We start from the raw sequence: 57,671 nt of genomic DNA on the forward strand, positions 1-57,671 counted from the left end.
AGACGTATGAAGCTCGTCCGCCGCAGCGCCGCGCCAACCAAACCGCTTGGCGCTGCGGCGGATGCATAGGGGGAGAACTGTTACCTATGTATCCGGTTCAATCTGTTACCCATCTATCGGCTGGACAATGTCCGCAAGGGCGGCACTCCGATCTGCAACGTTGGCGATTGGCGAAATCGAAGGTGGCAGTGTCCTTCGCCCCGTTTACGGGGAGAAGGTGCCCGAAGGGCGGATGAGGGGCAGCGCTGACGTTCCGAAACCAGGCTGATCGGCAAGCGCCTACCTGAATGATAGTGCCAACGCACCTCACCACCGCCTTGCCAAAAGCGACCACCCTGCTATTCTCTCAGCGAAAATAATTTTACACACAGGCAAACTAGTTTCTCGAACCGCAAGCTGAGATGAGCCAGTCGCCCTACCCCGCTGTCACTGCCGGACCGCCCAGGCCCAGCCTCATCCTGAGGCCTGGACAGATCGCGCTGCCGCCGGGGATGGAACGCTACACGATCCAGGGCAATGGCGCGGTGCTGATCGAGGTCGAGGCCGGCGATACGGTCACGGTGCGCAACGTAGAGGGTGGTCAGGCCTGCGAGTTGCTGGCCTGGGATAAGTCGGGCGTCACCGACCCCGGCATTCTCGGCGAGAAATCCAACAGCAATGCCGCCGGCATCAAGGCGTTGCTCGCCGAGGGCGATGACAGCATCGCATCGCTGCGCCGCGGCCTTGAGCGCCGCAAGGTAGAGCTCGACCAGCCGAAGGCCGTGCGCGTGTTCGGCGGCGCCACGCCGGCCGGCACCGAGCAGAGCTTTTCGGTCCAGCGCGACGGCGCGCTGCTGATCGCGGCGCCTGGCGGACCTATGCTGGTCGACGGCCACAACACGGCGACGCCGCTGACCGTGATCGTGCGCCGCGCCACCATCCGGCTGAAGACGAGAGGGCAGCTTGCCGATCCGCTCGCCGATCCGGTGCTCGATCTCAGGGTGCATTCGGCAACCGCCGAATCCTATTTCGTCAAGGCCGGCGACTATCTGCAGATCATCGATGTCGACGGCCGCCAGTGCACCGACTTCCAATGCTTCTCGGCGCGCAAGCTCGACAAGGGCCTCGACCATCCGCTCGACGTCACGACAACGCGCACGCTGATGGGCGCGAGCTATCCGATGCCCGGCCTGCATTCGAAATATTACGACCAGGACATGGAGCCGCTGGTCGAGGTGGTGCAGGACACGTGCGGCCGGCACGACGCCTTCGCGCTCGCCTGTGCGGCGAAGTATTACGACGACATCGGCTATCCCGGCCACACCAACTGCTCGGAGAATTTCAACCGCGCGCTTACCGGCAAGGGCGTCAATCCCCGCGCCGGCTGGATGGCGATCAACTTCTTCTTCAACACGGCGATTGACGCCCATGGCGTCATGGTGTCGGACGAGCCATGGTCGCGCGCCGGCGACTATGTCCTGCTCAAGGCGCTGACCGACATCGTCTGCGTTTCCTCCGCCTGTCCCGACGACACGACACCGGCCAATGGCTGGGACCTGACCGACATCCACGTGCGGACCTATTCCGGCCAGCACAAATTCTCGCGAGCGATCGCCAGACGCATGACGCCCGATTCGGAACCGAAAATGACCCGCGAGACAGCCTTTCACCAGAGCTTTGCCAAGCACACACGCGACTTCGTCGAGTACAGGGGCTATTGGCTGGCCAATTCCTTCGCCAAGGAAGGGGCCATCGCCGAATACTGGGCCTGCCGGCAGGACGCGGTGATCATGGACCTGTCGCCGCTGCGCAAATTCGAGGTCACCGGCCCGGATGCCGAGGCGCTGCTGCAATACACGCTGACGCGCGACGTCAAGAAACTCGGCGTCGGCCAGGTCGTCTACTCCGCCATGTGCTACGAGCATGGCGGCATGATCGACGACGGCACGCTGCTCAGGCTCGGCAAGGACAATTTCCGCTGGGTCGGCGGCGACGACCTGTCCGGCGAATGGCTGCGCGAGACGGCGACAAAGCTCGGCCTCAACGTGCTGGTGCGCTCGTCCACCGACCAGATGCACAACATCGCCGTGCAAGGGCCAAAGAGCCGCGACATCCTGAAACAGGTGATCTGGACCTCGCCGCTACAGCCCTCGATCGAGGAACTCGAATGGTTCCGCTTCGCCGTCGCCAGGATCGGTGGCGGCAATGGCATCCCCATCGTCGTCTCGCGCACCGGCTATACCGGCGAACTCGGCTACGAGGTCTGGTGCCATCCGCGCGACGCCGAAAAGGTGTTCGACGCCATCTGGGAAGCCGGCCAGCCGCACGGTCTGAAGCCGATGGGCCTGCAGGCACTCGACATGGTGCGCATCGAGGCCGGGCTGATCTTCGCCGGTTACGAATCTTCCGACAAGATCGATCCGTTCGAGGCCGGTATCGGCTTTACCGTGCCGCTGAAGAGCAAGACCGACGATTTCATCGGCCGCGAGGCGCTGATCCGGCGCAAGGACCATCCGCAGACGAAGCTGGTCGGCCTCGAGATCGACGCCAATGTCGCCGTCGGCCATGGCGACTGCGTCCATGTCGGCCGCGCCCAGATCGGCGTCATCACGTCGGGCATGCGCTCGCCGGTGCTGAACAAGAACATCGCGCTGGCGCGTCTCGACGTCACTCATGCCGCCATCGGCACCGAGGTCGAGATCGGCAAACTCGACGGCCATGCCAAGCGGCTGCCGGCCCGGGTCGTCGCCTTTGCCCACTACGATCCGCAAAAGACCAAACCACGCTCCTGACCTGCCCTTTTTGGGTTCGCAAAGCGCCCGCCGGCCACCCCGCCGGACGCTTTGTCATCAGCGCGCGCAAGCGTGATGTGCACGGTTTCACAAATCGCTTGACGTGACGGCGCGCCGGATCAATCTTCACTCTTAAGAAAAAAATACGACTGAGTGGAAACACTGCGGCCGGAACGATCATTAGCCGGGGAGCAAGCTTCGCGTAGCCGAGGCATCGCTGGCGGGGAACATCGAAAAAGGGGAACTCATCGACATGAGCACGATAAGTACGGTCCTGGACCAGCCTGCCGAAAGCAAGCTGCTCAGGCATATCGACTGGCGCGGCGCCTTCTGGGTGGCGAGCGGCGTTCCGGCGCTGGTCCTGTTCTCGATCGGCGGCATTGCCGGCACGACGGGAAAGCTGGCCTTCCTGATCTGGACGGTGTCCATGATCATGGGCTTCCTGCAGTCCTTCACCTATGCCGAGATCGCCGGCCTGTTTCCGAACAAGTCCGGCGGCGCCTCGATCTACGGCGCCACGGCGTGGCTGCGCTATTCCAAGTTCATCGCGCCGCTGTCGGTGTGGTGCAACTGGTTCGCCTGGTCGCCGGTGCTGTCGCTCGGCTGCTCGATCGCGGCTGCCTATATCCTCAACGCGCTGGCGCCGGTGCCGATCTTCACCGACACCTCGCCCGAGGTGGTGGCCTACATCGCCGCGCATGCCGGAACGGTTCCCGCAGACGCCATCACCGCGGTGACCGCCGCCGCGACGCCGGCCATCCGTAACTGGACGCTGTGGAGCCACACGCTGGGCCCGGTCTCGTTCACGCTCAACGCCACTTTTTTCATCGGCGCGGTGCTGATGCTGATCATTTTCTCGATCCAGCATCGCGGCATCCTGGGCACCGCCAGCGTGCAGAAATATATCGGCCTGCTGGTCATCATCCCGATGCTGATTGTCGGCGTCGTGCCGATCTTCACCGGTCAGATCGACTGGGCGAACTTCTCGCCGCTGGTGCCGCTGGCGGCTGCCTACGCACCCGAGCCCGGCTCCTGGAACATCGCCGGCTGGACGTTGGCGCTCGGCGGCATGTTCATCGCAGCCTGGTCGACCTATGGGTTCGAAACCGCCGTCTGCTACACGTCGGAATTCAAGAACCCCGGCACCGATACGTTCAAGGCCATCTTCTATTCCGGCCTGCTCTGCATGCTCTTGTTCATCCTGGTGCCCTTCACCTTCCAGGGCGTGCTCGGCCTGAACGGCATGCTGGCAACGCCGATCGTCGACGGCTCAGGCGTGGCCGACGCGCTGGCCGGCATGGTCGGCGGCGGCAAGATTATCCACAGCCTGCTTGTCATGCTGATGATCCTGGCGCTGGTGCTGTGCATCATGACGGCGATGGCCGGCTCCTCGCGCACGCTATACCAGGGCTCGGTCGACGGCTGGCTGCCGCGCTATCTCAGCCACGTCAACGAACACGGCGCGCCGACGCGGGCCATGTGGACTGACCTCTGCTTCAACCTGGCGGTTCTGGCGATCGCCTCGGCCGACGCGACGAGCTTCTTCTTCATCCTCGCCGTGTCGAACTGCGGCTACATCATCTTCAACTTCCTCAACCTCAATGCCGGCTGGATCCACCGCATCGACAACGGCCATATCGTACGGCCGTGGAAGGCGCCTAGCTGGCTCTTGGGGATCGGGGCGATCTTCGCCTATGTCAACGCCATCTTCATGGGCGCAGGCGCCAAGGTGTGGAACCCGATGGCCCTGTGGGCCGGCCTGATCACCGCGGCGCTGATCATCCCGGTGTTCTGCTTCCGCCACTACATCCAGGACAAGGGCAAATTCCCGGACCACATGCTGGCCGACCTCGGCATGGCGGGAGCCGACCTCTCGGTCAAGAAGGCGGGCATGCTGCCCTATCTGACGCTGGTCGCCGGCGTGGCGGTCATGCTCATCGCCAATTGGGTATTCGTCATCTGATGATCTGACCGCGGCCCAAGCCACTGCATCAAGGAAAACCGGCCGGTCGCAAATCGACCGGCCGGTTTTTTTCTTATTCCGCCGCCAAAGCCAATTGCGGCCGTTCGATGCCTTCGATCTCTCCTGGCTCAGGGGCCTGCTCGTCGGTCTTCACCTTCTTCGGCTCGCGGCCGAAGAAGAGCGCATAGCCCGCCGGCAGCACCAGGATGGTGAGCACGGTCGCGACCAGAATGCCGCCCATCATGGCATAGGCGAGCGGCCCCCAGAACACGGCGCGCGAGATCGGGATCAGTGCCAGCACCGCGGTCATCGCCGTCAGTACGATCGGCCTGAAGCGGCGCACCGCCGAGCCGATGATCGCTTCGGAACGGTCCATGCCCCTGGCGATGTCCTGGTCGATCTGGTCGACCAGGATGATCGAGTTGCGCATGATGATGCCGAGCAGCGCGATAACGCCGAGGATGGCGACGAAGCCGAATGGCGCGCCGCTGATCAGCAGAGCGGCGGCAGCACCGATGATGCCGAGCGGGCCCGTCGCCAGCACCAGCATCGCCTTGCCGAAGTTCTGCAGCTGGATCATCAGCAGCACGACGATGACGGCCAGCATGATCGGCGCCTTGGCGGCAATCGAAGCCTGGCTTTCAGCCGAATCCTCGGCCCCGCCCTGAATCTCGATCTTGTAACCGGGCGCCAGGCCGTCGCGCAGACCCTGCATGTCCTTGTACATCTTGGTGACGACGTCGTTGGACTGCACGCCGTCGGGCAATGTGGCGCGCACCGAGATGGTCGGCAGGCGGTCGCGGCGCCACTCTATGCCTTGCTCCAGCACAGGCATGACCTTGGCGACCTGCGACAGCGGAACGAAGCCGCCGAAATCGGTCGGGATATAGACCGAGTCGACCGAGGACAGCAGGCTGCGGCTGGCATCCGGCTCGCGGGCGACGATGGACACCGTCTCCTCGCCGTCACGGAAATCGTCGAGCGGCGCGCCGGACATCGCGGCCTGCAGCATCTGGCGGATGCGCTGCGAGGTGACGCCGAGCGCACGGGCGCGATCCTGATCGATGACCAGCTTCATCGCCGGCACCGGCTCCAGCCAGTCGTCATGGACGGCGCCAAGCAGCGGATCCTCGCGGAACTTCGCCTTCACCTGGTCGGCGATGCGGCGCACCTCCTGACGATCCGGACCCATGACGCGCATCTGCACGGGCCAGCCGGTCGGCGGTCCGAGGAACAGGCGGTCGACCTTGGCACGGATCGACGGGAAATCCTGCGCCAGAACCGTGCGCAGCTTGACGATCAGCCGCTCGCGGGCCGGCTCGTCATTGGCCATGACAAGCATCTGGGCGAAATTCGGGTTGCGCAGTTGCTGGTCGAGCGGCAGGAAGAAGCGCGGGGCGCCCTCGCCGATATAGGTGGCGATGAAACGCTTGTCCTTGTCGTCCATCATCTTGGCTTCCAGGGCCTTGGCCTGCGTCTCGACTTCCTTGATCGAGGTGCCTTCCGGCAGCCAGAGGTCGACGAGGATTTCGGGCCGCGACGATTGCGGGAAGAAGTTCTGCGGAATGAACTGGAAGGCCCACAGGCTGGTGCCGAAAGTCACCAGCGTCATCACCAGCACGATGATGCGGTGACGCACCGCCCAGCCGACGGTCGAGCGAAGCCGGCGATAGAAACGCGTGTCGAAGGCGTCGTGGTGGGTGCCGGCATGCTTGCGCTGCTTGAGGATCATATGCCCCAGCCACGGCGTGAAATAGACCGCCACGAACCACGACACGATCAGCGCGATGCCGACGACATAGAACAGGGTGCGCACATATTCGCCAGCCGTCGAGGCGGCGAAGCCGACCGGGATGAAGCCGGCGGTGGTGATCAGCGTGCCGGTCAGCATCGGGAAGGCGGTCGAGGAATAGGCGAAGCTCGCCGCCTCGATCTTGACCAACCCCTCCTCGAGCTTCCGTTCCATCATCTCGACGACGATCATGGCGTCGTCGACGAGCAAGCCGAGCGCGATGATCAGCGCGCCCAGCGAAATGCGCTGCAGGTCGATGCCGATTTCATACATGATGGCGAATGTGGCGGCGAGCACCAGCGGTATGGCGATGGCGATCACCAGGCCCGAGCGCCAGCCGATCGACAGGAACGAGACGACGAGCACGATCAGCAGCGCCTCGCCGAGCGCATGCATGAATTCGGCGACCGCGTCCGTGACGACGCCCGGCTGGTCGGAAATCTGGTCGACCGAAACGCCATAGGGCAGCGCTTCCTCGAAGTGCTTGTAGGTCGCCTCGACATCCTTGCCGACATCGGTGACTTTAAAACCCTTGGCCATGACGACGCCAAGCTGCACGCTGTCGTGGCCATTGAAGCGGTATTTGCGCTGGAAGGGATCTTCCAGCCCCGAAGTGACGGTGGCGATGTCGCCCAGCCGGGTCACCTGGCCGCCGGCGCGCAGGCGCAATTCCCTGATGTCGGCGGCCTTGGCGACGTCGCCTTCGACGGAGATGCGCACCGAATTGACGCCGGTATCGACGGAGCCGGCTGGATCGACGTTGTTCTGGCCCTTGATCGCGTTCTGCAGGTCGGTCAGCGTCAGGCCGCGTTCGGCCAGCGCCTTGGACGAGACGTCGATATAGAGTTTTTCCGGCTGGTCGCCGATGATGACGGCCTTTTCGACGCCTGATGTCGTCAACAGCATGTCGCGCGCCTGGATGGCGAACTTCTTCAGCTCCGGATAGGAGAAGCCGTCGCCGCTGATCGAATGCAGCGTGATGAAGGTGTCGCCGAACTCGTCGTTGAAATAGGGGCCGAGCAGGCCCTGCGGCAGGTCGCCCTGGATATCGCCGACCTTCTTGCGCACCTGATAGAAGGCATCCGTCACTTCAGCGGCGTTGGTGTCGCCCTTGATCTGGACGGTGATGATGGCGCTGCCGGCGCGGGTGAAGGAGCGCACGAAGTCGAGATGCGGCGTCTCCTGCAATTTGCGCTCGATCTTGTTGACGACCTGGTCTTCCATCTCCTGGATCGAGGAGCCCGGCCAGATCGCCTGCACGACCATGACGCGGAAGGTGAAATCGGGATCCTCCTTCTGGCCCATGCGCATCAGGCCGAGCGCGCCGGCGATGATGATCAGCCCGAACAGGAAACGCGCAATGGAGGGATGGCCAATTGCCCAACGAGAGAGATTGAAGGGCCGCTTTTCTTCAGTGGAGGTCGTCATCGGTGCTGATCCACTTTGCTTGGTTGCCGGCGCCCTTGTGCTTCGAGGAAGGTGCTTCGAAGAAGCGCGGCGCGCGAAACGAAATCATCTGCGTTCGATACTGGTTTCCGGGCGGCGTCGCTCTTCGAGCGGAGAGACACTCATCGCGGTGGGACGCGAGGATCGATGCGGGGGTACATCGGCCTTGACGTCTCGACCTTCGGGCACGCCGCCCGGAAACCTGCGGCCGCGGGAACGCGCGGCCGATCTGTCTGTCGTCAGCGCAGCTTGCTGGCGTCCTCGCCTTCGGCCGAGGCGGACTGCTGTGTGACGCCGCCGGCGAGTTTCACCTTCAGGTCCTCGGTCATGAACTGCGTACCGGCGGCGACCACGATATCGCCCGGTTTCAATCCCTCCGCGACACGCACGCCGTCGGCGGCGAACTCGGCGACCTTGACTGGACGGGCATGAACCGTGTCGGCGCCGCGATCGACCGTCCAGACGATCGACTGGCTGTCTTTCTCGGCGAGCGCGCTCAGCGGGATAGAGACGAGCTGCTTTTCGTTGGCTGCCGACGCCTCGATATTGGCGGTCATGCCGAGCAGCACGCGCGGGTCGTTGGGCAGGCTGACGCGGACGGCAAAGGTGCGCGACTGCGGATCGGCGCTGCCGGCGACCTCGCGGACCTTGCCGTCGAGCGCCAGAGCGGCATCGGACCAGAAGCCCGCCTTGACGTCCTTGCCCGGCTTGAACTGCGCGATCTCCATTTCCGGAACCGCGATCAGCACTTCCTTTTCGCCATCGACCGCGACGGTGATCACCGGCGTGCCCGAGCCAACCACCTGGCCGACATCGGCGTTGACCGCCGTGACGATGCCGTCCCTGTCGGCCTTGAGGTCGGTATAGCCGACCTGGTTTCTGGCCTGGGCAAGCGTCGAGCGGGCGGAGTCGCGCGTGGCGACGGCCTGGTCAAAGGTCAGCGTCGCCTGTTCGAGCTGCGATTTCGGCGCGAAGTTCTTGGCGAAAAGCTGCTCGGCGCGCTTGCGGGCGAGTTCGACGGTCTCGACCTGACGTTCTGAGGCATCCAGCGCGGCCTGCGCGCTCTTGACCGACAGGTCATAGTCTGAGGGATCGATGCGGGCGAGCACATCGCCAGGCGCCACGTGCTGGCCGATGTCGACGAGACGCTCGGTGATCTTGCCGTTGACCCGGAACCCCAGTGTGCTCTCGGTGCGGGCGCGCACCGATCCGGAATAGGACAGCGTGCGGGTGTCATGCGCCTTCGCGATCTCGACGACCTTGACCGGGCGGATGATGTCCTTCACCTCCGCCTTTTCCTGCGAGCAGCCGGCAAGCCCAAGCGATGCGATGATCAGGCCGGCGGCTGGCAGCTTGCGAAGGATGGAACTGGGCAAAAACATCTTGATACTCCCGACTGGAGGCGGACTGTCGACACCGGCACCGGCTGGCGGCGGCTATTTCAAGGCTCTGATGGCGTAATCGATGAGCTCGTCGGGCATCGCCCGATTGGTCTTGGCGAGGCACTGCGCCACCATCTGCGGATGGCACAGGATGACGGTGGCGGCACCGAAACAGCGCGATGCGGTCACCGGGTCCTGTTTCCTGAACTCGCCGGCCTCGATGCCCTCGCGGATTACCTCGGCGAAGAGATCGTGGATGCTGTCGACATGCTTGTCGATGACGCCCCAGTCGCGCTCGAGGGCGACGATGACCATCTCGTGGACCTTCTGGTCGTCGAGCATGACCTCCATCGTCATCTTGTACTGCGCATGCACGTAACGCCGCAGCCGCTCCTCGGCGCTGATCGGCAGGTGCATGATCTCGTAGGCCATCTTGTAGCTGGCGCCGAGCATCCGGCCACAGACGGCCTGGTGGATTTCGACCTTGGAGGCAAAGAAACGATAGATGTTGGCCGGCGACATGCCGAGTTCGCGGGCAATGTCGGCGACATTGGTCTTGCCGTAGCCATAGTGCCGGAACAGGCGCTCGGCGCAATCGAGAATGCGCGTCACATTTTCCTGGCGGGCGACGTCGGCGACGATGTTGGCGACTTCGGACATAGCTCTCTGTCAAATAACGAGTGACGAATTTCGATTTTCATCACTCGTAAATCGAAAGGGGCACTCTGTCAACACGGATTCGACGTACGCGTACGATAGGTGACAAATGGTGACATCCCATAGACGTCACAAGACGCCCCCAGGATGCGGGCCTCTGAAAATAATTCTCTCGAAAAGGCCCACGGAGGGCTTCAGGCGACCTTGGCCATTTCCCGCAGCCGGAATTTCTGGATCTTGCCGGTCGAGGTCTTCGGTATTTCGGCGAAGATCACCGCCTTTGGCACCTTGAAGCGGGCGAGCAACATCCGGCAGTGCTCTATCATCTCGGCCTCGCTCGCCTCCTTGCCCGGCTTCAGCTCGACATAGGCGACAGGCACCTCGCCCCACTTGTCGTCATGGCGTGCGACGACGCCGCAGGAGGCGACGGCGGGATGCTTGTAGAGCGCGTCCTCGACCTCGATCGAGGAAATGTTCTCGCCACCGGAGATGATGATGTCCTTGGAGCGGTCCTTGAGCTGGATGTAGCCGTCGGGATGCATGACGCCGAGATCGCCCGAGTGGAACCAGCCGCCGGCGAAAGCCTCGTCCGTTGCCTTGCGGTTCTTCAGGTAGCCCTTCATGACGATGTTCCCGCGGAACATGACCTCGCCGATGGTTTCGCCGTCGGCGGGCGTTTCAGCCATGGTTTCGGGATCCATCACCGTCAGGCCCTCGAGCGCGGCATAGCGCACGCCCTGCCGTGCCTTCTTGCCCGCCCTCGCCCCTTTGTCGAGTGCGTCCCAGCCATTATGCCATTCGTTGACGACAGCCGGACCGTAGGTCTCGGTCAACCCGTAGAGATGGGTGACGGCGAAGCCGGCATCGGCCATGCCCGACAGCACGGCTTCGGGCGGCGGCGCGGCAGCCGTGTTGAAGGTGACCGTCTGCGCAAACGCGCGCTTGTCCTCATCCCTGGCGTTGATCAGCACCGACATGACGACCGGCGCCCCGCACAGATGCGTGACGCCATGGTCGGCAATGGCGTCGTAGATCGGCTTCGGCCGCACCCAGCGCAGGCAGACATGCGTGCCGGCCTGGACGGCCAGCGTCCAGGGAAAACACCAGCCATTGCAGTGGAACATCGGCAAGGTCCAGAGATAGACGGCGTGCTTCGCCATGCCGGCATGGATGGTGTTGGTGTAGGCCATCAGGGCAGCACCACGGTGGTGATAGACGACGCCCTTGGGATTGCCTGTCGTACCCGACGTGTAGTTGAGCGAGATGGCATCCCATTCGTCGTCGGGCATCGACCAGGCGAACTCCTCGTCGCCATTGGCGACAAAGGCCTCGTAGTCCACCGTGCCGACCCGCTCGCCTTTCGGGTAGGGCGCATCAGCGGCGTAATCGGGATCGTCGTAGTCGATGACCAGCGGCTTGACCTTGGCCAGACCGAGCGCTTCTCGCACGACCCCGGAAAACTCGCGGTCGACGATCAGCACCTTGGTCTCGGCGTGGTCGAGCTGGAAGGCGATGACCGCGGCATCGAGGCGCGTGTTGAGCGAATGCAGCACGGCCTTGGTCATTGGCACGCCGAAATGCGCCTCCAGCATCGGCGGCGTGTTCGACAGCATGACCGTCACCGTATCGCCCTTGCCGATGCCGTGCCTGTGCAGCGCCGAGGCGAGCTTCAGGGAGCGGCGCCAGAAGGCGCGGTAGCTGATGCGCTGCCTGCCGTGAATGATGGCAATATGGTCGGGATAGGTTTTAGCCGCGCGCTCCAGATAGGTGAGCGGCGTCAACGGCTGGTGGTTGGCGGCGTTCCTGTCGAGATCCTGTTCGTAGGGATTGGCCATCCCATCCTCCCCAAAGTCTTTTCGAGCTTTCTAACCCCAGGTTCGTCGTCACGCTATCCCCCTGGATGGCTGAAAATGCTATGCTGCGGCGACTTGCTGGAATGGTGATCTCCATCGAGCCGCGGCGGCAGAAGATCGCTTCCTGTCGATCCAAATTTGACTTTTGTCGAGAGCCGTGACTATTGTCAGCCAAGGAGGTGGCATGGCGATCCGACCGGCAGAACAGCTCATTCACAAGGCGGCCTGGCTTTACTATGCCCATGGGCTTCGGCAGGACGAAGTGGCCAATCAGCTCAACATTTCGCGCGCCTCCGTCGCCATGTATCTGCGCAAGGCGCGCGAGACTGGCATCGTCAACATCTCGACCTCGACGCAGCTCTTCACCGACGACGTCATGGCGCGCAGGCTGGAAGACGCCCTGAAGCTCGACGCCGTCTGGATCGCGCCTGAAAACGCCTATCTCGCCGACCCGTCGACCGATATCGCGGTGCTGGCGGCAAGCGTGTTCCTGGAACTCGTCAGGAAAGGCGACCGCATCGGCGTTGCCTGGGGCCGCACCGTCTACACCATCGCCGACATCATGTCCTATGCCGACCTGCAGGACGTCACCGTGGTGCAGCTCTGCGGCAATCTCGGCGCGCCCTACTCCTACCGGCCCGACCAGTGCACGATGGAAATCGCGCGCCGGCTCAACGCCAAGGGCCTCAACTTCTACGCACCCCTGGTGCTGTCGACCGAGGCACTGGCGCAAGGCCTGCGCGCCGAGCCGGTGATCCGCGACCAGCTTGCTGGGATCAGCGACTGCGATCTTGCGCTCTACTCCATCGGCGCGGTCGATGCCGACAGCCATCTGGTGAAGTGTGGCGCGCTGACGGCAGCCGAGATGGCGGCACTGCGCAAAGAAGGTGCGGCCGGTGTCATCGCCGGGCAGATCATCGATGCCGGTGGCGAGTTGCTCGACTGCAGCTACAACCGGCGGGTCATCTCGGCGGGGCTTGCTTCGCTGCGCGTCATCGGGAAGCGGCTGATGGTCGTGCAGGAGGACAGCAAGTTCGAGCCGCTGCTCGCAGCCATCGCCGGCGGCCTTTGCACGCATCTGGTGGTCGGCGCGCATATGGCGCAACGGCTGCTCGATCATGCCGGAGCGTCAGCAGAAAAGGCATCCTGAAAATAAACCCTTTGCCGACGCATTGTCATCAAGGCGTCGCGGCATTCCTGTTTCACCACCTAAAGACAGCAACTGGACGAAGCGAACATGAAGAACCTGTGGAACGACGACGCGGCCGAAAAACTCGTTGCCGACTATGCGAAGAAGGGCGTCGGCCGCGACCTCGCCTTGCGTGTCTACACGACGCGGCTTCTAGGCGGCGTGCCACAGCTGGTCCTGCATGGCGGCGGCAACACCTCCTGCAAGATCAAGGCGACCGACCTCGTCGGCGACGAGTGGGACGTGCTGTGCGTCAAGGGCAGCGGCTGGGACATGGCCGTCATCGAGCCGCAGGGCCTGCCCGCCGTCAAGATGGGCGCGCTGCTCAAGGCGCGCAAGCTGGACAGGCTTTCCGACGAGGAAATGGTCGCGCTGCAGCGGGCAAACCTGATCGACCCCGCCTCGCCCAACCCCTCGGTCGAGACGCTGCTGCATGCCTTCCTGCCGCACAAGTTCGTCGATCACACCCACTCGACCGCCATCCTGGCCATTGTCGACCAGGAAGACAGCAAGCCGCTGGTGGCAAAGGTGTTCGGAGCAAAAATGGGCTACGTGCCCTACATCATGCCGGGCTTCGATCTCGCCAAGGCGGCGGCCGATGTCTTCGACGCCGACCCAACGGTAGAAGGCCTGATCCTCGACAAGCACGGCATCTTCACCTTCGGCGACGATGCCAGGCAGGCCTACGACCGGATGATCCACTATGTGAACGTCGCCGAAGACTATGTGGCCAAGCATGCCAAGCCCAAGGTGGCAAAGGCAGCATTGCCGGCAAGGCTGGCGACGCCGGCTTCCATCGCGCCCATGCTGCGCGGCGCGGTCGCGGCGCGACGCAGCGAAGGCCGCTTCGACCGCATGATCAGCGATTTCCGCACCTCCGACGCGATCGTCGACTTCATCAATTCGGCTGAGATCGCCGACTATGCCGGGCGTGGCGTGTCGACGCCGGATCTGTCGATCCGCATCAAGACCGGACCGATGGCCGTGCCGGCGCCCGATGCCGACAAGGCCGACGACTACAAGGCCGTCATCAAGAGCCATGTCGACGCCTTCGTCAGCGATTACCGCGCCTATTTCGAGACCAATGACGCGCTCGACGACGTCAAGCGCACCATGCTCGATCCCATGCCGCGACTGACGCTGGTGCCGGGGCTCGGCATGTTCGGTCATGGCCGCACGCTGAAGGATGCCAGGATCGCATCGGACGTCGGCGAAATGTGGATCGAGGCCGTGCGCGGCGCCGAGGCGGTCGGGCGTTTCCACCCGTTGTCCAAGGCGGACCTGTTCCCGCTCGAATACTGGTCGCTGGAACAGGCCAAGCTCGCCTCCAACAAGCCGAAGCCGCTGACCGGACAGGTGGTGCTGATCACCGGCGGCGCCGGCGCGATTGGTGCGGCAACCGCCAAGCTGTTCGCTGACAATGGCGCTCATGCCGTCGTCGTCGATCTCGACGCCGAGAAGGCCGCCAATGCCGCCAAAAAAGCCGGCAACAATTCGATCGGTGTTGGCGCCGACATCACCGACCCGGCCCAGATGCGTGCCGCCTTCGACAAGGCGGTCGCCGTCTTCGGCGGCGTCGACATATTGGTGTCCAATGCGGGCGCCGCCTGGGAAGGCCGCATCGGCGAGCTTGACGATGCGCTGCTGCGCAAGAGCTTCGAGCTCAATTTCTTCGCCCACCAGTCGGCGGCGCAGAACGCCGTGCGCATCATGCTGGAACAGGGCACCGGCGGCGCGCTGTTGTTCAACACCTCCAAGCAGGCGGTCAATCCGGGCCCGAAATTCGGCGCTTATGGCGTGCCGAAAGCGGCGACGCTGTTCCTGTCCAGGCAATACGCGCTCGACTACGGCGCCCATGGCATCCGTTCTAATGCCGTCAATGCCGACCGCATCCGCTCTGGCCTTTTGACCGACGCCATGATCGCCAGCCGCTCGGGCGCGCGCGGCGTGTCCGAGAAGGAATACATGTCCGGCAATCTGCTCGGCCAAGAAGTGACGGCGCAGGATGTGGCGCAGGCCTTCCTGCATCACGCACTGGCCGATCGCACCACCGCCGACGTGACGACAGTCGACGGCGGCAACATCGCCGCGGCGCTGCGCTAGGCATCTCCCGACAGGCAACAAAAAGGGCGGCTCACGGGCCGCCCTTTTCCGTCCTGTACTGGCGAGCCTTACTTCGCGTTCGGGTTCGGCATCCAGGCGGGCATGGCGACGTCGGCATGGGCGAACTGTGGCAGCTTGGCCGACAGGTCTTCCATGTTCTTGATGTCCTTGTCGATCAGCTCCTTCTGCGTGATCAGCGTCGGCGGCACGATGACGTTGTGGCCGGGATCTTCGCCGGCGAGCAGCTGCGCCAGCGCGCGCACCGAGACCTGGCCGACGACGGCCGGGTTGGTTGCCGCGGTCGCGGCCCAGGCACTGTCGGGCTCGCGCATCGCCGCGATGTCGGACGTCGAGATGTCGGCCGAATAGATCTTGATCTTCTTGTTCAGGCCCGCTTCGTCGACGGCGATCTTCACGCCCTTGGCGAATTCGTCATAAGGGGCGAACATCACGTTGATGTCGGGGTGCGCCGACAGCACCGAGCGCGCCTGGTTGGCGACGGAGTTGGCGATCGGGTTGTCGAGCGTGCCGAACACGGCGGCCTCCTTGATGCCGGCATATTTCTTCTTCACGTCGACCCAGGTTTCGTTACGGCGGTCGAGCGGCGCAATGCCGGCGACATAGACATAGCCGGCATTCCAGCTTTCGCCATTGTCCTTGACCGCCTGCTCGAGCGCCAGCCGCGCCAGGTCCTTGTCCGACTGTTCGACTTGCGGGATCTTGGGGTTTTCGACATTGACGTCGAAAGCCACCACCTTGATGCCGGCGTCGACGGCACGCTGGGCGGCGTCCTTCATCGATTCCGTCAGGCCGTGCTGGATGATGATGCCCTGCACGCCGAGCGCGATGGCCTGATCAACCATGTCGGACTGAAGCGCGGCGTCCTGGCGGCTGTCGAGCACGCGAAGGTCGATGCCAAGCGCCTTCGACTGCGCCTCGACACCCGAGAGATAGGCCTGGAAGAAGTCGCCGGTCGAGAGATAACGGACCAGCGCGATCTTGACGCCCGGCTTGTCGAACGGCGCCGGCTTGTCCGCGGCAAATGCCCCCTGCATCAGCATGGTTGCGCCGGCCAGCCCGAGCGCCACTTTCCCCAGAACTCTTCTTGTGATGTTCACCTTGTTTTCCTCCACTTTTGTTGAACCCAAAATCCTGTCCGGCCGAATGCTAGCCCCTGCCCCTGCCCGAAAGGGCAAAGGTGAAGACAAGGGCGACGACCAGAACCACGCCCTTGACGAAATCCTGCGTGTAGTAGGGCGCGTTCATCATCGTCAGGCCTTGCAGCAAGATGCCGACGAACAGCGCGCCGATGGCGGTGCCGAAGGCGTTCGGCTTGGCGGCGCCGAGCACCGCGTAGCCGATCAGCGCCGCGGCAACCGCATCGAGCAGCAGATTATTACCCGAGGCGATGTCGCCGCGTCCAAGCCGGGCGGCGAGCAAAATGCCCCCGATCGAGGCAAAAACTCCTGAAATAACGTAGGCCCAGATCTTGTATGCCTTGACAGGCGCGCCGGCGAGTTCGGCGGCGCGCTCATTGGAGCCGACCGCATACATCATACGACCGAAGCGGGTGTATTCGAGGAAGAACCAGATCAACACCGCCAGCACCAGAAGCACGACGACCGACACCGGAATGAGGTTCGGGATGAAGAAATCGAAGCGGTGGCGGCCGAGCGCCAGGAAGGCATCGGAGAATTTGCCGTTGGCGACCGAGCCGTCGGGCATGGTCATGCCGGTGGCGATCGAGCGGCCTTCTGTCGGGATGCGCTGCAGGCCGACCAGCAGGAACATCATGCCGAGCGTCGCCAAGAGGTCCGGCACGCGCATGTAGACGATCAGCCAGCCGTTGATCAGGCCGACAAGGGCGCCGATCAACAGGCAGACGATGACCGCCACGACGGCGTTCTGTTCCAGGACCACCATGACATAGGCCGCCGCCATCATGGCCGAGGTCGCGACCGAGCCTATCGACAGGTCGAAGCCGCCGACAACCAGCGTGGCGGTAACGCCGAGCGCCAGCACGCCGGTGATGGCGACCGACTGGAAGATGAAGACGGCACTTTGCGGCGAGACGAACCCGTCGGCGGCGATCGCGAAATAGGCGACCAATCCGAACAGCAGCACGATGAACCCGTAGCGGATGGCATAGTCGCGCAGCGTCATTCGGCGCACCCCAGCGCCGCTGCCGTTTTTACCCAACTCCGACTCATGGTCTCTCCATTCCAATTCCATTCACCGCCACCCTCAGGCAGCGCTGTGCAGCGGTCCGCCGGCGACCTCGGCCAAAAGGCGGTCGAGGTCGACATCGGCATTGCGGTGTTCGCCGACGATCGTGTGCTCCGACATCACCAGGATGCGATCGGCCGTCTCCAGCGCTTCGTCGAGTTCGGTGACGAACAAGAGCGTGGCACGGCCATTGGCGCTTGCCCTCAGCTTGGCGGCGATGTCGCGCCTTGCCGAAATGTCGACGCCTTGGAACGGCTCATCGAGGATGAACAGCGCGGCATTCTGCGCCATCCAGCGGGCGACCATCACCTTTTGCTGGTTGCCGCCGGACAGCGCCGACATCTCGTCCTTCTCCGAGCGGCAGACGATGCCGAGTTGCTCGATCTGCCGGCGCGCGGTGGCGCGTTCGAGGCGGCGTTTGAGCACGCTGAAATTCGACATACGCTTCAGGAAAGGCAGGCTGACATTGCGCTCGATGTTGAAGCCACCGATGATGCCGCTGCTGGCGCGATCCTTGGCGACGAGAAACACGCCGGCGGCGATCGCGTCGCCCGCCGAGCGCGGCGCGTAAGGCTTGCCGTTCATCGTCATGGTGCCGGCGAGCGGCCGGCGCACACCGAACAACGTTTCGGCAAGAGCGGTCTTGCCGACGCCAACGAGGCCGGTGATGGCGACGACCTCGCCATCGCCAAGCGTCAGCGAGATCGGCCGGGCACCCTGCGCGATGCGCAGCCCCTCGATGGCCAGGACCGCCCTGGCCGAACTCCTGGCGACGATCTGGTCGAGATGGATCTTGCGGCCGAGCATGGCGTTGACCGCGCCTTCATAGTCGAGCGGCTTGGTGTCGAAGGCGCCCGAGACGACACCATCGCGCATCGAGACGATGCGGTCGGCGAGCCGCCTGATATCCGACATGCGGTGCGAGATATAGAGGATCGCCACGCCTTGCTCGCGCAGCCGGTCGACTAGCGCGAACAGCCTGTCGGCTTCGGCACTGGAGAGCGATGAGGTCGGCTCATCGAGGATCAGCACTTTCGGCTGGTGCGCCAGCGCTCGGGCAATCGCCACCATCTGGCGGTCGGCCAGCGACAGATCGCTGACGCGTGCCTTGAGATCGATGGCCAACCCCATGCGATCGGCGACCGCCTTGGCTTCGCGGCGCACGCGGACGGGGTTGAACAGGGTCGGTACGCCCCGGCCGCTCAGCCTGTCGAGCGTGAGATTGGTGGCGACATCGAGGTCGGCGACAACACCGTCATTGATGTTCTGGTGCACGGTGACGACGCCGGCGCGGATCGCTTCCGCCGGCGTGTTCGGTGCGAAGTCCTGGCCGGCGAGCGTCATGGTGCCGCCGCCACGCTCGTAGACGCCGCTGACGATCTTGACGAGGGTGGATTTGCCGGCGCCGTTGGCGCCCATCAGCACCGTCACTTCGCCGGCATGGAGGTCCAGCGCGATGCCGCCAAGCACCTCGTTGCGGCCAAAGGATTTCCTCAGTCCCTCTACGCGGAACACGGCATTGCCGATCATGCGTTCCTCCCTGACGACGACGCTATGGTCAATATCGTCAATTGTCAACACGATTGACAATTGCCAGACAGCTTCCTAGCTTGGCCCCGCCGCCAAGGCTCCCTTATGATCGGAGCACACAGGCGGGAGGGACGAGGATGACTGGGAAATTGCCGTTCGAAGCATTGTCGGTGGAGACGCTCGCAACACGTCTCGGCACGAACGAAGCGCTGTGCGCGAAGATCGGCGGGGACGCGAGCGCCTGGAAAGTCCGCGAAGTCGGGGACGGCAATCTGAACCTGGTGTTCATCGTCGAAGGCGCCAGTGGCGGCGCCATCGTCAAGCAGGCCCTGCCCTATGTCCGCCTCGTCGGTGACAGCTGGCCGCTGCCCCTGAAGCGCTCCTTCTTCGAGTATCACGCGTTGACCCGGCAGGAGGCGCGTGCGCCGGGCTCGGTGCCGGCGATCTATTACTTCGACGAGACCCAGGCGCTGATCATCATGGAATATCTGTCGCCGCACATCATCCTGCGGCGGGCGCTGATCGAGGGCCGGCAGTTGCCGAACATTGCCCGGGATATCGGCCTGTTCATGGCTCGCACCCTGTTCCGCGGTTCCGACCTGTCGATGGTGACCAGGGAGCGCAAGGCGGACCTCGCGTTGTTCGCGGACAATGTCGAACTCTGCGACATCACCGAGAATCTCGTATTCTCAGACCCCTACTTCGACGCCAAGATGAACCGCCACACCAGCCCGCAGCTCGACGCGTTGGTTGCCGAGTTGCGGGCCGACCGCGACCTCAAGGTCGAGGCACAGCGGCTGAAGCATATCTTCGCCGCCAATGCCGAGACGCTTCTTCATGGCGACCTGCACTCTGGCTCGATCATGGTCACCGACCAGGAAACGCGGATGATCGATCCGGAATTCGCCTTCTACGGTCCGATGGCGTTCGACGTCGGCATGCTACTCGCCAATTTCTGGATGTCCTTCTTCTCGCAACGCGGGCATGAGCAGAACGGCAAGCGCGACGCCATGCGCGCCTATCTGCTCGGTGTCGTCGTCGAGACTTGGGCGGTGTTTCGCGCCGAGTTCTCGCATCTGTGGCGCACCGAGCGCACCGGCATGCTCTACCAGAAGAGCCTGTTCGAGGATCAGGGCGACATACTCGCCGCCGAGCAGGCGCTCGACCATGTGCTGCACCAGACCTGGACCGATCTGCTCGGTTTTGCCGGCATCGAGGTGCACAGACGCATCCTCGGCCTCGCCCACAATGCCGACTTCGAGACCATTGCCGATGACGACCTACGCGCCAGTTGTGAGGCGAAGGCGCTGAAATTCGGCCGCCACATCGCCGTCAACCGGCACCAGATTCACAGCATCGACGAGGTCAACAACCTGGCCGCGCTGATCGAACAGGAGAACAGCATTTGAACGTCGGCGACCGCCACTATCGGACCATCTGGCTCAGCGGCGACGGCCGCTCGGTGGAGATCATCGACCAGCGCTGGCTGCCGCATGAATTCCGCATCGAGAAGCTCGGCACGGTCGCCGGCGTCGCCACCGCGATCCGCGACATGTGGGTGCGCGGCGCACCGCTGATCGGAGTCACCGCGGCCTATGGCGTCGCCATGCAGATGACGGATGACGCATCCGACGAAGCGCTCGATGCCGTCTGGGAAACACTGCACGAGACACGACCGACGGCGATCAACCTGCGCTGGGCGCTGGACGAGATGCGGCGTTTCCTGCGGCCGTTGCCGCCAGAAAAACGCGCCACGGCCGCCTACCGGCGCGCCAGTGAAATCGCCGACGAGGACGTTGGGCTGAACCGCGCCATTGGCAAGAACGGCCTTGAAATCATCAAGGCGATCGCGGCGCGCAAACAGCCGGGCGAGACGGTCAATATCCTCACCCACTGCAATGCCGGCTGGCTGGCGACCGTTGACTACGGCACAGCCACTTCACCCATCTATCTCGCCGTCGAGGCCGGCATTCCAGTCCATGTCTATGTCGATGAAACACGACCACGCAACCAGGGTGCCCAACTGACCGCCTGGGAGATGGCCGGCCACGGCGTGCCGCACACGCTGATCGTCGACAATGCCGGCGGCCATCTGATGCAGCGCGGCGCGATCGACATGGTCATCGTCGGCACCGACCGCACGACTGCTGATGGCGATGTCTGCAACAAGATCGGCACCTATCTGAAGGCGCTCGCCGCCGCCGACAATGACGTGCCGTTCTACGTCGCGCTGCCCTCTCCCACCATCGACTGGACAGTGGGCGACGGCCTCGCTGAAATCCCGATCGAGGAGCGCTCGGGCGACGAGGTGTCGCTGGTCTGGGGCAAAACCGCCAAGGGCGAGATCGCCCAGGTGCGTGTGTCGCCCGAAGCGACGCCGGCAAGGAACCCCGCCTTCGACGTGACGCCGGCACGACTGGTGACCGGACTGATCACCGAGCGCGGCATCGCCAAGGCCTCGCGCGAAGGGCTGAGGGCGATGTTCCCCGAGCGGGGATAATCGGTTGCGCGAAGGCGCGCGTTCAGAACCAAACGTTCACGGTCCGGGCCGTGCCGCCTGGCGATCTCCAGCACGCTGACAAAGTGCGGTGAGCACCGCGGGCCGCCGCGAATAATGGCATCCATGGGCGTGTTTTGGCGGCCGGGGACCATGACGCTTCAGGCACTCCAATCGCGGGCAGGCTAATAAGGCACGTTGATCTTCAGCGGATCGACAAGCGCCGTCGCCACCTGTTCGCCAGCCTGCACGTCCCCATCATCACCACACCTACAGACCGGCGGTCTGCCGTCGGGCGCGCAGGACATCGTCCAGGATATCGTTGCTCTCCTCGATCTGGCGATGCCGGGCTGGAAAGTGCCGTCGCGACGGGCCGCCTTCTACAGCACGGGCGGTGACGGCGACGCGGTGAAATCCGATCCGGACGCCCGAGGCGGTCCGCCCGGAATGACAGACGGATGATGATTTCCTCTTGCCAAAACGTGGTAGAGTGATCATACCAGTATATAAGGCAACGATCGGCTAAGCCATCGTTCAAGACCAGGGAGCAAGGGCTAGATGACGACGATCGCGCTGTTCGGTGCCGGCGGCAAAATGGGATACCGCCTTTCGACCAATTTCCGCGGCTCGCCCTACACAATCCGCCATGTCGAGGTCAGCGAGGCTGGGCGTGAGCGGCTGAAGACCGGACTGGGCTTCGATACGGTCAGCGCCGACGAGGCGCTGAAAGGCGCCGACGTGGTGATCCTGGCCGTGCCGGACACTCATATCGGCAAGGTCGCGGCCGGCATCGAGAGCAAGCTTGCGCCGGGCACGATGGTGATCGTGCTCGATGCCGCAGCACCCTTCGCCGGCCATTTGCCCGATCGTCCCGACCTGACCTACTTCGTCACCCATCCCTGCCATCCGCCGATCTTCAACGACGAGACCGACATGGCGGCCAAGAAGGACTATTTCGGCGGCGTCAAGGCAAAGCAGCACATGGTCAGCGCACTGATGCAGGGACCGGAAGCCGACTATGCCAAGGGCGAGGCCATCGCCAAGATCATCTGGGCGCCGGTGATGCGCTCGCACCGCGTTTCCGTCGAACAGATGGCGCTGCTCGAGCCAGGCCTTTCGGAAACCGTGTGCGCCTCGCTGCTGGTCGTCATGAAGGAAGCGGTCGACGAGGTCGTGGCGCGCGGCGTCGACCAGCAGGCGGCGCTCGATTTCCTGCTTGGCCACATGAACGTGCTCGGCGCCGTCATCTTCGGTGAGACCCAGGGCGTGTTCTCCGATGCATGCAACAAGGCGATCGAGTTCGGCAAGCCGGTGCTGATGCGCGACGACTGGAAGCGCGTCTTCGAGCCGGAAGAGATCGCGGCCAGCATCCAGCGGATTACCTGAACGAGCCATCAGGTACATATCACCTGAATTTGTGATTGACTCATCATACCAGTTGGCTAAATTGTTGCTGGCTCGGATCGGGCACGCTTCGCTGGGAGTTCGAGCCGGGACGAGTGGAGGATGGCGGGGAACGGGAGCGCGGATCGGCTCTGAAGAAGCCGATCGACGGCTTGAGCCGAAGTGGTCCGCATTCTCCGCGGCCTGACGAATTCAGATGCAGTCGCCTCGACGACCGAGGCACAGATTTTTCAAAGGGAGGACTTCATGAAACTGACACGCAGAATGACGCTTGCCGCCTTCGCAGGTGTGCTGGCAATCGGCACGGCGATGCCCGCCTACGCGGCCGACCTCATCGCCATCATCACCCCATCGCACGACAATCCGTTCTTCAAGGCGGAAGCCGTCGGCGCCGAAGCCAAGGCCAAGGAACTCGGCTACGAGGCGCTGGTGCTGGTGCATGACGACGACGCCAACAAGCAGTCCCAACTGATCGACACCGCGATCGGCCGCGGCGCCAAGGCGATCATCCTCGACAATGCCGGTGCCGACGCGACCGTCGCCGCTGTGCAGAAGGCCAAGGACGCCGGCATTCCCTCCTTCCTGATCGACCGCGAGATCAACGCCACCGGCGTCGCCGTGGCGCAGATCGTCTCTAACAATTACCAGGGCGCGCAGCTCGGCGCGCAGGAGTTCGTCAAGCTAATGGGCGAGAAGGGCAATTTCGTCGAGCTGGTCGGCAAGGAATCCGACACCAATGCCGGCATCCGCTCCAAGGGCTATCATGATGTCATCGACGACTATCCGGACCTGAAGATGGTCGCGCAGCAGTCGGCCAACTGGAGCCAGACCGACGCCTATTCCAAGATGGAATCGATCCTCCAGGCCAATCCCGACATCAAGGGCGTCATCTCCGGCAACGACACGATGGCGATGGGCGCCTATGCGGCGCTCGCGGCCGCGAACCGCAAGGATGTCATCGTCGTCGGCTTCGACGGTTCGAACGACGTGCGCGATTCCATCACCTCCGGCGGCATCAAGGCGACCGTGCTGCAGCCGGCCTACGCCCAGGCGCAGATGGCGGTCGAACAGGCCAGCGACTTCATCAAGAACAAGAAGTCGCCCGAGAAGGAAAAGCAGTTGATGGACTGCGTGCTCATCAACGGCGACAATGCCGCCAAGCTCGAAACCTTCGCGCTGAAGAACTGAGCCGGCGCGCTATAATTGCGAGGGGCGGACCCAGGTTCGCCCCTCGCCTCCATTCACGTTCCGGGTGCTTTTGATCGCCATGCCGAAGACATTGACCTGGCTAACTCTCGCCGCGCTCGCTGGCCTTGGCCTGAGCGGCTGCAAGATCCTGCCGACGCCAATGGCGCGGAGCGAAAATAGTGCGCCTGCCTTCAACCCAGACAAGATGGTCGAGGACATCTGGGCCTCGAAGGTCATCCCCTATCTCGTCCAGAAGGCCGGACCGTTGGCCGAAGTCCAGGCGCTGGCGAAAACCGATCCGGCGGCGGCCGGCGCCAAATACGGCAATCCCAGGAAGCAGACGAATTCGCCATGGACCTTCGCGGTCCGAGTCGAGGGCAAGATCATCGCTGCCAACACGCAGTCGCGGGCGGGCACGATGGATATCGACGTGGACGGCGACGGCAAGGCCGATGCGCGCGTCCAGATCGGGCCGGCCATGCGCGGCACGGCGTTGCGGGACAGCCTCGATTTCGTCCAGTTCAACGACTTCACCAACCAGATCGACTTCGCCCAGTTCGGGAAGGCCTTCAACGCCTATGCCGACAAGACCGTGCTGTCCAAACTGCCGCGCGAGGCACTTGAGGGCCGGACCGCCAAGGTGCTCGGCGCCTATACGATCGAAGGCGGCCAGGACCTGCCCCTTGTGACGCCGGCGGAGGCCGAGATCGGGCCGAGGCCATGAGCCCCGCTCACGACGTCATCCTGAAGCTGGAGGACGTCTCGAAGGTCTATGCCGGCACTGTCGCGGTCAAGCAGGCGAACTTCGAGGTGCGCAAGGGTGCCGTCAACGTGCTGGTCGGTGAAAACGGCGCCGGCAAGTCGACGCTGATGAAGATCATCGCCGGCGTCGAGCAGCCGACCGCCGGCCGCATCCTGCTCGAAGGCGAAGAGGTTTCCTTCTCCTCGTCGGGAGATGCGGTGGCGCGCGGCATCGGCATGGTGTTCCAGGAGCTGAACCTGTTCGGCAACATGACCGTCGCAGAGAATATCTTCGCCACCCGCGAGATCAGCAACCGGCTGGGCAAGATCGACAGCAAGGCGCAGGAAAAGCGGGCGGGCGAACTCCTCGACCGGCTCGAGGCCGGCATCCGGCCCGACATGCTGGTCGAGGATTTGCGCATCGGCCAGCAGCAGCTGGTCGAGATCGCCAAGGCGGTTTCGCTCGACGCCAAGATCCTGATCATGGACGAGCCGACCTCGGCGCTGAGCGCGGCTGAAGTCGAAATCCTGTTCAAAGTGATCGCCGACCTCAAGGCGCGCGGCGTCGCCATCGTCTACATCTCGCACCGCCTGGAAGAACTTGTCCGCATCGGCGACACCGTTACCGTGCTGCGCGACGGCCGTATCACCGGCCAGGAGGAGATGAGGAACGTCGACACGCAGTGGATCGTGCGGCAGATGATCGGCTCGGACGCCAAGGATTTCGCCAAAGCCGACGGCCATCAGCCCGGCGCGGAAATCTTCCGCGCCGAGGAGATCTGCCTGCCGCGCGTGACTGGCGGGCTGGCGGTCGACCATGTCTCGCTGGCGCTGCGCGCCGGCGAGATCCTTGGCATATATGGGTTGATGGGCGCCGGGCGCAGCGAGTTGTTCGACTGCATCATGGGCCGTCACGGCCATGCCAGCGGCAAGATCTTCATCGCTGGCAAGCAAGTGAAGGAGCGCGACACGACGCGCCGCATCCAGCGCGGGCTGGCATTGATACCGGAGGACCGTCAGCGCGAGGGGCTGGTGTCGATCCTCTCGGTCGCCAGCAATCTGACGCTGGCGAGCCTGTCGCGCTTCGTACGCCTGTTCCATATCCGGGGCGGCGCCGAGCGGCAGGCCGTTGTGCAGATGGTGCGGGAACTGGCGATCAAGGTCGCCGATCCGGCGCAGGAAGTCTCGTCGCTGTCGGGCGGCAACCAGCAGAAGGTGGTGATTGGCAAGGCGCTGCTCACCGGACCGAAGGTGCTTTTGATGGACGAACCCAGCCGCGGCATCGATGTCGGCGCCAAGGCCGACGTCTTCCGCACCATGCGCAAGCTGTCGCGCGATGGTCTCGGCATCCTGTTCGCCACCTCCGATCTCGACGAGGTGATGGCGCTGTCCGACCGCATCGCGGTGATGAGCAATGGCAGACTGACCGGCATGTTCGACCGCGCCGAGGCGACGGAAGCAGCGATCGTCGCGGCATCGGCGCTGGGCCACGGACCCACCGCACAACTTGCCCCCGCACATGGAGAGCAACGCTGATGACTGACATTCCGGCCAAGGCGGCCGCTCCTTCCGCCTCCAGCGGCTCCGCGTTGCTGACGCTGATGAAGCTTCGGACCTTCATCGCGCTGATCGCGGTGCTGGTGTTCTTCTCGATCGCCGCGCCGAACTTCCTGTCGGCGGCGAACCTGATCCTAATGGCCAAGCATGTCGCGCTCAACGCCTTCCTCGCCATGGGCATGACCTTCGTCATCATCACCGGCGGCATCGACCTTTCGGTCGGCTCGATCGTCGGCCTGTGCGGCATGGTGGCCGGCTATCTCGTGCTGAACGGCATCGACCTGCAGATCGGCTACACCGTCTATTTCAACGTCTTCGAGATCATCCTGATCACGCTTCTGGTCGGCATAACGATCGGCGCCGTCAACGGCCTGCTGATCACCAGGCTCAACGTCGCGCCCTTCATCGCCACGCTGGGCGTGCTCTATGTGGCGCGCGGTTTCGCGCTGCTGTCCTCCGACGGCCGCACCTTTCCCAACCTGGTCGGCAAGCCGGAATTGGGCACCACCGGCTTCGGCTTCCTCGGCGCTGGCCGGCTCCTCGGCCTGCCGGTGTCGATCTGGATCCTGGTCGTGGCGGCGCTGGGGGCCGCCTACCTCGCCCGCTACACCCCGCTCGGTCGCCACATCTTCGCCGTCGGCGGCAATGAGCGCGCAGCCCGGATCTCGGGCGTGCGCGTCAACATGGTCAAGATGTTCGTCTACATGTTTTCCGGCTTCTGCGCCGCGATCGTCGGCCTGATCATCTCGTCGGAGCTGATGGCTTCGCACCCGGCGACGGGCGAGAGCTTCGAACTGAACGCGATCGCGGCAGCGGTGCTCGGCGGCACCTCCATGTCTGGCGGCCGCGGCACGATCGGCGGCACCATCGTCGGCGCCTTCGTCATCGGCATCCTGTCGGACGGGCTGGTGATGATGGGGGTGAGCTCGTTTTGGCAAATGGTGATCAAGGGCCTCGTCATCATCGTCGCCGTCGTCGTCGACCAGGCGCAGCGCCGGCTTCAGCAGCGTGTTACCCTGATGCAGATGGCAAAGGCGGGCTGATCATGGCGGAGTTGCGAGGAGCGCTGATCGGCTGCGGCTTCTTCGCCGTCAACCAGATGCATGCCTGGCGCGACATCGAGGGCGCCTCGATCGTCGCCATCTGCGACCGCGATCCGGAACGGCTGCGCATCGTCGGCGATCAGTTCGGCGTAGCGCGGCGCTATGCGGACGCGGCGGCGATGTTCGCGGCCGAAAAGCTCGACTTCGTAGACATCGCCACCACCGTGGGCAGCCATCGGCCGCTGGTCGAGATGGCGGCCGAGAACCGCGTCCCTGTCATCTGCCAGAAACCCTTCGCGCCGACGCTCGCTGATGCCAAGGCGATGGTGAAGGCCTGCACGGACGCCGGCGTGCCGCTGATGGTGCATGAGAATTTTCGCTGGCAGTCGCCGATCCAGGCGGTGCGCGCCGTGCTCGACAGCGGCGAGATCGGCACGCCGTTCTTCGGACGCATCTCCTTCCGCTCCGGCTATGACGTGTTTTCCGGCCAGCCTTATCTGGCGACGGGCAAACGCTTCATCATTGAGGATCTCGGCATCCACATCCTCGACATCGCCCGTTTCCTGCTCGGCGACGTGACGAGCCTGACCGCGCGGACCACACGCATCAATCCCAAGATCGCCGGCGAGGATGTCGCGACGATGCTCATGGACCACGCCGGCGGCGCGACGTCCGTGGTCGATTGCAGCTATGCCACCAGGCTTGCCACCGAGCCGTTCCCGGAAACACTGGTCGAACTCGACGGCAGCGACGGCACGATCCGGCTGGCGCAGGGCTACCAGCTTACCGTCACCGGCAAGAACGGCACCACGGTCAAGGACGTCTCGCCGCCGCTGCTGCCCTGGGCCTCGCGGCCATGGCACAACATCCAGGAAAGCGTGCTGGCGATCCAGAAGCACTGGGTCGACAGCCTCGTATCCGGCAAGGAGCCGGCAACCTCGGGAGCCGACAATCTGAGGACGTTCGCCCTCGTCGAAGCAGCCTATGCCGGCGCCGAAAGCCGCGCGCCGGTGCAGATCGACGACCTGCTGAAATGACGGCCGACGCTTTCCATCTCTACGGCACCGGGACGGCCGAAGCGGCGCCTATCCTGCTGCAGGCCGGCGCGCTCAGCGCGGAGCTGGTCAACGGCAACCTGCGCACCATCCGCCATGGCGGCACCGAAGTGCTGCGCGCCATCGCCTATGTGGTGCGCGACCGTGACTGGGGCACCTATGAGCCTGTCCTGGAGGACCTGACCATCGACCAGACGGATGACCGTTTCTCCGTCAGCTACGCGGCAAGCTGCCTCGCCCCGGGCGGCGGCCGGCTCGGCTTCCACGCCACGATCGAAGGCACCGCCGACGGCAGGCTGGTCTTCGATGTGACCGCATTGCCGGAGAGCGATTTCGAGACCAACCGATGCGGCTTCTGCATCCTGCATCCGATCGCCGGCCTCGCCGGCAGCGCGGTGACGGTGGAGCACACCGACGGCAGCGTGGAAGAGACGGAACTGCCCGATCTGATCGACCCGTGGCAGCCGTTCAAGGATTTGCGCGCCATCACGCATCAGGTGCGGCCCGGCGTCGTCGCGCAATGCCGGATGGAAGGCGACACATTCGAGATGGAAGACCAGCGCAACTGGTCTGATGCCTCCTACAAGACCTATGTGCGGCCGCTGGCGCTGCCATGGCCCTATGTGCTGCCGGCCAGGCAATCCCTTCGTCAGACCATCAGCCTGAGCATCGCAGGCGACGCCAATCTGCCCGCCTCGGCCGTGCCGGCCGAGCCGGTCCGCGTCGAGCTTGGGCAAGCCGGCGCGAAGCTGCCTGACATCGGCGTCGTCATCTATCCCGAGGATGTGGAGGCGGCACTTGCCGATTTACCGCTGCTGGGAAGGCTCGGTCCCCGGCAGCTGATTTTCCATTTCGATCCGACGCGCGGCCACGGTCTCGACGCGCTGCGCGCCCATGCCCGACTCGCCGCCGCCTATCCCGCTTCGACGACGCTGGAATGCGTGGCCGCCTGCACCGGCGACCTCGACGCCGAACTTTCCGACGTCGCCAATATGCTGCGCCAGGTAGGCCTGCGGGTGGACGCCATCGCGGTATCGCCCGCGGTCGACCGCCAGTCGACGCCGCCGGGCAGCCCCTGGCCGGCATGTCCGCAGCTCGAGGACGTCTACGCGGCCGCCCGCCGCGCCTTTCCCGGCCTCCGTCTCGGCGGCGGCATGTTCAGCTATTTCACCGAGCTCAACCGCAAGCGCGTTCCCGCCGACCAGCTCGATTTCATCACCCACTGCACCTGTCCGATCGTGCATGCCGCCGACGATCTCAGCGTCATGCAGTCGCTGGAGACGCTTCCCTTCATCACCCGGTCCACCCGGGCGATCTTCGGGACAAAGCCGTATCGCATCGGGCCATCGACGATTGCCATGCGCCAGAACCCCTATGGTGGGGCGACCAAGGACAATTCGCGGGGACAGCGCATCGCCATGGCGAACCGCGACCCCCGCCATGCCGCGCAATTCGCCGCCGCATGGACGATCGGCTATGCCGCGCGCGTCGCGCCTGCGGGACTGGAGATGCTGACACTGTCCAGCTTCGCCGGACCGTTCGGCGTGGTTGCCGGATCAGGCGAACCCGTCGCGCAAGGAACGCCGCGGCCGATCCTCCGGGCCATCGAAGGGCTTTGTGAGTTGGCTGGACTGACGCATGTTTCCGCCACGACCAGTGACGAGACGCGAGTTCTGGCGCTGGCCGGCCGCGCTGCCTCCAGGGAAACCATCGTCTGGCTGGCGAACCTGACGGCGAATAATGTCCCGATCGATGTTTCGACGCTTGGCCAGGACCATCTCGTGATGTCGCCCTACGCCATTATGCGTGTCGGCTAGAGCGTCACTTCTCGGAATTCATCACATAGAGAGCACGCGAGCGTTCGAGGTGTTTGATCATCGCCTTCTCGGCACCGTCGGCATCCCTGTGCTCTATGCGGTCGATGATCTCTTCATGCTCCGTCAGCGTGTATTTTTCCTTGCCGGTCCAGATCAGCATTTCGGTGTGGTATTCCTTCAGCCAGCCCAGCGTGGCTTCGCTGACGGCGACATAGATCGGATTGCCTGAAATGGACGCGATCTGGGTGTGGAACTTCATATCGGCGGAGATGAAAGCTTCGGAATCGCCGCGCGCGGCGCGCTGCTCGGCCACGGTTGCCTTCAGCAGTTGCACATCCTGCGATGTGGCTTTTTCCGCGGCTTCCCTGACCATGCCGCGCTCGAAGAAGATGCGCGCGGTCTTCAAGTGCTCCAGCGTGTCCCTGGACGAGGACAGGATGATCTTGGCCGCGCCGTCGACCTGCTTGATGATCGACTTGGCGGTCAGTTGCAGCACCTTGGCGCGCTCGCCATGCGAGATGGCGACCAGCCCCATATTGCTCAGCGCCTGCATGGCTTCACGGATCGCCGGCCGGCCGACCTCGAAGCGCTCCATCAACTCGCGCTCGGACGGCATGTCGTCGCCGGGCTGCAGTTCGCCGCTGGTGATCAGCCGCTTCAGCCTTGCAAAGACTTCGTCGGAAAGTTTGCGCCGGACGATCGGCTCCGAACGGTTCATCGTGACGAATCACTCCCTGGCTCGGTTCTTGTTTAGCATTCCCGGCAGGATTACCGGAATGCCCGCACCTGGAGCGGGGACGCTCCAGCTTTTACGCAATTCCGGACAGAAAACCGTTGCACGGTTTTCCTGGAATTGCCCTAGCCCGCCCGCTCTTGCCGAGACTCGGATATTTCTTGCAATACTTATGTACTCATTATACCAGATTTCCTGCGCGACAAAACTTTTTTCGCACCCTTTTCGAGCGGCCGGTCGACCATGATCACACTTACCTATCGCATCGAAACCCCTGGCAGCATCGAGGCGCTGGCGGCCAAGATCGCCAGCGACCAGTCGACCGGCACCTTCGTCGCGCTGCCGGGCGAGACCGAGGAGTTGAAGGCGCGCGTGGCGGCGCGCGTGCTGGCGATCCGGCATCTGCCCGATGCTGAGCAACCATCGCTGCCCGGGTCCGGCAGCGGGCCATTCCGGCGCGCCGATGTTGACATCGGCTTCCCATTCGACGCGATCGGCACCGACCTGTCGGCGCTGATGACCATCGCCATCGGCGGCACCTATTCGATCAGGGGCCTGTCCGGCATCCGCGTCATCGACATGAAGCTGCCGGAACAATACCGGGGCGCCCATCCGGGCCCGCAGTTCGGCTTGACCGGCAGCCGCAGGCTGACCGGGGTCGAGGGCCGACCGATCATCGGCACCATCGTCAAGCCGGCGCTGGGGCTCAGGCCGCATGAGACGGCCGAAATGGTGGGCGAACTGATCGAGGCCGGCGTCGATTTCATCAAGGACGACGAGAAGTTGATGAGCCCGGCCTATTCGCCGCTGGGCGAGCGGGTGAAGGCGATTATGCCGCTGATCCTCGACCAAGAGCAGAAGACCGGCAAGAAGGTGATGTACGCCTTCGGCATCTCGCATGCCGATCCCGACGAGATGATGCGCAACCACGATCTCGTGCTCGAAGCCGGCGGCAATTGCGCCGTCGTCAACATCAATTCCATCGGCTTCGGCGGCATGGCATATCTGAGAAAGCGTTCCGGGCTGGTGCTGCATGCCCACCGCAATGGCTGGGATATCCTCACACGCCATCCCGGCCTCGGCATGGATTTCAGCGTCTGGCAGCAATTCTGGCGGCTGCTCGGCGTCGACCAGTTCCAGATCAACGGCATCGGCTCGAAATATTGGGAGCCGGACGATTCTTTCATCCGCTCGTTCGAGGCGGTGACGACGCCGCTGTTCTCATCAGACGATTGCGCGCTGCCCGTGGCCTGCTCCGGCCAGTGGGGCGGCCAGGCGCCCGAAACCTATCGGCGCATTGGCCGCACGCTCGATCTCCTCTACCTCTGCGGCGGCGGCATCGTCAGCCATCCGGACGGGCCCGGCGCCGGCGTACGGGCCGTGCTGCAGGCCTGGCAGGCGGCGGTCGAGGGCATCGCGCTGACGGACTATGCCCGCGATCACGTCGAACTGACCCGATCGATCGAGAAATTCGGCGACGGCAGGGCGGCATGAGCATGGCCGTGCAAAACCTGCTCCTCAGTTATTACGGCGACGACCTCACCGGGTCGACCGACGTCATGGAGGCGCTCGAACTCGGCGGCGTGCCGACCGTGCTGTTCATGCGCCAGCCCGACCAGTCCCTGCTGGCGCGATTTTCGCATTGCCGCGCGGTTGGCCTGGCGGGCATCAGCCGAAGCGAAACGCCGCAATGGATGGAGGAAAACCTGACGCCGGCCTTCGAATGGCTGAAAGGCCTCGGGGCGGCGGTCTGCCATTACAAGATCTGTTCGACCTTCGATTCCAGCCCGGCGGTCGGCAGCATCGGCCGCGCCACCGAGATCGGCAGGCGCATTTTCGAGGCGGCAAGCGTGCCGATGGTGGTCGGCGCGCCACAGCTCAAGCGCTACACTGCCTTCGGCAACCTCTTCGCGGCATTCCGCGGCGCATATTTCCGCATCGACCGGCATCCGGTGATGAGCAGGCATCCGGTGACGCCGATGGACGAGGCCGACTTGCTCGTCCACCTTTCGCGCCAGACCAGCCTTAGTTCCGGCCTAGTCGACCTGGCAACGTTGCAGGCGGACGATCTCGCGCAGACGGTCGACCAAGTCCTGCAAGACAAGGATATCGTCCTGTTCGACGTCGACAGCCACCAGACGCAGAAACGCGTCGGCGAACAACTCTGGCGTATCCACGGGAAGGGCCATGGTTTCGTCGTCGGATCCTCGGGCGCCGAATATGCCTTGCTGGCCGAATGGGCGGCCAAGGGCATCGTATCGGGGCATGCCGCATTCGCACCGCCCGGCCCCGTGGATCGGCTCGCCGTGGTGTCGGGCAGCGTCTCGCCTACCACGGAAAAACAGATCCGCCACGCGCTTGCTCACGGGTTCGACGGCGTCGAGATGGATGCGATGCGACTGGTCTGCGAAGGCGCCGGCGAAGCGACCGAGCAGGCGGTCGCGGCCGGGTTGGCGAGCCTGGCCAAGGGCCGCAGCGTCATCCTCTACTCCGCGCTTGGTCCACAGGCCGATCGCGGTGCTGAGATCGACCGGATCGAGGGCGCCCGGAACACACTCGGACGGGCGCTGGGAACCATCCTGCGCAGGCTGATCGCCGAGCAGAAACTCAAGCGCGCCGTGATTGCCGGCGGCGACACCTCCAGCCACGCGCTCGGACAATTGGCCATCGACGCGCTGACCGTGCGCATGCCGTTGCCGCAGTCACCGGGGTCGCCGCTCTGCGTCGCCCATGGCGGCGGCGCGATAGACGGCCTTGAGATCGCGCTGAAGGGCGGCCAGGTCGGCACCGACGCCTATTTCGAGACCATCCGGCTGGGGAGCTAGACTATCTCTCTGCGCAATTCTGCACGGAAAACCGCCGCACACTTTCCTGGAATTGCTCTAATACAGCGGCTTGGCCATGTGCCTTGGCGTCGGCCACCGCGTCGTGATGCCGGGCTGCACCGGCCGTTCGAGGTAAGTCGCCAGAACCACGTAGCTGCGCGTCGAAGTGACTCCGGGTGTCTCGTAGAGACGCAACAGCAGGCCTTCGAGTGCCTTGGTGTCCTCGGTACGCACCTTGAGCAATACGCAGGTATCGCCGGCGACGGTATGGATCTCCTCGACCTCGGGATATTCCGAGATCGCCATCAGTTCCGGGGTCTTGCCCCAGCCACTGGTGTCGATGTGGACGAAGGTGAGCAACGGCTTCCGCACCGCGTTGGGATCGATGATGGCGGCCGTGTTGCGGATGGCGCCGCTGCGCCGGAGCCGCTTGACCCGCTCATGCGCTGCCGGCGGCGACAGGCCGACGCGATCGCCAAGCTCGGCATAGGTGACCGTCGCGTCGTCGACCAGAACGCCTAATATTTTTCGGTCGGTCGCGTCGACATCCCGGGCCGCCGGCCTGTTCCGCGGAATGCCATCTGTTTCTTCATCCATATCGATATTCCCGATTGTCACGGAATTTAATGCGGCCATTATGATGATATGTCGAACAACGATCAAGCCGCAGCCTTGGGCGCGGACACCAGACCGCCCATCCCGGCCCTCGCCTATCTGCTGACCGGATGCATCGCCGTGATCGGCTCGAATTCGCTGGTGCTGGGCCCGATCGCTCCGGCGGTGTCCGTATCGTTCTCGACCAGCGTTCCCATGGTGATGATGGCAGCGGCTGCCTTCGGCCTCGGCACGTCGGCGAGCGCCGTGTTCCTGGCACGCCATATCGACCGGGTCGGCGCGCGCCGGATGCTGCAGGCGGCCCTGCTGCTGCTGGCATTGGCCTTGGTCGCCAGCGCCGCCGCGCCTACCGTGACAGCGCTGGTTGCGGCACAGCTTGTCGCCGGCATTGCGGCCGGCGTCGCCATGCCGGCAATCTACGCCAGTGCCGCGGCCATCGCTCCGCCCGGCCGCGAAAGCGGCACGATCGGCGTGGTGCTGACCGGATGGACGCTCAGCATGGTGGCCGGCGTTTCCCTGTCGGCGGTGCTTGCCGATCTCGTTCACTGGCGTGCCGTCTTCGCCGCTGTCGCCGTGCTGGCCGCGCTGGCGCTCGGCGGCCTCACCGCATCGTCGCTGCCGGATGTCAGGAAGGCCGGACCGGCGCCCGCCCCGCTCGCAGCGCTGAACATTCCCGGCATTGTGCCGCTTCTGATTGCCTGCGGCGCCTTCATGACCGCCTTCTACGGTGTCTATGGCTATCTTGGCGATCACCTTCACAGCGGACTGGGGCAGCCGGTCAGCGCCAACGGCCTGGCCGCGCTCGCATACGGGGCGGGCTTCGGCACGGCGGCGCTCTTCGACGGCATCATCGATCGCCTTGGCGCAAGGCGTGTCATGCCTTTCGCCTATCTGCTCGTCGCCATGGTCTACGTGGCGATCGCCGCAACCAGCGGCAGCTATGGCCTGACGCTCGCCATGGTCGCGGCCTGGGGGCTCGCCAATCATTTCGGGCTGAACGTGCTGGTGATGCGCCTGTCGGCGCTCGATCCGTCACGGCGGGGCACGATAATGGGCCTGAACAGCGCGGTGACCTACCTCGCGGTGTTTGTCGGCACCACCGGCTTCGGGCCGCTCTATTCCGGCTTCGGCTTTGCCGCCTGCGCGATGGTCGCGGCGGTGCTCATGCTGATTGCCGCCTCGGCCGCAGCGTGGCGCAGCTGGTAGAGCCAGCGTCTCATCGCATTGCTCCAGTCGACAGAACGTGATTGGCCACCAGCCCTTGGCGCGTTGACAGCGGCACCCTGCCCTTCCATACAAAGCCGTTAATGTTCTCAGGGCGGGGTGAAAGTCCCCACCGGCGGTAAGGACTCCCAGTTGCGCATGAGGCCTTTCCGAAAACCGTTTCCGGTTTTCGGGGTCATGCGCGGGCCCCAAGCCCGCGAGCGCCTTCCAGCAGTTGGAAGGGTCAGCAGATCCGGTGTGATTCCGGAGCCGACGGTTAAAGTCCGGATGGAAGAGAACGAAACGGAAAACGAACCGCCCCGGCGGGTCGGATTTCGTATCGTGCGTCCTGATTCTGGTTCGAAACGGAAGGATGGACCCATGAATCAGCATTCCCACAAAGACTATGAAACAATCCGCATCGCCGTCATCAGGGCGCGCTGGCACGCCGACATTGTCGACCAGTGCGTGAAGGCGTTCGAGGCCGAACTGGCCGAGATCGGCAGCGGGCGCTTTGCCGTCGACATCTTCGACGTGCCCGGCGCCTATGAAATCCCGCTGCATGCCAAGACGCTCGCCGGCACCGGCCGCTACGCCGCGATCCTCGGCACGGCGTTCGTCGTCAATGGCGGCATCTACCGGCACGACTTCGTCGCCAGCGCCGTCATAGACGGCATGATGAACGTGCAACTTTCGACCGGGGTGCCGGTGCTTTCGGCGGTGCTCACGCCGCACAATTTTCACGATAGCGCCGAGCATCACCGCTTCTTCTTCGAGCACTTCTCGGTCAAGGGCAAGGAAGCGGCCAACGCCTGCGTGCAGATTCTCGCGGCGCGGGAAAAGATCGCGGCATGAAATCTTCCCGGCCGGGTGGAAATCGCGATAACACCCGGTAGTATTTGCGAAAATACCGAGTTCGGGAGGATGCCGGTGCAGACCAAGAAGATCATCAATGACGGCAACCGCGCCGTCGACGAAATGCTCGAAGGGATCCTGGCCGCGCATCCTCGCCATCTCGCAAGCGTGGACGGCAGCCCGCGCTCGATCATCGCCCGCGACGGGCCACGGCCCGGCAAGGTCGGGCTGGTGATCGGCGGCGGTTCCGGCCACGAGCCGACCTTTCTCGGCTTTGTCGGCAAGGGGCTGGCGGACGCGGCGGCAATCGGCAACGTCTTTGCCTCGCCTCCACCGGATCCGATCCTGGAATGCGCCAAGGCGGTCAGCGGCGGCACTGGCGTCTTGTTCATGTACGGCAACTATGCCGGTGACGTGATGAATTTCGACATGGCGGCCGAGATGGCCGGGATGGACGACATCGATGTGCGCACGGTGCTCACCACCGACGACGTCGCCTCGGCGCCGCGCGACCAGCGGCACAAGCGCCGTGGTGTCGCCGGCAATTTCTTTATCTTCAAGGCTGCCGGAGCCGCCTGCGACCGGATGCTGTCCCTGGACGAGGTCGAGCGCATCGCGCGCAAGGCCAACGACCACACCTTCACCATGGGCGTGGCGCTGTCGCCCTGCTCGCTGCCGCAGACGCGGCGGCCGAATTTCGAGATCGGCGCGGACGAGATGGAGATCGGCATGGGCATCCATGGCGAACCCGGCATCGCGCGCGGCAAGCTTGGGACCGCCGACGAAATTACCGACGAGATGCTCGACAAGATTTTCGACGAGATGGCACCGAAGCGCGGCGACAGGGTCGCGGTGCTGGTCAATTCACTGGGCTCGACGCCGCTGATGGAACTCTACATCATGAACCGACGGGTCAAGCAGAGATTGGACGCAATCGGCGTTTCCATCCATGCGACCTGGGTCGGCAATTACTGTACGTCGCTGGAAATGGCCGGTGCTTCGGTGACGCTTTTCCATCTCGACGAAGAATTGCAGGCGATGCTCGACCACCCCTGCGACTGCGCCATGTTCCGTGCCGGCTGAGGAGCGCCCCATGACCATCGGTGCCTCCGACCTGAAAAGAATGTTCGACGCGATCGCGGTGGCGATCGAGGCCGACAGGGACCGGCTTTGCCAGCTCGACGGCGTCATCGGCGACGCCGACCACGGTATTGCCATGGCGCTCGGGTTCAACGCCGTGCGCGATGCGCTGGCATCGCTCGACCTTGCGGCGACCGAGCCGACCGCGCTCCTCAACGGCGGCGAAATCGTTCCTCAATGCCGTCGGCGCGTCCTGCGGCCCGCTCTATGCCACGGCCTTCATGCGTGCAGCCGTCGCAGTCAAGGGCAAGGCGACGCTGGCGGATGCCGAATTCATCGCCCTGCTGCAGGCCATGGCGCAAGGCATCAAGGATCGCGGCAAGGCCGAGATCGGCGAAAAGACCATGGTCGATGCCTGGCAACCGGCGGCGGAAGCGGCTGGCGCCAGCAATGCAGGGGGAAAGAGCCTTGCCGACAGTCTGCAGGCAGCCCTTGCCGCTGCCGAGCGCGGTGCTGAATCGACCAAGGACATGATCGCCGCCAAGGGCCGCTCGTCGCGGCTCGGCGAACGGTCGCTCGGGCACATGGACCCGGGCGCGGCCTCAGCCGTCACCGTCATCGGCGCGATGACGCGGAGCCTGGCTTAGGCCTTCGCCGCGTCGAGCTTGTTGATCGCCTGGACGTTGCCGGCCGACGGCCCCTTCTCGTCGAACTCCGAGGCCAGCCACGTATCGACAATGGCCTTGGCCAGTTCCGGCCCGATGACGCGCGCGCCCATGGTGATGATCTGGGCATTGTTGGATTTCGCCGCGCGCTCGGCCGAGTAGGTGTCGTGGGTAAGCGCGGCGCGGATGCCCGGCACCTTGTTGGCCGAGATCGAGACGCCGATGCCGGTGCCGCAGAACAGGATGCCACGGTCGTTCTCGCCTTCGACGATCGTCTGGGCGAGTTTCTGCGACAGGTCGGCATAGAAGCCGGCCTGGCTGAGATCGCTGACGGTGAGGCCGGGCTTGGTCGCCAGATGCGCGGCGATGACGTCGAGCAGCGGCTTGCCGGCGCTGTCGGCTCCGATGGCTATTTTCATGGTGATGTCCTTTCTGACTGAATGCGTTTTTCGATTGGTTCAGATCGCGGCCGAGGCGCGGCGCAGGATGTCGATATAGCCCTCGGCCTGCCAGGCGGAACGGCCGATGAACAGGCCGTCAATGTTGGGCTGGCCGATCAGCTCGGCGGCATTGCCGGGATTGACGCTGCCGCCATAGAGCACCGGCGGAACGGACGGCAGCAGGCCGGCGGCGACCTGCTTGATCAGCGCTTGCTGCCTGTCGGCATAGTCGGAACTGGCCGGGATGCCCTTGTCGCCGATCGCCCAGACCGGCTCGTAGGCGAACAGGATTTCTGCTCCCCTCGCCTCGTCGTCGAGGAATTGCAATGCACCCTCGACCTGAGCGGTCAGCACCGCATCGGCCTTGCCGCTTTCGCGCTCGGCCAGCGTTTCGCCGACACAGATCAGCGGTATCAGTCCATGCCTGACCGCCGCCGCCGTCTTCAGCCCGACCGTGCGGTCGGTCTCGCCGAAATGTTCGCGCCGCTCGCTGTGGCCGAGTTCGACCAGGTCGAGGCCGCAATCGTTCAGCATTACCGGCGAGATCTCGCCAGTCCAGGCGCCGGCATCGACCCAATGCATGTTCTGCGCGCCGACCTTGATGCGCGTTGCCGACAGCGCCCGCTTGACCTCGCGCACCGCCGTGAAGGGCGGGATGACGAAAGGCTGGATGCGATCGTCGAAACCCGGCACGAAGCCGGCCAGTGCCCCGGCAAAATCAAGCGCCTCGGTCAGCGTCTTGTTCATCTTCCAGCTTGTACCGACCCAGTAAACCACGCGTACTCTCCTCGACCCTCAATCCTTGTCGGCGACGACCGTCAGCGAAACCCCCGCCGCATCCAGCGTCGCGCGTATCCCGGGCTCTGGCTCGCGCCCGGTGAAGACGGCGTCGAATGCGCTGAGATCGGTCAGGAAATGCAGTGCGCTGCGGCCAAACTTGCCGTGATCGACCAGCAGGTATTTGCGGGTCGCCGCGGCCATCATCAGCCGCTTGGCCTGCACCACTTCCTGATCTTGATGGAAGGCGGAGGCGCCATGGATGGCGGATGAGGACAGGAAGGCGACGTCGGCGCGCAGCGACCGCAGCGACGCCTCTGCGAGCAGGCCGAAGAAGCCATGGAATTTCTTCGAGTACTGGCCGCCGAGCGCGATCAGGTTGATGCCTCCGGCACCGGCCAGATCCTGGATGACGGCGAAGTTGTTGGTGATCACCGTCAGCGGCCTGAGATCGGCGAGATGCCGCGCGATGCCGCCCGCCGTCGAGCCGTCGTCGATGATGACCGTCTGGCCGGGTTCGATCACGGCCACGGCGGCCGCCGCAAGGCGCTGCTTTTCCCCGATCGCCTGCTTCTGCCGGTAGCGAAAATCGCTTTCAAACAGGCTGCTCGGCTGGATCGAGGCGCCGCCGCGCACCTTGCGCAGGAAGCCGCTCTCCTCGAGCTCGTCCAGGTCGCGATGCACGGTCATCCTGGAGACGCCAAAACGCGAAGCGAGGTCGTCGACGCTCGCCGCGCCGGCGTCCACCAGGAAATCCATGATGCCTTGCCGTCTGTTGTCGCTCTTCATTGTCGCCGACCAGCCAACGCAGAACTCCGGCTGCTTGATCGGGCCCAGATATAACAGACATCGTCGCGCATGTATCACAATTTTTGTTATAATGAGATATTTCCATGGGATATTTCGCCGGCTTTTATCGCGCCGCTGTAACAAGAATTGCGGCCGGGACGGTCTGTCACGGTTGCGGTTGCACGGAATTCCGGCCAGAAGCATCGGTGGGCTGAACGATGCGCGGACAGCCCGCAACCACAGGTTTGAAACCAGATACGGGAGACTAATCGTTGGCTCGCATCACACTGAGACAATTGCTCGATCACGCCGCCGAATACGGCTATGGCGTGCCGGCCTTCAACATGAACAACATGGAACAAGGCCTCGCCATCATGGAGGCCGCGGAGGAGACCAAGTCGCCGGTCATCCTGCAGGCAAGCCGCGGCGCGCGCGCCTATGCCAATGACGTGGTGCTGGCCAAGCTGATCGACGCGCTGGTGGAAATCCACCCGGACATCCCGGTCTGCATGCATCTCGACCATGGCAACAACGAAGCCACCTGCGTCACAGCCATCCAATACGGCTTCACCTCGGTGATGATGGACGGTTCGCTCAAGGAAGACGGCAAGTCGCCGGCCGACTATGCCTATAATTCCGGCATCACCAAGCGCGTCGTCGACATGGCGCATTGGGGCGGCGTCTCCGTGGAAGGCGAGATCGGCGTTCTGGGTTCGCTGGAGAGCGGCGGCGGCGAGCAGGAAGACGGCCACGGCGTCGAAGGCGCGATCAGCCACGACCAGCTCTTGACCGATCCGGTGCAGGCCGAACAGTTCGTGCGCGACACCCATGTCGATGCGCTGGCGGTGGCCATGGGCACCAGCCACGGCGCCTATAAATTCTCGCGCAAGCCCGACGGCGCGGTGCTGGCGATGAACGTCATCGAGGAGATCCACCGCCGCCTGCCGAACATGCATCTGGTCATGCACGGATCGTCCTCCGTGCCGGAGGACCTGCAGGAGATCATCAACAAATATGGCGGCCAGATGAAGCCGACCTGGGGCGTGCCGGTGGAAGAGATCCAGCGCGGCATCAAGCATGGCGTGCGCAAGATCAACATCGACACCGATAACCGCATGGCGCTGACCGGCGCGATCCGCAAGGTGCTGACCGAGAACCCCAGCGAGTTCGACCCGCGCAAATACCTGACACCGGCGATGGCGGCGATGAGGAAGCTCTGCAAGGAGCGCTTCGAACAGTTCGGCACCGCCGGCAATGCGCCTAAGATCAAGCCGCTGCCGGTCTCGGAAATGGCCAAGCGCTACAAGTCGGGCAGCCTCGACCCGAAATTCGCCTGAGTTCTGGCTGTTTCAATGTGCTGAGTTCGACGGGCAGGAGCCGCATCGGCTCCTGCCCGTTTTTCATTCGGCCTTTGGCAGCAGGTCAGCCCTGCCGGTTTCGATGAAGGGCGCCCAATAGTCGACCGACTCGCGGATCATGGCGACCACCTGATGGTCGACCGGCTCGCGCTCGCGGAACGACAGTTCGAGGCAGATTTCGTTGTCGGTGCCGCCGCCGCGCCGCACCGTTTCCAGCAGCTTTTCAGGCGTGATGCGGCCGTCCTTGTTGTGGGCTGCGGTGAACGGCCAGTGGCCGCCCTTGTTCATCGAGGATTGCTTGATGTGGATGATCGGCGACTTCAGGGGGAAGGCTTCGGCCCAGGCATAGGGATCGATGTCGGCTGGGTTGGAGGAGGTCACGTCACCATGGTCGATGTCGACCATCATCTCAAGCGGAATGGCCATTCCGGCCGCATCGATCGCATCCTGCAGCATCCGGCAGTTTTCGATGGTGTGGCCGAACTCGCGGCCGACCGACATCGGCTCCCAGAACAGGTAGGTCAGGCCTGCCGCCCGGGCGTGTTCGGCGACCTCGCGCCAGCAGTCCAGCGCGATGTCGAACAGGCGCGCGCGACGGTCGGGATCGTCGAAGTCGCGATGCGTGAAGATGGCGAACTGCGTGCCCATGCCGCCGGCGCCAAGCTCGGCCGAGACATCGGCGAAGGTCTTGAACCACTCGACATAGTAGCGGCGCACGTCGGCGTCGGGATGGCCGAAATGGTTGAGCCGGCCATAGGGGCCCGTCATGCCGGAGGTGACACGCACGCCGGTGCGGTTCAAAGCGTTGCGGAACAGGCGGACGAATTTGACGATCGTCGCCGCCGGCCAACCCGGATTGACGAATTCATGCGTGAGCTGAATGTCCCTGATACCGATGCCGTAGGCGATGGTGTCGATCAGATCGTCCGGCTCCGCGAAGCGGTTGACCAGCGGATTGGTGTTGAGGGAGAGCGTGAAGGCCAAGGTCGCTATCCCTTCAACGCCGTCGCCGAACAGGGGCCATGAGCGCCATCAGCCTGCCCTCGCCTGCCGGCTCGCGCACCAATGCTCGAAGGCCGACTTCTCCTCGGCGGACAGATGCAGGCCGTGCTTGGTGCGCCGTTCGAGAATATCGGCCGCGTCTTGCGCCCATTCCTGTTCGAAGAGGTAGTTCGCCTCGCGCTCAAAGAAATCCTTGCCGAAGCACCGCCCCAGCGCGGCGAGCGAACGGGCGCCGCCAACTACGGACGGCGTTCTGGTGCCGTAGAGCCGGCCGTAATGCTTGAGCAGCGATGCCGGCATCCATGGATACTCATTTGCGAGGTCGCCGAGAAACTGTTCGAAGTCGGCATTGGCGATGTCGCCGCCGGGCAGATGCGCCTTCGCTGTCCAGGGCTTGCCCATCTTCGGAAAGAACGGTGCGATCCTGTCCAGCGCATGCTCGGCCAGTTTGCGGAAGGTGGTGATCTTGCCGCCGAAGACGGAGAGCAGCGGCGCCCGCGCCTCCGGCGCGTCGAGCTCGAAAATATAGTCGCGGGTCACCGCACTCGGATTGTCGGCGTTGTCGTCATAGAGCGGCCTGACGCCGGAGAAGGAATAGACCACGTCGTTGCGCGCAAGGCCGCGCTTGAAATAGCGGTTGACCACTCTGATGAGGTAATCGATCTCGCTCTCATCCGCGGTCACGTCCTCGGGCCGGCCTTCGTAGGGAATGTCGGTGGTTCCGATCAGCGCGAGATCGTTCTGGTAGGGATTGATGAAGATGACGCGCTTGTCGCTGTTCTGGACGAGATAGGCCTGACGGCCCTCCCAGAACTTGGGCACGACGATATGGCTGCCCTTGACCAGGCGGACATTGCGCCTCGAGTTCTGGCCGGCAACGCGGTTGACGATGTCGTTGACCCAGGGACCGGCGGCATTGATCAGCGCGCGCGCCCGCACACTGGTCTTGATACCGGTCCTGACGTCGCGCATTTCGACGACCCAGAGGCCGCCCTCGCGGCGGGCGGCGGTGCAGGCGGTGCGGGTGAAGACCTTCGCTCCCCGTTCGGCCGCGTCGAGCGCGTTGATGACGACGAGGCGGGCATCGTCGACCCAGCAGTCGGAATATTCGAAGCCGCGCTTGAAACTGTCCCTGATCGGCGCGCCCTCGGGCGCGGTGCGCAGGTCAAGCGTGCGGGTGGCGGGCAGCCGCTTGCGGCCGCCGAGATGGTCGTAGAGGAACAGGCCGAGCCGCACCAGCCATGCCGGCCGGTCGTCCGGGCTGTGCGGCAGCACGAATCGCATCGGCCAGATGATGTGCGGCGCCGATTCCAGCAGCACCTCGCGCTCGATCAGCGCCTCGCGCACCAGGCGGAATTCGTAATATTCGAGATAGCGCAGGCCACCATGGACGAGCTTGCCCGATCTCGAACTGGTGCCTTGGGCGAGATCGTCCTTTTCGCACAGAATGACGGAAAGCCCGCGGCCCGCGGCATCGCGCGCGATGCCGGCGCCGTTGACGCCACCGCCGATGACGAAGAGGTCGACGATGTCAGGGCCGCCGCTCATCTCGTGTCCATGCCGGGTTTGCGCTCCATGGCCGTCGCTCTCAGCACGGATTGACCGGAGGCAGGCCGGCCAGGTAGCGGCGCACCTCCTCGGCGGCCTGCTCGGCGGCATAGGTCACCGTGCGCACCGAAGCGCCGGCGATATGCGGCGTCAGCGTCACGTTGGGCAGCTGCAGCAATGGCCAGTCCGATGGCACCGGCTCGACCGCGAAGGTTTCCAGCACGGCGCTGGCGATCTGCCCCGAAACAAGCGCCTCGTAGAGCGCGTCATAGTCGACCAGCGGACCGCGCGCGGTGTTGACGAAGATCACGCCAGGCTTCATCCGCCCGATTGTGTCCTTGCCGATCAGGCCGCGTGTCTCCTGCGTCACCCGCGAATGCAGCGTCACCACGTCGGAGCGCGACAGAAGATCGTCGAGCGCAACCAGTTCGACGCCGGCGTTGCGGTCCTCGGCGCTCAACTGCACATAGGGATCGCTGACCAGGACATGGCAGCCGAAGGCGCGCAGCAGGCGCACCACTTTCGTGCCGATATTGCCGTAGCCGACGACGCCGACCGTCATTTCGCCGAGTTCGCGGCCGGTGCGGTCGGCACGGTAGAGATCGCCGCGCCATTCCCCCTTGCGCAGGGCTTCGTGGCCGACACGGATCAGCCGCGTTTCGGCCAGGATGGCGCCGATGGTGAACTCAGCCACGGCGGTGGCGTTGCGGCCAGGCACGTTGACCACGGTGATGCCCTGCGCCCTGGCCGCTTCCATGTCGATATTGATCGGCCCGCCGCGCGACACCGCCACCAGCTTGAGATCAGGCAGGCGCCGCATCATGCTTTCCGACAAGGGAGCGAGCTGGGTGACGAGGATTTCGGCATCGCCGATGAAATCGACGACCTCGTCGGGATGGCCGAAATACTCCTTGACCCTGTCGAGGCCAAGTGCCGGATTGCCGAACTCCATGGGCTCGTCGGGCCAAGCCGTCTGCAATGTCCTGATATCGAGGTCGCCACTGGCGACCTTCTCGATTTTGGCGCGAAACACCTCCGGCAGCATGAAGTTGTCGCCAATGATCGCTATCTTTTTACGCATACTCGACTTCTCAATTTTCCTGCGATGTGGCCATGGCACGCCAGACCGGCCGCAAGGCCTGGTGCGCCAGCATGTAGGACGGGGTCATCCTGTCGTAGATCGCGGCAAGGTCCGGGTCGCTCGGCTCGGCCTCGCCGAGCAACGGCGTCACCCATTCGCCGACGCATTCGTCCATGGAGGCGTATTGGCCGACGCAGACCGCGGCGATCATCGCCGCGCCGGCCGCACCGGCCTCCTCACGCGCGCTGGTGCGCGTGTCGGCGCCAATGGCCGCGCCCAGGATCTTGCGGAGCGCCGGACTTCTGGCGGCACCGCCGGTCAGGCGAATTTCGCGTGGCAGCGGTCCCATGGCGGCGTAGCAGTCGCGCGCCGCGAAAGCCAAGCCTTCGAAGACGGCGCGCACCAGATCAGCGTAGCCGTGACGCGAGGAAATGCCGATGAAGCCGGCCCTGGCATTGGCATCGACGAACGGTCCCCGCTCGCCGGCTTCCGAGACGTAGGGCTGGTAGAGCAGCGAAGCCGGCCGCGAGGCCGCGATCCAGGCGTCGACCAGCGCGATCATCTCGCCATTGCTGCGGGTTATGCCTTGCGAGGCGAGAATGCCCGAGGCAAGCCCGAGCACCCAGTCGATATTGAGCGTCGCCGCCATGTTGGACTGCATCTGTGCGAACACGCCGGGCGCCGGCATCGCCATGGTGTAGCCGGTCGCCGCCTCGTTGAGCTGCACATCGTCGGGCGTCTCGGCCAGCCGCATATGCATGCCGGTGGAACCGATGATCGAGCAGCCAGGCTTGCGCTCGCGGTCGAGAAGGCCGGCGCCGAGCGCGGTGCAGACGACGTCGACATAACCGAGCACGACAGGTGTCCCGGCGAGCATGCCGGTGACGGCCGCGGCGGCCGGCGACAGTCCGGTGCTGTGCCTGGTGCCGTCGACGATCGGCGGCAGCAGGTGCCTGAGATCGGCGACGCCGAGGACGTCGAGCACATCGTCGCTATAATCGCGGGTGCGGAAGTCGCCGAAGGTGAAAGTCCCTTCGGACGGATCGGTGGCGCGCTCGCCGGTCAGCTTGAAATAGAGCCAGTCCTTGCAGTGAAAGGCGGTGGCCGCCTTGCCGAGCATTTCAGGCATGGTGCGCTTCATGAAGACGAACTGCGAGCCCTGCTGGCAGGCGGCGAGCCCGCTGCCGGTCTTTTCGAAACGGAGCCGGTCATCGGGCCGCGCGCGGATTTCCTCGACGACGCCGGCGGCGCGCGCGTCAAGCCAGAGCCAGCCCTTGGCCACCGGCTCGCCCTTGCCGTCGATCAGCCAAGTGCCGTCGCCCTGCCCGGTGACCGCAATGGCGACGGTCCGGCTGGCGAGATCGGGCACCTTGTCGGCGAGCTGGCGCAGGGTCGTGGCGGCATCGGCCCAGGTGCGCGCCAGATCCTGTTCGGCGCCGCCGCCCGACAGCGTCTCATAATGGTTCGGCGTCGCCGCCGCCGCGATCTGGCGGCCCTTCGTGTCGAAGGCGATGGACTTGATGACGGAGGTGCCGGCGTCGATGCCGATGAATATGTCGCGCATCACGCGAGCTCCATGCCGTGCGAGATGGCCTTGCCGCTCGCTTGGTCGAAGACGTGCAGGTTTTTCGGATCGATGCTGACATTGATGGGCGCGCCGAGGTCGAGCCGGGTGCGGTCATGCTCGACCAGGACCAGCGAGCCGCCGGCGAAATCGGCTGCGATGTGGGTCTGGTCGCCGAGCCACTGGTTGGCCGAGACCGTGGCCGGGACACCTTCCTTCGAGCGCCGAACCGCGTAGGGCCTGATGCCGATGACCACCCGTTCGCGGCTGAGCAACTGGTCGCGAACCGGAGCGCTGAAGGCGTCCTTGTCATAGTCGAGCGACAGCCCGTCGGGCAGCCGCAGATTGATGCGGCCGGCGGCGGTCCCGACAAAGGCCTCGAAGACATTCATCGGCGGCTCGCCGACGAAGGTGCCGGTGAACAGGTTGGCCGGGCGCTCCTTGATCCGGTCCGGCGTGTCGAACTGCTGCAGCACGCCGCCTTCCATCACCGCGATGCGGTCGGCAAGCGCATTGGCCTCGGTCTGGTCGTGGGTGACCAGGATCGCGGTCAGGCCGCGCTCCTTGATGAAGTGCTTGATACGGCCGCGCAGCACGGCGCGAAGCTGCGGCTCAAGCTGCCCCATCGGCTCGTCGAGCAGATGCAGGTCGGCTTCCCGGATCAACGCCCGCCCAAGACTGGCACGCTGCTGCTGGCCGCCGGAAATAGAGCTGGGATAGCGCTCCAATATGTCCTCGATCTCCAGCAGCTTGGCGATGCTGGCGACCTTGGCGTCGACCTCGCTCCTGGGCAGCCTTGCGGCCTTGAGGGCAAAGGCCATGTTCTCGCGCACCGTCAGCGGCGGATAGAGAGAGTAGCCCTCGAAGGCCATCGCCACATTGCGTTTGACCGGCGGCAAGGTGTGGACCTGGCGACCGGCGACCGCGATCGCGCCGCGCGAGACCTCCTCGAAGCCGGCGATCATGCGCAAGGTCGAGGTCTTGCCGCAGCCGGACGAGCCGAGCAGTGCCACGATCTCGCCCTTGCCGATCTCCATAGTCAGGCTCTTGACGGCGTGAACGCCCCTGTCGATCGGACCATAGAATTTGTCGACGCCTGAAATGGTGAGTGCGCTGGCGCTCATGCCGCTTCTCCGCTGCGCAGATTGACGATGTTCTTGGCGCCGATGCGCTCGCCACTGGCGTGATCGAACAGCAAGGCGCTCTTGCCGTCGACGGCGATATGGGCCTTGCCCTCGCTGCGGCCCGGCGTTCCGGCCGGACGCGAGACCAGGATTTCACGGCCGCGCACGGTGCGCACCAAGGTGACGATCTTCTCGTTGAGGGGCGTCTCGGCCTCGACTGTCACCGGAATGGCGCCGGGCTCGTTGTCGCCAACGAAATGCAGTGCCTCGGGCCGCAGCCCGATGATGCAGTCGCGGCCGATGGCGGTCTCGGGAGCATCGGTGAGATGGACCTGGACATTGGACAGGCCGACATAGACCCCCCTGGCATCCCGCGCGGGCTTGACGTCGAGCAGGTTGATGGTCGGGTCGCCGAACAGCCGCGCGATCTCGATGTTGGCCGGCTCGCGATAGATCTGCTCGGGCGTGCCGAGCTGCCGGATGACGCCTTGCGACATGACCGCGATGCGGTCGCCGAGCGCCATGGCTTCCTTGTAGTCCTGGGTGACGTAGACGACGGTGGCCCCGCGATCGGCGAGCAGCCGCGGCAGTTCGAGCCGCATCTCGAAACGTAGCTTGGCATCGACATTGCGCAAGGGATCATCGAGCAGCAAAAGCGGCGGCGAACCGACAAGGGCACGGGCAAGGGCCGTGCGTTGCTTCTGGCCGTTGGAGAGCGCGCGCGGCTTGTGGGAGAGCACATGGCCGATTTTCAACAGCTTGGCGACGCTCTCGACGCCGGCCTTGATCGCGCCTTGCGAGGAACGCTTGGCCTCCAGCGGCGTGGCGATGTTGTCGAACGCGCTCATATGCGGAAACAGCGCGAAATTCTGGAACGCCATGCCGACGCCACGGAATTCCGCGTCGACATCGGTCATGTCCTCGCCGCCGATGAATATTTTGCCTTCCTCGGGGTCGATGACGCCGGCGACGAGGCGCAGCAGCACCGTCTTGCCGGCGCCGGAAGGCCCGAACAGCACCAGCGTCTCGCCGTCGGCGACGGTCAGCGACAGATTGTCGAGGACGGTCTGACTCTTGTAGCGCTTGACGATATTTCTGAGTTCGAGGCTGGCCATGTCTATCCTTTCACCGCGCCGAGCGACAGTCCTTCGACCAGATAGCGCTGTGCGTAGAGGGCGAGCGCCAGCGTCGGCGTGATCGAGAGCACGATGGCCGCCGAGATCTGGCCGTACTGGATGCCTGACGAGGTGATGAAGGCGAGCGCACCGACAGTCACCGGCTGCTTGTCGGCCGAAGCCAGCACCAGCGCGAAGACGAAATTGTTCCAGGCGAAAATGAAGGCGAGCAGGCCGGCCGCCGCGATGCCCGGACCGGCGAGCGGCAGCGCGATCTTGCGGAAGGTGGCGAACCAGGAATGGCCGCCGATGCGATAGGCGTATTCGATGTCGGCCGGAATGTCCTCGAAATAGCCGCGCACGATCCACAGGATCAGCGGCAGGCAGATCAGCTGGTAGACCCAGATCAGCCCGATATAGGTGTTGGCGAGGCCGAGTTTCTGGAAATAGAGCGTCAGCGGCAACAGCACCAGCAGCGCCGGCGCGAACTTGAACGACAGCAACGTGAAGGCGATGTCCTCCGAGCCACGGAACTTGTGGCGCGCGAAGGCGTAGGCGGCCGGCACGCCGAGCAGCAGCGACACCGCAACCGAGGTCACCGACAGGAACACCGAATTCCAAAGGTTGCGCATGAAGGCGATGTCGAGCGTGCCCGCTGCGGTCATCAGCTTGCCGGTGATCAGCGCCGTGTAATTGGCGAGCGTCGGTTCGAAGATGAGCTGCGGCGGGATGCGCAGGATGGTCTCGTTGGTCTGGAACGACATCATGAAGATCCAGACGATCGGGAACATGAAGAAAATCACGACCAGCGTCAGCGCCGCGCCGCGCAGGATGCGTTCGAGCAAGGAGGTGTGTTCCATGGCCGCCTCCTATGCCTGGCCACGGGCGCGTTCGCGCAGCCGGAGCCAGTTCTTGATGAAGATGTTGGAGAGGAAATAGGTGATCGCCCACAGGATGATCATCAGCGCCGCCGAGCGGCCGACATTGGTCGACTGGAAGAAGTTGAGATAGGCCTCGACCTGGAAGACGGTCAGCGTGTCGCCCGGCCCGCCCTGGGTCATCGCGTAGATGATGTCGAACTGCTGGATGGAATCGAGCAGGCGGAACAAAGTCGCCGTCAGGATGTAGGGCGTCAGCATCGGCAGCGTGATGCGGAAGAAGACGAAGCTCCTCGGCACGCCGTCGAGGGCCGCCGCCTCGAAGGGCTGCGTCGGCAGGCTGCGCAGGCCGGCAAGCAGCAGGATCATGATGAAGGGCGTGTAGACCCAGATATCGACCAGCACCACGGTGAACAGCGCCGTCGACGGCGACGAGGCCCAGCGGAAATCCTGCAGCCCGATGAGGCTGGCGAGATAGCTCAGCACGCCGAAGCCGGGATTGGTCATCAGCTTCCACATCAGCGCCGCCAGTGCGGGCGCCGTCATCAGCGGCATCAACAGCATGATCGAGATGAAGTTGTTGAGCGTCGAGCGCTTCTGCAGCAGCAGCGCGATGGCGAGGCCCAAAAGCAGTTCCAGCACGACCGTGGTGCCGGCATAGAGCAGCGAGATCTTCAACGTGTTCCAGAACTTCGGATCGGTGAAGAAGGAGATGTAGTTGTCGCCCCAGTTGAACTGCCGCGCCCAAGGCTGGCTCAGCCGGTAGCGTTGGAACGAATAGACCACCGAGGTCAGGAACGGGATGAGGATGCCGATGCAGACCAGCAGAGCCGGCAGGCTGAGCACATAGGGCAGCACCCGCTTGCTGATCCTGAAGCCGGATGGCTTGAGCCTTTGCGATACCACCGCGGTCATCGAGCTGCTCCGTTGTTGCTGTCGCTTCGCCCTGCCGGCCGCCCAAGGGAGCAAGGCGGCCGGTCGGGCGAAATGGCGGTCACCTTTCGGCACCGCATCGCAAACATGAAAAGGTTTGACGAGGGCCGACCCGCCAAGCAGGCCGGCCCTCATTGCGACTTAACCGAGACCGGCTTCCTTGAGCTGGCCGTTGATGCTTTCGGCGAGCTTGTCGAGGCCCTCGTCGACCGGCACTTCCTTGGCCACCATCTTCTGCAGCGTCGCCGCCCATTCGGTGGTGAGGTCGAAGAACAGCGGCTGCGCGGTGAACTTGATCGAGGCGCCCGGCGCCGAGGCGTCGAACATCTCGACATAGCCGGGATAGCTCTTGTTCAGCTTCTCACGGAACATCTCGTCCTTCCACACCGATTGGCGGACCGGATTGACGAAGTCCATCTTGGTAGCGCCGAACAGCCCATGCTCCGGCCCGGAGGCCCATTGCATGAAGTACCAGGTGGCGTCCTTGTCTTTCGAGAAGTTGGACATCGCCAGCGACCAGATCCAGATGTTCGGTGTCGCCGCCTTGGCTGCCGGGTTGGCCTTGAAGCTAGCAAAAGCGAGCTTGCCGGCCATCTTGTTGTCGCCGCCATTCATGAAGTAACCGAGGATGTCGGCGTCGAAGATCATGGCCGAGGCGCCGGCGCCGAGATCGGTGCCGACCTGATACCAGGTATAGGTCGACCAGTCCTTGGGGCCGCTCTCCTGGATCATCTGAACCCATTGCTTGTGGAAAGCCTTGGACTGGGCGGTGTTCATCGCGGCCGACAATTTGCCATCGGCCGAGACGTTCAGGTCCTTCTGATCGAAATTGGCGTAGGCCGACAGGAAGCCGGGATGAATGGTCGCCCAGGAGCGCGAACCGCGCACGCCGATACCATAGACGCCACCACCGACATCCTTGGTGAGCTTGGCGGCCGCGGCCACCATCTCGTCCATGTTGCCGGGGATCTTGACGCCCGCCTTGTCGAACATGGCCTTGTTGTAGGTGATGTTGTTCTGCTCGAACCCCCACGGAATGCACCACTGCTTGGCATCATCCGAACCCAACGCGCCGCCCGGCTTGCCATTCCAGGCGCAGGAATTCTTGACGCCGGGCAGGAAGTCGTCCCAGGCATAGTTCGGGTTGGTCTTGGCCGGATCCTTGATCCATTCGTTGAGGTCGGTGATCCAGCCGGCTGGGCCGTAGGTCCAGGTCATGTAGGCGCCGGTCATGAAGGCGTCGTATTCGGGCGAGCTCGCCGACAGTGCCGCCGTCACCTTGTCGAAATAGACGTCTTCGGGGAAGACGTCATAGACGACGTTCATGCCGGTCAGCTTCTTGAAGTTCTCGAGGTCTGCGATCATGGCGTCGGCATAGGGATGCTTGTTGAGCAGGAGCTTGATGGTCTTGCCCTTGTGCGCCTGCCAGTCAAAGTCCGCGGCAAGCGCGCGGGTCTGGCCCAGGTTGAGCAGCGTGCCGGCGGTGCCGGCGGCGAGGCCCATCGCACCCAGGCCCTTGATCAGTCCGCGACGGTCGACTTGTCCGCGCAGGAAGGCGTCTATGAGGTCTTTCTCTTTCTCATGCATTTCGTCTTCTCCTCCACAGGGTAGTTTCAACTGAACTGTTGCCGGCTACCCGACCGGCGTCTCTTCCACGAGCGATCGCGCCGTCCGCTCGTCCGTTATCAGGCCCTTGAGATAGCGCCCCTCCAGCACCGACTTGATGGCACGAACCTTGATCCTGCCGCCGGCGACGGCGACGATCCGGCGGCTGGCGATATCCTCGCGCGCCAGCGCCAGCGCCCGGTTGGAGACGGTCGCCGCCACCGCCTTGCCGGCCTCGTCGAAGAAATGGCCAAGCAATTCGCCGACGCCGCCATTGCGGCGGATCTCTTCCATCTCGCCCTTCTCGATCATGCCGGTGGCGACCAGCGACGCCTCGCGTTCGGCGGTACCGATGCCGGCGAACAACAGATCGGCGGACCGCGCGAGATCGAAGACCTCGTTGATGCCCTTCTGGCCCAGCAGCACGATGCGGTCCTCCGCCGTGTTGGCGAACATCGGAACCGGCATCACATAGGCTTCGGCGCCGGTGCGTTCGGCGAGACGATGGATGACGTCATGCGGATTGGCCGAGAATTTCCGCGTCAGGCCGCCGAGCAGCGAAACGAAGCGGATCCGGTCGGTGGTGGTGCGCGGCAGATATTCGACGCAGGCGGCGAGCGTGCGGCCGTGGCCGACGCCGATCAGCGCCTGCTCGCCGCGCTCGATCTCGCGCTTGAGGAACTGCGCGCCGGCAATGCCGAGCGCCTTGAGCGGCAGGTCCTCGGAATCGAAATCCGGAACCACCTCGCAATAGTCGAGGCCGTAACGGCGGGACAATTCGTCCTCGAGCTCGACGCATTCCGACACTTCACCGTCGATATAGACCTTCACCAGCCCTTCCTGGTTGGCCTTGGTGATGAGGCGGTGGGCCTTGAGGCTGGTCAGCCCCAGCCGCTTGGCAACCTCTGACTGGGTCAGGCCGCCGGCGTAGTGAAGCCATGCGGCGCGCGCCGCCATGCTGGCGTCATCGTCGCGCAAGAGGCCGTTTCCAAAACCAACCACGTTTCCGTCCCGGTGATATTTTTATCAGTTGCTGCAAAATTTTTCACATGGCTCGATCAGAGTCAAGCGACCGCTGCGCGCAATTCACGACATGATGACCAAGGCAGGCGTCGGCCGGCCATTTGGCGATGTCAGCGCGTGGTGATGCGAAGCGGCCCTTGCGCCGTGCCTGTCAGCACCGCGGGCGTTTCAACGTTGCTTTTGGTTGCCGCTCTGGCGATGCCAAGCGGGCTTCTGGCGGCGAAGATAGTCGCGCCTCAGGCGTCAGCCATGGTGTCATCGGCCTCGGCGCGGACCAGCTTGATATCGGCCCCGGCAGCCCAGGCGCCGATATCCTCGCGACGCAGTGCCGCGGCCATCATGTCGGGAAACAGATCCGGCGTGCAGGCAAAGACGGGAATGCCGAGTGCCGCAACCGACCCGGCCATTTTGGGGTCATAACCCGGCCTGCCCTGATCGGTCAGCGCCAGGAGCACGACCACATTGACGCCCGAGCGAACGAGTGCCGCCAGCCGCTGCAGCAATTCCTGGCCATTGCCGCCTTCATAGAGGTCGGTGATCAGCACCATATGCGACTTGGTCGGCCGTTCGATGCGGTCGGCGCAATAGGCGACCGCCTGGTTGATGTCGGTGCCGCCACCAAGTTGCACGCCGAACAGCACCTCGACCGGATCGCTGAGCTCCTCGGTCAGGTCGACGATCGCCGTGTCGAAGCAGACCAGCTTGGTCCGCACCACCGGCAAGGAGGCCATCACGGCGGCGAATATCGAGGCATAGATCACCGAACTGGCCATCGACCCGGACTGGTCGACGCACAGCACAACCTCGTCCAGGTCGACCATCCGACGTTGCTGGCGCATGAAGCCGATCAATCTTTCCGGCACGATGGTCTTGTGCTCGGGCTGATAGTGGCGAAGGTTGGCCGAAATGGTGCGCGGCCAATCTATGTCGCGCTGGCGCGGGCGGTTGGTGCGGCGCGAGCGGTCGAGCGCACCGCGTATCGCCTCGGCGGTCTTCTGCTCCAGCCGTTGCATCAGCTTGGCGACGATGTCGGCGATGATCGTGCGGGCGACGTCCTTGGTCTTGGCCGGCATGACCGAACGCAGCGAGATCAGATCGGCGACCAGATTGACATCCGCCTCGATCGCCTTGAGGAATTCCGGCTCCATCAGCATCTGCTTCAAATTGAGCCGTTCGAAGGCATCCTTCTGGACGATCTGCACCACCTGCGCTGGAAAGAACGACCTGATATCGCCCATCCATTGCGCGACTTTCGGCGCCGATCGCCCCAGCCCGCCGCGCCGCTTGCGCGGATCGGCACCAGCATCGCCGGCGCCGTCGCCATAGAGCGCATCGAGTGCCGCCGAAAGCCGCTTGTCGGTCTCGGAAAGCGCTGCCGATGACGGATCATCGGCGCCGATCGCCAGGCGCCAGCGGCGCTCGCGCTCGTCGCCCGCCTGGCCGGATTCGCTCATGTCGATCCCGTCATCCATGGTCATTCTCGCCCCTGAGCAACGGCGCGAGCCGATCGAGATGCCGGCGCCACGCCTCGCCGCCATCAGGTGTTGGTGTCAGCCCGGCCGGCAGGCGTCTGGCGCGGCCGAGCACCGCTTCGATCAGCCGCCGCCGCTCCATCGAGTCGAGGTGCGAAAAGACCCGGCGCAACAGCGGCAAATGCGCGACGAATGCCTCCTCGTCGAGCGATTTGAGCCAGGCGTCCACCGCACCGCGCAAACCTTCGTCGTAAATGAGCCGCTGGCCGGCAGTGCTGAAGAAGCCCTCGAAGAACCCCGCGGCCTCGGTGACCGCCGTGCCCGGCGACAGGCGCCGCGCGATCAAGCCCGCCGCTGCTGCAGCCGATAGATGGCCGGCCTCGTAGAGCAGATGCGCGGCACATCCCGCCACCAGCGCCGTCGAGCGCAATCCGTCGAGCACGGCAGCCAGTCCGTTGCGCCAGGCATCCAGGACGTCCTGTTCCGGTTCGACCAGCTTGATCGCCTCGTCGGCCTTGCGCATGGCGCCGACCAGGGCGGAAGAAGCCTGCGCATCGAGATCACGGGCGGCATAAGGGAGTGCGATCCCGCCTTCGACAATCAGTCGCGCCAGAAGACCGGACAGGCGGGCGGTTTCGGTCTTGCGGGCTTCGCCGTAGCGGATGATGTCGGCGAGCGGCGGAACCGATGCCAGGATTTCCAGGCATTCGCTGCTGTGCGCCGCGCGTTCCTCGAGCGTCGCGAGACCGACGGTCGAGGCTTCCGACAGGTTTGCCGTGATGGCGCCTTGTACGAGTGCCGCCAAGGCATCGAGGGATGCTGCCGCGGAAATCATCTGGATCAGCCGGCCGTTGGCGGCCTTTTCGATGGTTGGGCCATGGACCAGGTTCTCGACCAGGCGAACGGCATATTCTGGCTCCCATGACAGGGTCCAGCGCTCGCGGAAGGTGCCGCGGCTGCGGCCTGCGTCGGTCAGCTTGCCCCAATGCACGCCAAGCACGTTCAGCCGGTGCAGCAAGGTCGACCGAAACAGCCCGCTTTCGCTGCGCAGGTCGACCGACAATTCGCGCTCCAGCGCCTCGGGCTTCAGCCGCGCCGCCTTCTGGTTGCGCTGCAGATCCTCGATCAGCGGCGCCAACGGGGTATCGGGCGGAATTTCGCCGACATCCGCACCCAACAGCAGTTCGGCCTCGACCAGCGCCCACAGGATGGCTTCGCCGTTGAACAAGGCGGCGATCGCGGCGTCGCGCAATTCCTCGAAGCCGGGCTTTGGCCGTTCGCGGATTACAGCCAGCGCGCGGGCCAGCCTTTCGGCTTCGATCAGCGAGGCGGTCGACACCATATGCCCCTTAGCCCTCAGCACCGCGGCGATCATGGCCAGCCACAAGGTCGCCGCGTCATGTCGGCCGCGGGTGCGCCACAGATGCTTGCACCAGCCGGGGGCGACGACGCCGGCGCCATAGCCGAAGCCAAGCGCCAGACGCGGTCCGGTCCAAGGCGCCCAGGTCATCGTGCTCTTGCGCCGGGCTAGCCCTTTCAGGAGGGCCTGATCCTCTTTTTGCGGACGTGTCGCCTGCAGTGCCGGCACATGGAAGGCGCCGCAGACGACAGCGATCGGCCCGTCGAATTCCTTGCGCGCGGCGGCGATCTCAAGCCGCATATGTGCTTCGCGTTTGGCCTCGAATTCCGCAAGCGGACCTTCGCCTTCGCGCAGTGTCGTCATCGCATCGGCTATGGCCGCGAAGATCGGCCCCGGCTCCGGGTTCTGCTCGATGATGTCTGCCCACCAGCTTTCGCCATCCTCGTAGCCGGCGGCTTGTGCCAGCGCGCCGATCGGGTCACGCAGATGCGGCGCCGTTTCGCTCTCGACCTTGGCTTCCGTTTCGTCGGCGGCAGCTTCCTGCGCATCGTCAAGCGGTGCTACCCGGGCTGATGACGGCAGGTCGATGAAGCGCAATGCCGCGTTGTTGCCAACGGCCCACAGGGCCGCCTGGTATTCCGGCGAGAACTCGGCGAACGGCCAGAAGCTTGTCGAAGCCGGATCGTCTTCGGGATAGCACAGCAGCGCCACCGGCGGCTGCATTTCGGGGCGGGCGAGCAACGGCAGCAGCGCGGAAGCATCCGCGGGCCCCTCGATCAGCACGGCGACCGGTTTCAAGTCCTGCAACGCCTGCACCAGGCTGTCGGCGGAGCCGGGCCCGTGATGGCGTATGCCGAAATAGGAAACCTCGCCCTGCGCCATGGCGTCAGATCGCTGCGTTCAAGGCCGCGTAATAACCGGCATAGTCGGGCCGCTTCTTCAGCACCGTCTCCAGATATTCCTCCAGCACGAGCTTGTCCTGCACCGGATCTTTCACGATCGCGCCGACGAGGCTGGCGGCCAGGCCTTCGGCGCCGAGCTTGCCGCCATCGAACCATGCCGCCTGGCTGAGCCCGCCGACCATGGTCGCGATCGCCTCGGCCGTGGACAGCGACCCGGATGGCGTCTTCAACGTCACCTTGCCGTCCGATGTCGCGCCCGAGCGAAGCTCGCGGAAAATGGTCAGCACGCGAGCGATCTCGTCGCCGACATTCTTCGGTACCGGCAGGTCGAGACCGCCGGCCATCTCGCCGACGCGCTTGGAGACGATCGCCACCTCCTCCGCCATGTCTTCGGGCAAGGGCAGCACGACGACGTTGAAGCGGCGCTTCAGCGCCGAGGACAATTCGTTGACGCCTTTGTCACGGTTGTTGGCGGTGGCGATGATGTTGAAGCCGCGTTGCGCGTAAATC

The 57,671-nt window shown here is 64.3% G+C and carries 44 protein-coding genes, 1 pseudogene and 1 riboswitch (1 of these 46 running past the window's edge); of the genes and pseudogenes, 20 read left to right on the forward strand and 25 right to left on the reverse strand.

The genetic code is table 11. From position 1 onward, the window contains the following. Nucleotides 1-401: 401 nt before the first annotated feature. Complete coding sequence (locus EN804_RS21200) at nucleotides 402-2,771, forward strand: aminomethyltransferase family protein (protein ID WP_135921205.1); 2,370 nt, start codon at nucleotides 402-404, stop codon at nucleotides 2,769-2,771. Nucleotides 2,772-3,024: 253 nt separating this feature from the next. Next, on the forward strand, nucleotides 3,025-4,734 hold the full coding sequence (locus EN804_RS21205) for an APC family permease (protein ID WP_127277896.1): 1,710 nt from the start codon (nucleotides 3,025-3,027) through the stop codon (nucleotides 4,732-4,734). Nucleotides 4,735-4,807: 73 nt separating this feature from the next. On the opposite strand, the gene EN804_RS21210 is transcribed toward EN804_RS21205, so the two are convergent. From EN804_RS21210 to EN804_RS21225, 4 genes are all read right to left on the reverse strand, one after another. Beyond that, complete coding sequence (locus EN804_RS21210) at nucleotides 4,808-7,954, reverse strand: efflux RND transporter permease subunit (RefSeq protein WP_127870641.1); 3,147 nt, start codon at nucleotides 7,952-7,954, stop codon at nucleotides 4,808-4,810. Nucleotides 7,955-8,211: 257 nt separating this feature from the next. Beyond that, on the reverse strand, nucleotides 8,212-9,354 hold the full coding sequence (locus EN804_RS21215; RefSeq protein WP_127870640.1) for an efflux RND transporter periplasmic adaptor subunit: 1,143 nt from the start codon (nucleotides 9,352-9,354) through the stop codon (nucleotides 8,212-8,214). A 54-nt stretch (nucleotides 9,355-9,408) separates the two neighbouring features. Then, nucleotides 9,409-10,014 carry a TetR family transcriptional regulator gene (locus EN804_RS21220; RefSeq protein ID WP_135921207.1) on the reverse strand — a complete coding sequence of 202 codons (606 nt, stop codon included), beginning with the start codon at nucleotides 10,012-10,014 and terminating at the stop codon, nucleotides 9,409-9,411. 191 nt (nucleotides 10,015-10,205) lie between these two features. Beyond that, nucleotides 10,206-11,846: an acyl-CoA synthetase gene (locus tag EN804_RS21225; protein WP_135921209.1), complete on the reverse strand. Its 1,641-nt coding sequence runs from the start codon at nucleotides 11,844-11,846 to the stop codon at nucleotides 10,206-10,208. Between the two features lie 202 nt (nucleotides 11,847-12,048). Between EN804_RS21225 and EN804_RS21230 the strand changes: the two genes are divergently transcribed. Together EN804_RS21230 and EN804_RS21235 are read left to right on the forward strand one after the other, a co-directional pair. After that, complete coding sequence (locus EN804_RS21230) at nucleotides 12,049-13,014, forward strand: sugar-binding transcriptional regulator (protein ID WP_127277600.1); 966 nt, start codon at nucleotides 12,049-12,051, stop codon at nucleotides 13,012-13,014. Nucleotides 13,015-13,101: 87 nt separating this feature from the next. Then, nucleotides 13,102-15,156 (forward strand): bifunctional aldolase/short-chain dehydrogenase, encoded by a 2,055-nt coding sequence (locus tag EN804_RS21235; RefSeq protein ID WP_135921211.1) that lies wholly within the window; start codon nucleotides 13,102-13,104, stop codon nucleotides 15,154-15,156. Between the two features lie 68 nt (nucleotides 15,157-15,224). Here EN804_RS21235 and EN804_RS21240 read toward each other — a convergent pair whose 3' ends face one another. From EN804_RS21240 to EN804_RS21250, 3 genes are all read right to left on the reverse strand, one after another. Next, nucleotides 15,225-16,274: a substrate-binding domain-containing protein gene (locus tag EN804_RS21240; RefSeq protein WP_135921213.1), complete on the reverse strand. Its 1,050-nt coding sequence runs from the start codon at nucleotides 16,272-16,274 to the stop codon at nucleotides 15,225-15,227. A 49-nt stretch (nucleotides 16,275-16,323) separates the two neighbouring features. Beyond that, nucleotides 16,324-17,319 (reverse strand): ABC transporter permease, encoded by a 996-nt coding sequence (locus EN804_RS21245; protein WP_127277593.1) that lies wholly within the window; start codon nucleotides 17,317-17,319, stop codon nucleotides 16,324-16,326. A gap of 81 nt (nucleotides 17,320-17,400) precedes the next feature. Continuing rightward, nucleotides 17,401-18,912: a sugar ABC transporter ATP-binding protein gene (locus EN804_RS21250; RefSeq protein ID WP_135921215.1), complete on the reverse strand. Its 1,512-nt coding sequence runs from the start codon at nucleotides 18,910-18,912 to the stop codon at nucleotides 17,401-17,403. Nucleotides 18,913-19,049: 137 nt separating this feature from the next. Here EN804_RS21250 and mtnK point away from each other — a divergent pair, with 137 nt between their 5' ends. The 9 genes from mtnK (at nucleotide 19,050) to EN804_RS21295 (ending at nucleotide 30,214) form a co-directional block, all read left to right on the forward strand. Continuing rightward, nucleotides 19,050-20,321 (forward strand): S-methyl-5-thioribose kinase, encoded by a 1,272-nt coding sequence (gene mtnK, locus EN804_RS21255; RefSeq protein WP_135921217.1) that lies wholly within the window; start codon nucleotides 19,050-19,052, stop codon nucleotides 20,319-20,321. After that, nucleotides 20,318-21,412, forward strand: coding sequence for an S-methyl-5-thioribose-1-phosphate isomerase (mtnA, locus tag EN804_RS21260; RefSeq protein ID WP_127277213.1), 1,095 nt, complete (start codon nucleotides 20,318-20,320; stop codon nucleotides 21,410-21,412). The genes mtnK and mtnA overlap by 4 nt, the downstream gene beginning before the upstream one ends. Nucleotides 21,413-21,967: 555 nt before the next feature. Further along, a complete protein-coding gene (locus tag EN804_RS21265; protein WP_127277215.1) occupies nucleotides 21,968-22,795 on the forward strand; it encodes a phosphogluconate dehydrogenase C-terminal domain-containing protein in 828 nt (275 codons plus the stop codon). Nucleotides 22,796-23,059: 264 nt separating this feature from the next. Beyond that, on the forward strand, nucleotides 23,060-24,001 hold the full coding sequence (locus EN804_RS21270) for a D-ribose ABC transporter substrate-binding protein (protein ID WP_135921219.1): 942 nt from the start codon (nucleotides 23,060-23,062) through the stop codon (nucleotides 23,999-24,001). Nucleotides 24,002-24,080: 79 nt separating this feature from the next. Further along, the gene (locus EN804_RS21275) at nucleotides 24,081-24,725 is read left to right on the forward strand and encodes a DUF2291 family protein (RefSeq protein WP_135921221.1); all 645 of its coding nucleotides are present in this window, start codon (nucleotides 24,081-24,083) and stop codon (nucleotides 24,723-24,725) included. Beyond that, on the forward strand, nucleotides 24,722-26,278 hold the full coding sequence (locus EN804_RS21280) for a sugar ABC transporter ATP-binding protein (protein ID WP_135921223.1): 1,557 nt from the start codon (nucleotides 24,722-24,724) through the stop codon (nucleotides 26,276-26,278). The genes EN804_RS21275 and EN804_RS21280 overlap by 4 nt, the downstream gene beginning before the upstream one ends. Beyond that, entirely contained in the window at nucleotides 26,278-27,342 is a 1,065-nt protein-coding gene (locus EN804_RS21285; RefSeq protein WP_127277225.1) for an ABC transporter permease, read from the forward strand. The genes EN804_RS21280 and EN804_RS21285 overlap by 1 nt, the downstream gene beginning before the upstream one ends. 2 nt (nucleotides 27,343-27,344) lie before the next feature. Continuing rightward, complete coding sequence (locus tag EN804_RS21290) at nucleotides 27,345-28,379, forward strand: Gfo/Idh/MocA family oxidoreductase (RefSeq protein WP_127870633.1); 1,035 nt, start codon at nucleotides 27,345-27,347, stop codon at nucleotides 28,377-28,379. After that, nucleotides 28,376-30,214 carry a hypothetical protein gene (locus EN804_RS21295; protein ID WP_135921225.1) on the forward strand — a complete coding sequence of 613 codons (1,839 nt, stop codon included), beginning with the start codon at nucleotides 28,376-28,378 and terminating at the stop codon, nucleotides 30,212-30,214. Before EN804_RS21290 ends, EN804_RS21295 begins: the two co-directional genes overlap by 4 nt. Before the next feature lie 4 nt (nucleotides 30,215-30,218). Here the strand turns inward: EN804_RS21295 and EN804_RS21300 are convergent, their stop codons facing one another. Continuing rightward, nucleotides 30,219-30,932, reverse strand: a complete 714-nt coding sequence (locus EN804_RS21300) for a transcriptional regulator NanR (RefSeq protein WP_127277231.1) — start codon at nucleotides 30,930-30,932, stop codon at nucleotides 30,219-30,221. 258 nt (nucleotides 30,933-31,190) lie between these two features. On the opposite strand from EN804_RS21300, the gene oiaX reads away from it, so the two are divergent. Both oiaX and EN804_RS21310 read left to right on the forward strand, forming a co-directional pair. Continuing rightward, nucleotides 31,191-32,441, forward strand: a complete 1,251-nt coding sequence (oiaX, locus tag EN804_RS21305) for a 3-oxo-isoapionate-4-phosphate decarboxylase OiaX (RefSeq protein ID WP_135921227.1) — start codon at nucleotides 31,191-31,193, stop codon at nucleotides 32,439-32,441. Nucleotides 32,442-32,449: 8 nt separating this feature from the next. Further along, nucleotides 32,450-33,772 carry a four-carbon acid sugar kinase family protein gene (locus EN804_RS21310; protein ID WP_135865413.1) on the forward strand — a complete coding sequence of 441 codons (1,323 nt, stop codon included), beginning with the start codon at nucleotides 32,450-32,452 and terminating at the stop codon, nucleotides 33,770-33,772. A gap of 57 nt (nucleotides 33,773-33,829) precedes the next feature. Here the strand turns inward: EN804_RS21310 and EN804_RS21315 are convergent, their stop codons facing one another. After that, nucleotides 33,830-34,369: an Lrp/AsnC family transcriptional regulator gene (locus EN804_RS21315; protein WP_135921229.1), complete on the reverse strand. Its 540-nt coding sequence runs from the start codon at nucleotides 34,367-34,369 to the stop codon at nucleotides 33,830-33,832. A gap of 48 nt (nucleotides 34,370-34,417) precedes the next feature. Here EN804_RS21315 and EN804_RS21320 point away from each other — a divergent pair, with 48 nt between their 5' ends. The 4 genes and pseudogenes from EN804_RS21320 (at nucleotide 34,418) to dhaL (ending at nucleotide 38,172) form a co-directional block, all read left to right on the forward strand. Next, entirely contained in the window at nucleotides 34,418-35,593 is a 1,176-nt protein-coding gene (locus tag EN804_RS21320) for an MFS transporter (protein WP_135921231.1), read from the forward strand. A 99-nt stretch (nucleotides 35,594-35,692) separates the two neighbouring features. After that, nucleotides 35,693-35,894: riboswitch (FMN riboswitch) on the forward strand. A 77-nt stretch (nucleotides 35,895-35,971) separates the two neighbouring features. After that, nucleotides 35,972-36,445, forward strand: coding sequence for a 6,7-dimethyl-8-ribityllumazine synthase (locus tag EN804_RS21325; RefSeq protein WP_135865208.1), 474 nt, complete (start codon nucleotides 35,972-35,974; stop codon nucleotides 36,443-36,445). A 75-nt stretch (nucleotides 36,446-36,520) separates the two neighbouring features. Then, nucleotides 36,521-37,528 (forward strand): dihydroxyacetone kinase subunit DhaK, encoded by a 1,008-nt coding sequence (locus EN804_RS21330; RefSeq protein ID WP_135921233.1) that lies wholly within the window; start codon nucleotides 36,521-36,523, stop codon nucleotides 37,526-37,528. A gap of 10 nt (nucleotides 37,529-37,538) precedes the next feature. Then, a pseudogene (dhaL, locus tag EN804_RS21335) lies at nucleotides 37,539-38,172 on the forward strand (dihydroxyacetone kinase subunit DhaL). On the opposite strand, the gene EN804_RS21340 reads toward dhaL, so the two are convergent. From EN804_RS21340 to EN804_RS21350, 3 genes are read right to left on the reverse strand one after another with little or no spacing between them, the layout of a single operon-like run. Continuing rightward, entirely contained in the window at nucleotides 38,169-38,609 is a 441-nt protein-coding gene (locus tag EN804_RS21340) for an RpiB/LacA/LacB family sugar-phosphate isomerase (RefSeq protein WP_127276395.1), read from the reverse strand. The pseudogene dhaL and the gene EN804_RS21340 overlap by 4 nt on opposite strands. Nucleotides 38,610-38,648: 39 nt before the next feature. Beyond that, nucleotides 38,649-39,407, reverse strand: a complete 759-nt coding sequence (locus tag EN804_RS21345) for a triose-phosphate isomerase (protein ID WP_135921236.1) — start codon at nucleotides 39,405-39,407, stop codon at nucleotides 38,649-38,651. Between the two features lie 18 nt (nucleotides 39,408-39,425). Continuing rightward, nucleotides 39,426-40,196 carry a DeoR/GlpR family DNA-binding transcription regulator gene (locus tag EN804_RS21350; RefSeq protein ID WP_135916220.1) on the reverse strand — a complete coding sequence of 257 codons (771 nt, stop codon included), beginning with the start codon at nucleotides 40,194-40,196 and terminating at the stop codon, nucleotides 39,426-39,428. A gap of 272 nt (nucleotides 40,197-40,468) precedes the next feature. On the opposite strand from EN804_RS21350, the gene fba reads away from it, so the two are divergent. Further along, on the forward strand, nucleotides 40,469-41,533 hold the full coding sequence (fba, locus tag EN804_RS21355) for a class II fructose-bisphosphate aldolase (RefSeq protein WP_135916219.1): 1,065 nt from the start codon (nucleotides 40,469-40,471) through the stop codon (nucleotides 41,531-41,533). A 63-nt stretch (nucleotides 41,534-41,596) separates the two neighbouring features. On the opposite strand, the gene EN804_RS21360 is transcribed toward fba, so the two are convergent. The 13 genes from EN804_RS21360 to EN804_RS21420 all read right to left on the reverse strand — a co-directional run. Then, nucleotides 41,597-42,538 carry a TIM barrel protein gene (locus tag EN804_RS21360; protein WP_135921238.1) on the reverse strand — a complete coding sequence of 314 codons (942 nt, stop codon included), beginning with the start codon at nucleotides 42,536-42,538 and terminating at the stop codon, nucleotides 41,597-41,599. A 48-nt stretch (nucleotides 42,539-42,586) separates the two neighbouring features. Then, entirely contained in the window at nucleotides 42,587-44,104 is a 1,518-nt protein-coding gene (locus tag EN804_RS21365) for a glycerol-3-phosphate dehydrogenase (RefSeq protein WP_135921240.1), read from the reverse strand. 40 nt (nucleotides 44,105-44,144) lie between these two features. Next, nucleotides 44,145-45,185 carry a 2-hydroxyacid dehydrogenase gene (locus EN804_RS21370; protein WP_135921242.1) on the reverse strand — a complete coding sequence of 347 codons (1,041 nt, stop codon included), beginning with the start codon at nucleotides 45,183-45,185 and terminating at the stop codon, nucleotides 44,145-44,147. Nucleotides 45,186-45,195: 10 nt separating this feature from the next. Then, nucleotides 45,196-46,749: an FGGY-family carbohydrate kinase gene (locus EN804_RS21375; RefSeq protein ID WP_135921244.1), complete on the reverse strand. Its 1,554-nt coding sequence runs from the start codon at nucleotides 46,747-46,749 to the stop codon at nucleotides 45,196-45,198. Continuing rightward, on the reverse strand, nucleotides 46,749-47,873 hold the full coding sequence (locus tag EN804_RS21380; RefSeq protein ID WP_135921247.1) for an ABC transporter ATP-binding protein: 1,125 nt from the start codon (nucleotides 47,871-47,873) through the stop codon (nucleotides 46,749-46,751). The genes EN804_RS21375 and EN804_RS21380 overlap by 1 nt, the downstream gene beginning before the upstream one ends. Further along, nucleotides 47,870-48,988: an ABC transporter ATP-binding protein gene (locus EN804_RS21385; RefSeq protein ID WP_127276379.1), complete on the reverse strand. Its 1,119-nt coding sequence runs from the start codon at nucleotides 48,986-48,988 to the stop codon at nucleotides 47,870-47,872. The genes EN804_RS21380 and EN804_RS21385 overlap by 4 nt, the downstream gene beginning before the upstream one ends. Nucleotides 48,989-48,990: 2 nt before the next feature. Next, on the reverse strand, nucleotides 48,991-49,848 hold the full coding sequence (locus EN804_RS21390; protein ID WP_127276378.1) for a carbohydrate ABC transporter permease: 858 nt from the start codon (nucleotides 49,846-49,848) through the stop codon (nucleotides 48,991-48,993). A 9-nt stretch (nucleotides 49,849-49,857) separates the two neighbouring features. Then, nucleotides 49,858-50,781 (reverse strand): sugar ABC transporter permease, encoded by a 924-nt coding sequence (locus EN804_RS21395; protein WP_127870623.1) that lies wholly within the window; start codon nucleotides 50,779-50,781, stop codon nucleotides 49,858-49,860. A gap of 159 nt (nucleotides 50,782-50,940) precedes the next feature. After that, nucleotides 50,941-52,386 (reverse strand): extracellular solute-binding protein, encoded by a 1,446-nt coding sequence (locus EN804_RS21400; RefSeq protein ID WP_127276374.1) that lies wholly within the window; start codon nucleotides 52,384-52,386, stop codon nucleotides 50,941-50,943. Between the two features lie 45 nt (nucleotides 52,387-52,431). Beyond that, nucleotides 52,432-53,406, reverse strand: coding sequence for a sugar-binding transcriptional regulator (locus EN804_RS21405; RefSeq protein ID WP_189522188.1), 975 nt, complete (start codon nucleotides 53,404-53,406; stop codon nucleotides 52,432-52,434). Nucleotides 53,407-53,663: 257 nt separating this feature from the next. Beyond that, nucleotides 53,664-54,899: a VWA domain-containing protein gene (locus EN804_RS21410; RefSeq protein WP_127870622.1), complete on the reverse strand. Its 1,236-nt coding sequence runs from the start codon at nucleotides 54,897-54,899 to the stop codon at nucleotides 53,664-53,666. Further along, on the reverse strand, nucleotides 54,892-57,141 hold the full coding sequence (locus EN804_RS21415) for a DUF5682 family protein (RefSeq protein WP_135921249.1): 2,250 nt from the start codon (nucleotides 57,139-57,141) through the stop codon (nucleotides 54,892-54,894). The genes EN804_RS21410 and EN804_RS21415 overlap by 8 nt, the downstream gene beginning before the upstream one ends. Before the next feature lie 4 nt (nucleotides 57,142-57,145). Continuing rightward, nucleotides 57,146-57,671, reverse strand: partial view of an AAA family ATPase gene (locus EN804_RS21420; RefSeq protein WP_135865188.1) — the end only. Its footprint extends 554 nt past the window's final position; only the last 526 of its 1,080 coding nucleotides appear in the window; its start codon lies off the right edge, out of view — the gene reads right to left on this strand; the stop codon is at nucleotides 57,146-57,148.

Origin of the sequence: Mesorhizobium sp. M8A.F.Ca.ET.161.01.1.1 (genome assembly GCF_004792105.1) — a bacterium.
Classification (GTDB): domain Bacteria; phylum Pseudomonadota; class Alphaproteobacteria; order Rhizobiales; family Rhizobiaceae; genus Mesorhizobium.

Bases quoted from the DNA above. Each gene is read 5' to 3' on its own strand.
- EN804_RS21200 (WP_135921205.1), top strand. From the start codon at position 402: ATGAGCCAGTCGCCCTACCCCGCTGTCACTGCCGGACCGCCCAGGCCC.
- EN804_RS21205 (WP_127277896.1), top strand. From the start codon at position 3,025: ATGAGCACGATAAGTACGGTCCTGGACCAGCCTGCCGAAAGCAAGCTG.
- EN804_RS21210 (WP_127870641.1), bottom strand. From the start codon at position 7,954: ATGACGACCTCCACTGAAGAAAAGCGGCCCTTCAATCTCTCTCGTTGG.
- EN804_RS21215 (WP_127870640.1), bottom strand. From the start codon at position 9,354: ATGTTTTTGCCCAGTTCCATCCTTCGCAAGCTGCCAGCCGCCGGCCTG.
- EN804_RS21220 (WP_135921207.1), bottom strand. From the start codon at position 10,014: ATGTCCGAAGTCGCCAACATCGTCGCCGACGTCGCCCGCCAGGAAAAT.
- EN804_RS21225 (WP_135921209.1), bottom strand. From the start codon at position 11,846: ATGGCCAATCCCTACGAACAGGATCTCGACAGGAACGCCGCCAACCAC.
- EN804_RS21230 (WP_127277600.1), top strand. From the start codon at position 12,049: ATGGCGATCCGACCGGCAGAACAGCTCATTCACAAGGCGGCCTGGCTT.
- EN804_RS21235 (WP_135921211.1), top strand. From the start codon at position 13,102: ATGAAGAACCTGTGGAACGACGACGCGGCCGAAAAACTCGTTGCCGAC.
- EN804_RS21245 (WP_127277593.1), bottom strand. From the start codon at position 17,319: ATGACGCTGCGCGACTATGCCATCCGCTACGGGTTCATCGTGCTGCTG.
- EN804_RS21250 (WP_135921215.1), bottom strand. From the start codon at position 18,912: ATGATCGGCAATGCCGTGTTCCGCGTAGAGGGACTGAGGAAATCCTTT.
- mtnK (WP_135921217.1), top strand. From the start codon at position 19,050: ATGACTGGGAAATTGCCGTTCGAAGCATTGTCGGTGGAGACGCTCGCA.
- EN804_RS21265 (WP_127277215.1), top strand. From the start codon at position 21,968: ATGACGACGATCGCGCTGTTCGGTGCCGGCGGCAAAATGGGATACCGC.
- EN804_RS21270 (WP_135921219.1), top strand. From the start codon at position 23,060: ATGAAACTGACACGCAGAATGACGCTTGCCGCCTTCGCAGGTGTGCTG.
- EN804_RS21275 (WP_135921221.1), top strand. From the start codon at position 24,081: ATGCCGAAGACATTGACCTGGCTAACTCTCGCCGCGCTCGCTGGCCTT.
- EN804_RS21280 (WP_135921223.1), top strand. From the start codon at position 24,722: ATGAGCCCCGCTCACGACGTCATCCTGAAGCTGGAGGACGTCTCGAAG.
- EN804_RS21285 (WP_127277225.1), top strand. From the start codon at position 26,278: ATGACTGACATTCCGGCCAAGGCGGCCGCTCCTTCCGCCTCCAGCGGC.
- EN804_RS21290 (WP_127870633.1), top strand. From the start codon at position 27,345: ATGGCGGAGTTGCGAGGAGCGCTGATCGGCTGCGGCTTCTTCGCCGTC.
- EN804_RS21295 (WP_135921225.1), top strand. From the start codon at position 28,376: ATGACGGCCGACGCTTTCCATCTCTACGGCACCGGGACGGCCGAAGCG.
- EN804_RS21300 (WP_127277231.1), bottom strand. From the start codon at position 30,932: ATGAACCGTTCGGAGCCGATCGTCCGGCGCAAACTTTCCGACGAAGTC.
- oiaX (WP_135921227.1), top strand. From the start codon at position 31,191: ATGATCACACTTACCTATCGCATCGAAACCCCTGGCAGCATCGAGGCG.
- EN804_RS21315 (WP_135921229.1), bottom strand. From the start codon at position 34,369: ATGGATGAAGAAACAGATGGCATTCCGCGGAACAGGCCGGCGGCCCGG.
- EN804_RS21320 (WP_135921231.1), top strand. From the start codon at position 34,418: ATGTCGAACAACGATCAAGCCGCAGCCTTGGGCGCGGACACCAGACCG.
- EN804_RS21325 (WP_135865208.1), top strand. From the start codon at position 35,972: ATGAATCAGCATTCCCACAAAGACTATGAAACAATCCGCATCGCCGTC.
- EN804_RS21340 (WP_127276395.1), bottom strand. From the start codon at position 38,609: ATGAAAATAGCCATCGGAGCCGACAGCGCCGGCAAGCCGCTGCTCGAC.
- EN804_RS21350 (WP_135916220.1), bottom strand. From the start codon at position 40,196: ATGAAGAGCGACAACAGACGGCAAGGCATCATGGATTTCCTGGTGGAC.
- EN804_RS21365 (WP_135921240.1), bottom strand. From the start codon at position 44,104: ATGAGCGGCGGCCCTGACATCGTCGACCTCTTCGTCATCGGCGGTGGC.
- EN804_RS21370 (WP_135921242.1), bottom strand. From the start codon at position 45,185: ATGCGTAAAAAGATAGCGATCATTGGCGACAACTTCATGCTGCCGGAG.
- EN804_RS21375 (WP_135921244.1), bottom strand. From the start codon at position 46,749: ATGCGCGACATATTCATCGGCATCGACGCCGGCACCTCCGTCATCAAG.
- EN804_RS21380 (WP_135921247.1), bottom strand. From the start codon at position 47,873: ATGAGCGCCAGCGCACTCACCATTTCAGGCGTCGACAAATTCTATGGT.
- EN804_RS21385 (WP_127276379.1), bottom strand. From the start codon at position 48,988: ATGGCCAGCCTCGAACTCAGAAATATCGTCAAGCGCTACAAGAGTCAG.
- EN804_RS21390 (WP_127276378.1), bottom strand. From the start codon at position 49,848: ATGGAACACACCTCCTTGCTCGAACGCATCCTGCGCGGCGCGGCGCTG.
- EN804_RS21395 (WP_127870623.1), bottom strand. From the start codon at position 50,781: ATGACCGCGGTGGTATCGCAAAGGCTCAAGCCATCCGGCTTCAGGATC.
- EN804_RS21400 (WP_127276374.1), bottom strand. From the start codon at position 52,386: ATGCATGAGAAAGAGAAAGACCTCATAGACGCCTTCCTGCGCGGACAA.
- EN804_RS21410 (WP_127870622.1), bottom strand. From the start codon at position 54,899: ATGGATGACGGGATCGACATGAGCGAATCCGGCCAGGCGGGCGACGAG.
- EN804_RS21415 (WP_135921249.1), bottom strand. From the start codon at position 57,141: ATGGCGCAGGGCGAGGTTTCCTATTTCGGCATACGCCATCACGGGCCC.